The 43,351-nt window shown below is 38.6% G+C and carries 44 protein-coding genes and 1 riboswitch (1 of these 45 running past the window's edge); of the genes, 11 read left to right on the forward strand and 33 right to left on the reverse strand.

Annotation, left to right across the window (positions count from 1 at the left end; all coding sequences use genetic code 11):
* From CW745_RS14130 to CW745_RS14140, 3 genes are all read right to left on the reverse strand, one after another.
* A protein-coding gene (locus tag CW745_RS14130; protein WP_202973202.1) for a chitinase crosses the window boundary here: on the reverse strand, positions 1–151 show its 5' end (the start). Its footprint begins 1,778 nt before the window's first position; 151 of the gene's 1,929 nt are visible here — the first part of the coding sequence; it begins with the start codon at positions 149–151; its stop codon lies beyond the left edge, outside the window.
* Positions 152–434: 283 nt separating this feature from the next.
* Positions 435–1,544 (reverse strand): DUF5610 domain-containing protein, encoded by a 1,110-nt coding sequence (locus CW745_RS14135; protein ID WP_101109338.1) that lies wholly within the window; start codon positions 1,542–1,544, stop codon positions 435–437.
* A gap of 143 nt (positions 1,545–1,687) precedes the next feature.
* Positions 1,688–2,032, reverse strand: coding sequence for a 50S ribosome-binding protein YggL (locus CW745_RS14140; RefSeq protein WP_101109339.1), 345 nt, complete (start codon positions 2,030–2,032; stop codon positions 1,688–1,690).
* A 219-nt stretch (positions 2,033–2,251) separates the two neighbouring features.
* On the opposite strand from CW745_RS14140, the gene CW745_RS14145 reads away from it, so the two are divergent.
* Positions 2,252–3,211 carry a serine protease gene (locus CW745_RS14145; protein WP_101109340.1) on the forward strand — a complete coding sequence of 320 codons (960 nt, stop codon included), beginning with the start codon at positions 2,252–2,254 and terminating at the stop codon, positions 3,209–3,211.
* Here CW745_RS14145 and CW745_RS14150 read toward each other — a convergent pair.
* From CW745_RS14150 to moaA, 17 genes are all read right to left on the reverse strand, one after another.
* Positions 3,208–3,942, reverse strand: a complete 735-nt coding sequence (locus CW745_RS14150; protein WP_101109341.1) for an EAL domain-containing protein — start codon at positions 3,940–3,942, stop codon at positions 3,208–3,210. The genes CW745_RS14145 and CW745_RS14150 overlap by 4 nt on opposite strands.
* Positions 3,943–4,051: 109 nt before the next feature.
* Complete coding sequence (locus CW745_RS14155) at positions 4,052–5,122, reverse strand: ATP-binding cassette domain-containing protein (protein ID WP_101109342.1); 1,071 nt, start codon at positions 5,120–5,122, stop codon at positions 4,052–4,054.
* A complete protein-coding gene (modB, locus tag CW745_RS14160) occupies positions 5,115–5,813 on the reverse strand; it encodes a molybdate ABC transporter permease subunit (protein ID WP_101109343.1) in 699 nt (232 codons plus the stop codon). Before modB ends, CW745_RS14155 begins: the two co-directional genes overlap by 8 nt.
* 4 nt (positions 5,814–5,817) lie before the next feature.
* Complete coding sequence (gene modA, locus CW745_RS14165; protein ID WP_101109344.1) at positions 5,818–6,531, reverse strand: molybdate ABC transporter substrate-binding protein; 714 nt, start codon at positions 6,529–6,531, stop codon at positions 5,818–5,820.
* Positions 6,528–6,980 (reverse strand): molybdopterin synthase catalytic subunit MoaE, encoded by a 453-nt coding sequence (gene moaE, locus CW745_RS14170; RefSeq protein WP_101109345.1) that lies wholly within the window; start codon positions 6,978–6,980, stop codon positions 6,528–6,530. The genes modA and moaE overlap by 4 nt, the downstream gene beginning before the upstream one ends.
* Positions 6,981–7,229 carry a molybdopterin converting factor subunit 1 gene (moaD, locus tag CW745_RS14175; RefSeq protein WP_101109346.1) on the reverse strand — a complete coding sequence of 83 codons (249 nt, stop codon included), beginning with the start codon at positions 7,227–7,229 and terminating at the stop codon, positions 6,981–6,983. It abuts the gene before it with no gap.
* Positions 7,226–7,714: a cyclic pyranopterin monophosphate synthase MoaC gene (moaC, locus tag CW745_RS14180; RefSeq protein ID WP_101109347.1), complete on the reverse strand. Its 489-nt coding sequence runs from the start codon at positions 7,712–7,714 to the stop codon at positions 7,226–7,228. Before moaC ends, moaD begins: the two co-directional genes overlap by 4 nt.
* 72 nt (positions 7,715–7,786) lie before the next feature.
* The gene (gene moaB / locus CW745_RS14185; RefSeq protein WP_101109348.1) at positions 7,787–8,302 is read right to left on the reverse strand and encodes a molybdenum cofactor biosynthesis protein B; all 516 of its coding nucleotides are present in this window, start codon (positions 8,300–8,302) and stop codon (positions 7,787–7,789) included.
* Positions 8,302–8,892: a molybdenum cofactor guanylyltransferase gene (locus tag CW745_RS14190; protein WP_101109349.1), complete on the reverse strand. Its 591-nt coding sequence runs from the start codon at positions 8,890–8,892 to the stop codon at positions 8,302–8,304. The genes moaB and CW745_RS14190 overlap by 1 nt, the downstream gene beginning before the upstream one ends.
* Positions 8,893–8,959: 67 nt before the next feature.
* The gene (locus tag CW745_RS14195) at positions 8,960–9,535 is read right to left on the reverse strand and encodes a NapC/NirT family cytochrome c (protein ID WP_101109350.1); all 576 of its coding nucleotides are present in this window, start codon (positions 9,533–9,535) and stop codon (positions 8,960–8,962) included.
* A gap of 15 nt (positions 9,536–9,550) precedes the next feature.
* Positions 9,551–10,021 (reverse strand): nitrate reductase cytochrome c-type subunit, encoded by a 471-nt coding sequence (locus CW745_RS14200; RefSeq protein WP_101109351.1) that lies wholly within the window; start codon positions 10,019–10,021, stop codon positions 9,551–9,553.
* A gap of 1 nt (position 10,022) precedes the next feature.
* Positions 10,023–10,904, reverse strand: coding sequence for a quinol dehydrogenase ferredoxin subunit NapH (napH, locus tag CW745_RS14205; protein WP_101109352.1), 882 nt, complete (start codon positions 10,902–10,904; stop codon positions 10,023–10,025).
* Positions 10,901–11,656, reverse strand: coding sequence for a ferredoxin-type protein NapG (gene napG / locus CW745_RS14210; protein WP_101109353.1), 756 nt, complete (start codon positions 11,654–11,656; stop codon positions 10,901–10,903). Before napG ends, napH begins: the two co-directional genes overlap by 4 nt.
* Before the next feature lie 18 nt (positions 11,657–11,674).
* Positions 11,675–14,170, reverse strand: a complete 2,496-nt coding sequence (gene napA, locus CW745_RS14215) for a nitrate reductase catalytic subunit NapA (protein ID WP_101109354.1) — start codon at positions 14,168–14,170, stop codon at positions 11,675–11,677.
* 42 nt (positions 14,171–14,212) lie between these two features.
* Positions 14,213–14,467, reverse strand: a complete 255-nt coding sequence (locus CW745_RS14220) for a chaperone NapD (RefSeq protein WP_101109355.1) — start codon at positions 14,465–14,467, stop codon at positions 14,213–14,215.
* Entirely contained in the window at positions 14,464–14,943 is a 480-nt protein-coding gene (gene napF, locus CW745_RS14225; protein ID WP_101109356.1) for a ferredoxin-type protein NapF, read from the reverse strand. The genes CW745_RS14220 and napF overlap by 4 nt, the downstream gene beginning before the upstream one ends.
* Positions 14,944–15,195: 252 nt before the next feature.
* Positions 15,196–16,176 (reverse strand): GTP 3',8-cyclase MoaA, encoded by a 981-nt coding sequence (gene moaA, locus CW745_RS14230; protein WP_101109357.1) that lies wholly within the window; start codon positions 16,174–16,176, stop codon positions 15,196–15,198.
* Positions 16,167–16,308, reverse strand: a riboswitch (molybdenum cofactor riboswitch). It overlaps the preceding gene by 10 nt.
* 48 nt (positions 16,309–16,356) lie before the next feature.
* On the opposite strand from moaA, the gene CW745_RS14235 reads away from it, so the two are divergent.
* From CW745_RS14235 to CW745_RS14260, 6 genes are read left to right on the forward strand one after another with little or no spacing between them, the layout of a single operon-like run.
* Entirely contained in the window at positions 16,357–18,081 is a 1,725-nt protein-coding gene (locus CW745_RS14235) for a histidine kinase (RefSeq protein ID WP_238596827.1), read from the forward strand.
* Positions 18,074–18,709, forward strand: coding sequence for a two-component system response regulator NarL (gene narL, locus CW745_RS14240; protein WP_101109359.1), 636 nt, complete (start codon positions 18,074–18,076; stop codon positions 18,707–18,709). The genes CW745_RS14235 and narL overlap by 8 nt, the downstream gene beginning before the upstream one ends.
* 21 nt (positions 18,710–18,730) lie before the next feature.
* A complete protein-coding gene (dinG, locus tag CW745_RS14245) occupies positions 18,731–20,803 on the forward strand; it encodes an ATP-dependent DNA helicase DinG (RefSeq protein ID WP_101109360.1) in 2,073 nt (690 codons plus the stop codon).
* Positions 20,800–21,579: a TSUP family transporter gene (locus CW745_RS14250; RefSeq protein WP_101109361.1), complete on the forward strand. Its 780-nt coding sequence runs from the start codon at positions 20,800–20,802 to the stop codon at positions 21,577–21,579. The genes dinG and CW745_RS14250 overlap by 4 nt, the downstream gene beginning before the upstream one ends.
* Positions 21,567–22,127, forward strand: coding sequence for a primosomal replication protein PriC (gene priC / locus CW745_RS14255; RefSeq protein ID WP_101109362.1), 561 nt, complete (start codon positions 21,567–21,569; stop codon positions 22,125–22,127). Before CW745_RS14250 ends, priC begins: the two co-directional genes overlap by 13 nt.
* Positions 22,117–22,281: a YbaM family protein gene (locus CW745_RS14260; RefSeq protein ID WP_343226087.1), complete on the forward strand. Its 165-nt coding sequence runs from the start codon at positions 22,117–22,119 to the stop codon at positions 22,279–22,281. The genes priC and CW745_RS14260 overlap by 11 nt, the downstream gene beginning before the upstream one ends.
* Before the next feature lie 41 nt (positions 22,282–22,322).
* Here the strand turns inward: CW745_RS14260 and CW745_RS14265 are convergent, their stop codons facing one another.
* From CW745_RS14265 to CW745_RS14285, 5 genes are all read right to left on the reverse strand, one after another.
* Positions 22,323–23,939, reverse strand: coding sequence for a methyl-accepting chemotaxis protein (locus CW745_RS14265; RefSeq protein ID WP_101109364.1), 1,617 nt, complete (start codon positions 23,937–23,939; stop codon positions 22,323–22,325).
* 59 nt (positions 23,940–23,998) lie between these two features.
* The gene (locus CW745_RS14270) at positions 23,999–24,298 is read right to left on the reverse strand and encodes an acylphosphatase (protein WP_101109365.1); all 300 of its coding nucleotides are present in this window, start codon (positions 24,296–24,298) and stop codon (positions 23,999–24,001) included.
* 125 nt (positions 24,299–24,423) lie between these two features.
* On the reverse strand, positions 24,424–25,122 hold the full coding sequence (locus tag CW745_RS14275) for a hypothetical protein (RefSeq protein ID WP_101109366.1): 699 nt from the start codon (positions 25,120–25,122) through the stop codon (positions 24,424–24,426).
* Positions 25,109–25,363: a DUF2960 domain-containing protein gene (locus tag CW745_RS14280; protein WP_101109367.1), complete on the reverse strand. Its 255-nt coding sequence runs from the start codon at positions 25,361–25,363 to the stop codon at positions 25,109–25,111. Before CW745_RS14280 ends, CW745_RS14275 begins: the two co-directional genes overlap by 14 nt.
* Positions 25,364–25,598: 235 nt before the next feature.
* On the reverse strand, positions 25,599–26,615 hold the full coding sequence (locus CW745_RS14285; RefSeq protein WP_101109368.1) for a porin: 1,017 nt from the start codon (positions 26,613–26,615) through the stop codon (positions 25,599–25,601).
* A gap of 245 nt (positions 26,616–26,860) precedes the next feature.
* On the opposite strand from CW745_RS14285, the gene CW745_RS14290 reads away from it, so the two are divergent.
* Genes CW745_RS14290 through CW745_RS14300 form a run of 3 tightly spaced genes read left to right on the forward strand, consistent with a single transcriptional unit; the run spans position 26,861 to position 29,116 of the window.
* Positions 26,861–27,214, forward strand: coding sequence for a VanZ family protein (locus CW745_RS14290; RefSeq protein WP_101109369.1), 354 nt, complete (start codon positions 26,861–26,863; stop codon positions 27,212–27,214).
* On the forward strand, positions 27,214–28,209 hold the full coding sequence (locus CW745_RS14295) for a phosphotransferase (RefSeq protein ID WP_101109370.1): 996 nt from the start codon (positions 27,214–27,216) through the stop codon (positions 28,207–28,209). Before CW745_RS14290 ends, CW745_RS14295 begins: the two co-directional genes overlap by 1 nt.
* 1 nt (position 28,210) lies before the next feature.
* Positions 28,211–29,116 (forward strand): inositol monophosphatase family protein, encoded by a 906-nt coding sequence (locus CW745_RS14300; RefSeq protein WP_101109371.1) that lies wholly within the window; start codon positions 28,211–28,213, stop codon positions 29,114–29,116.
* 21 nt (positions 29,117–29,137) lie between these two features.
* Here the strand turns inward: CW745_RS14300 and CW745_RS14305 are convergent, their stop codons facing one another.
* Positions 29,138–30,883 carry a DEAD/DEAH box helicase gene (locus CW745_RS14305; RefSeq protein ID WP_101109372.1) on the reverse strand — a complete coding sequence of 582 codons (1,746 nt, stop codon included), beginning with the start codon at positions 30,881–30,883 and terminating at the stop codon, positions 29,138–29,140.
* Between the two features lie 86 nt (positions 30,884–30,969).
* Between CW745_RS14305 and CW745_RS14310 the strand changes: the two genes are divergently transcribed.
* On the forward strand, positions 30,970–31,275 hold the full coding sequence (locus tag CW745_RS14310; protein ID WP_101109373.1) for a hypothetical protein: 306 nt from the start codon (positions 30,970–30,972) through the stop codon (positions 31,273–31,275).
* Between the two features lie 226 nt (positions 31,276–31,501).
* Here the strand turns inward: CW745_RS14310 and CW745_RS14315 are convergent, their stop codons facing one another.
* From CW745_RS14315 to CW745_RS14345, 7 genes are all read right to left on the reverse strand, one after another.
* Entirely contained in the window at positions 31,502–33,436 is a 1,935-nt protein-coding gene (locus CW745_RS14315; RefSeq protein ID WP_101109374.1) for an EAL domain-containing protein, read from the reverse strand.
* Positions 33,437–33,439: 3 nt separating this feature from the next.
* Positions 33,440–34,096 (reverse strand): transglutaminase-like cysteine peptidase, encoded by a 657-nt coding sequence (locus CW745_RS14320; RefSeq protein ID WP_101109375.1) that lies wholly within the window; start codon positions 34,094–34,096, stop codon positions 33,440–33,442.
* A 50-nt stretch (positions 34,097–34,146) separates the two neighbouring features.
* Positions 34,147–34,749, reverse strand: coding sequence for an OmpA family protein (locus CW745_RS14325; protein ID WP_238596829.1), 603 nt, complete (start codon positions 34,747–34,749; stop codon positions 34,147–34,149).
* Positions 34,746–36,146: a TolC family outer membrane protein gene (locus tag CW745_RS14330; protein WP_101109376.1), complete on the reverse strand. Its 1,401-nt coding sequence runs from the start codon at positions 36,144–36,146 to the stop codon at positions 34,746–34,748. The genes CW745_RS14325 and CW745_RS14330 overlap by 4 nt, the downstream gene beginning before the upstream one ends.
* 26 nt (positions 36,147–36,172) lie before the next feature.
* Complete coding sequence (locus CW745_RS14335) at positions 36,173–37,546, reverse strand: HlyD family type I secretion periplasmic adaptor subunit (protein WP_101109377.1); 1,374 nt, start codon at positions 37,544–37,546, stop codon at positions 36,173–36,175.
* The gene (locus CW745_RS14340; protein WP_101109378.1) at positions 37,543–39,720 is read right to left on the reverse strand and encodes a type I secretion system permease/ATPase; all 2,178 of its coding nucleotides are present in this window, start codon (positions 39,718–39,720) and stop codon (positions 37,543–37,545) included. The genes CW745_RS14335 and CW745_RS14340 overlap by 4 nt, the downstream gene beginning before the upstream one ends.
* Before the next feature lie 205 nt (positions 39,721–39,925).
* Positions 39,926–43,351, reverse strand: a 3,426-nt coding sequence (locus CW745_RS14345; RefSeq protein WP_153069769.1) for a cadherin-like domain-containing protein, incomplete at its 5' end; no start/stop codon positions are given.

Genomic DNA, 43,351 nt, shown 5'->3' on the forward strand with positions numbered 1-43,351 from the left:
AGGTAGTGTCACCGTTTTTGATAACTGTTTTACCCGGAACAAAAGGGGTAACTGTCGTTGAATTTGCAAGTGCAACATGGCTGAACATTGCTAGCGATGAAGAAAATAATGCAATAGATATTGCTTTCTTCGCGGGACTAAATGTAAACATTTAACTCATCCTTGTTAAATAAATTTAAATATATATTTAACTAAGCGAAGAGAAACGATCAATAACGAATAGAAACCAGCAATGGTCACGTTCCCACAGGGGAATGTAAAAATTACCAAATAGTATTATATGTTCATCCTGAGCATTTAATACTATTTTGTCTATATGCTTATCAAGCATTTCCATATGCTTAGTAAATAAATGACAATAACCAATGTAGATTACTTGCTGATGTTTTTATAATCAAGAAAAAGTTATATATCAGCCACTAAAGTTTTATTTTTTAAGCTGTAATGTTATCTAGATTCTGTAATTGTTCGATTATCGATTGGCTATATTTTTGTAAATCACTTGAATCTTGCTCGGGCATTAACCAACCAAGTAGATCGGTAAGGTGCTCTTCGATAGCAAATGGTTTAGCATGCTCATAGGCTTTTGTTAATTCATCATTAACGGGTAAAAACTGCTGTGCAATTTCTTTACCAGGCATGACTTGTTGATATTCTTTGATAGAAGCGACAGTTTCTGTGCGTTGCAAGTCCATTGAGAAAGCGGCTAAATGAGTAGGATCCATTGAAATCGTTTTGGCTTTTTCAAAAGCATCATCTAAGTTACCTGAAAAAAATAGATCACTTACGTTTTGTAGATTCCCCATCAATTCATTAACAGCTTGTTGTTCATCATCATTCAGTTCACCATTGATTTCAATAGTAAATGCTGCTTGAAACTCACTTTTATTTGAAGTTGCAAAGCTACCAATACCATTTTTCATATTCATTACAGAAGCACTTTGTTGCTTATAATCAGAATTAAAAGTGATCTTAATTTCATCCCCCTCTTTAGTGGTGATGCTGTAGCTCGCATCTTTACTTAAACTATAATGGCTTCCTTCACGATAATTTCCAGCAAGCATTGGCGAATCTTCATTTTCTGAAAACAGATCATCATTAAGCTTTTTCAGACCCTCTTTAAGTAAACCTTCGGTCTCTTTTATACCATTTTTAACATCATTACTTAATAGACCAAGTCCTTTCAACTCTTTTGAGGCATCACCGAGCCCCTCTTTTATTCCTTTTTGGGCATCAGAAAACATTTGCTGTAGTTCACTCTCTGTTGCACCATTATTTTTTGCTTTCGTGATTGCATCCGTAACAAAACCAAGAATATTGTTACTTACACTTTCAAAGTCAAAATTGTTTTCATTATTTTTTTCAGTTTCGTTCGGTATGCCTAATGCGCTATTGAGGCGGTCATTGATGATATTGGTCGCTACATTTTTTTTATCAATGTGGGTAGTACGATTATCTTTAACATCGGCATCAGATTGTTGCGCGCCTTTAGCGTGTTGATTAAACAAGGCTAAAGGCTGAAAATTTGAAAGTTCAACCTTCATATATTTCTCCAATAAAGGGGTACACCTAGAGGTTATCGGCAGCATTTAAAATTTATTAAGCATTTAAAATAAAAATGCTTATATTAAAAGCTGATAAAAATGACTCAAATAATAAATTAATGACCGTCAACGGTGTCTACGAGTTAAACACCATAATATGCATCGGACAATGGTGCAACATTACAATCACTAATGTAATCACGTGACGTTAACCAGTCTTTAAACGCACTCCGATCTGAATCAGTGGCGCTAATATAACGCCCGTAGCTACTAACATAAATGACAAAACGATGCGAACCACCAGCCCCACCTAATATAAGGTTCCTAGATTCAACAAATTCGACGAGCTCTGAAAAAAAGCCATCAAACACACTTTCATCAACTTCAGTAAACGTGAATGAGACTTCAAATCCTAAAACTGCATACTTACCGACATATAGCTTTTTATTTAATCGATTACTTCTTTTTATGTGATTCGTTGTTTTCATAGATACTCCAGTATTTAATTACGTCACCATTGTATATGTTACACGGCCAACAAAGCATAAAAAATCACTGTAAAGTATCAATTTTTACTAGTGAACACTTCGCGACAAAAAACAAAACAAAACAAAACAAAACCAAGATCATACCAAGAATAAAAATAAACTGACTTTATTTTTATTTGTGATCTTAACTTATTAAGTAATAGTACTTATGCTTTTCTAATGAATATTTATTTAGTCAGTCTTTTACTTTGCCTGTATTCACTGCAAATTTTTGCAGGTGCTCTTCCTGAGTCTCGCATAATTGATTTTAAAAATAGCAACATGCAAACTATCAAGCACCGACATATGTTAACCAACACTGGAATTTTAGTCGAAGACGGTGATATTAATAAAAAAAACCCATTATCAGAGCGGATCCTGTCAATTTTTTACAAAAATACGGCCAATAAAAATGTGTGTAAAGATATCCCTTTCAGCACAGATGTTGCTATTGGTAGCTGCAGTGGTGTGTTAATAAAAGACAATATACTAGCTACCGCTGGGCATTGTGTAGATGAAAACATCGCCAAGAAAATCTGGTTTTTTAATTACCAACAAACGGACGACCTCTCTTTTAAGCAAGGCTATAAAGTAAAGCGCGTTATTTTTCGCGACTTTAGCATCATAAAATCAGGTTATTCCGTTGAAAGAAATAAAATTAATCGTCAACGACAACAGATTGGCATAGGCCCTCTCCCACCTGATATGTTCGATTATACGAGTTACCGTGATATTGCTCTGTTAGAATTAGCAAAACCGGTGGTAGGCCTTCTGCCATTTAAAATTAATTTCAGACCATTCTTTAGCGGGAGAAAAGTTATTTCTGTAGGCCCCCCTTTGGGCTTGTCATTAAAACAAAATAGTACGGGATCCCTTAAATCTATTACAACCACCAACTACATGACGACAAATATACAAACACAGCAAGGGAACTCGGGGGGACCACTGTTTGATTATGAAACAGGTGATCTTATTGCAATCACGGTAAATCGTGGTTTAACTTCTGTATTTGGTCTACAAAGAGATAAACGCTGCTATGGCTTTAAGAGTAAAACAACCGAAAAAGAGAGCATATCCCACTTAAGCGGACACATGACGATCACTCAGGTTAAAAAATATATCTTTGATACTAAAGATTAGGTTACATTTTTAAACCATTTTTTATATAGAAACCCTTGTACTAAATCAGCTCCTATCTGCTTAGCAAATTGTAAGTCTTGCTCTGTTTCTACCCCTTCTAAAATTACTTTTTTCCCTGTTTCATGTGCATAAGTTATCATTGCATTAACCAGTGGCATGAAGTTTTTACTGTGGCGTTTTTCAATGACGTATTTATCTAATTTAATGTAATCAACCATCTGTACAACAGACGTTGATAACATTGACTGTGGATTAAAAAGATCATCAATAGCGGTATTAATTTTATTTTTAGCGAGGTTGTCAATCATCGATAAACTCATCACTGCATCACTTAATTCTGAGTTTTCAATTAACTCTACAATCACGTTAGCCTTATGATAGCTTTTAAACAACTTAACAAAGGGATTATTACCATCAAGCATTCCGGATGCAGAATATGAGTCTTGATCTAGGTTAACAAAGATATCTGTATTATTTGGCGCATAAGCAAGCTGTAATTTTTTCTGTTCATATTCAACTTGAAACAAGCTTAGGGGATTATCATGTAGGGATGCATAAACCAGATCCGGCCTAATAGCTTCGCCACCGACAGTATAAAAACGGGATAATCCTTCGTAAGCAATGATCTCTTCGCCTGCAGTGGTAACGATAGGTTGAAATTCAGCACCATAACGTTTGCTATCCATTAGTTCTAAAAGTTGTGGCGGGTTTAAGTGGTGTGCATGCGTCATTGTCATTCCATTGGGTTAAAATACATCCCCCAAATGTAATTGATAACCACTATCATGTAAATCATTTGTACTTAACAATGATTAAAGTTTAATGACACTGAGTTTAAGTTTATGGCAATTCACCTATCATACTGACAGCTTTGATATAACAGTAAACCTTTTGACCAACTTTAAGTTTCAACTGCTGCAAAGACTTTACTGTTATTTTAGCTAATAAGGATTGCTGGCCGAGATTAAGGGTCAATAGAATATGACTAATTGAAATTTTCTCAATTTGAGTCATGGTCGCAAGCAAACAGTTTTGTAAAGAGCTACTTGTTAGCATCTCTGTCGCTATGATCACATCTTTACTTTCGACTTTAATCTGCAAAACGGTATCGGTCATGTTTTTATCAAATGTTAAGTTAATCACTTGATCATCGACTGTCCCTTGCCACATAAGATCATCATTATTCCAACGTAAATTTTCAACCGTTAACAATAAGCCACAGTCAGCATGTTTCACTAAACTTAATGAAGGGTCTAAGAATAACACCTGTGGCTTACCAATTGCTTCTACTTTCCCTTCATGTACAAGCATCATATTATTTGCTAAATAGAATAATTCCTGCATTGAATGCGTTATGTATAACACTGGAATCTGTTGTGAAAGTTTTTTAATGAATGGCAGTAATATGTTGCGACTATGCTTGTCTAAAGATGAAAGAGGTTCGTCCATAATCAACATTTGAGGCGCGGTTAAGATAGCGCGAGCAATCGCTATACGCTGTTTCTGGCCACCAGACAACATGGATATTTTCTTGTCTAGTAAAGTGCTAAATTGTAATAAATGCGCTAATTCATTTAAGGAGTAAAGGCTTTGCTTTGATTCAGCAATCAATAAATTACCGCGTGTATCTAAATGAGGAAATAGCCTTGGCTCTTGAAATACCATACCTACCGCACGATTTTCAGTCTTAATAAAAACGTGCTCACTTTGCCATTGGCAAGCAGCAAACGAAACGTCACCGCTAAATCCGCTTTCCAATCCAATTAAGCTTCGCACAAGAGTTGTTTTTCCCGCACCAGAATCACCAAAGATTCCACAAACACCATTTAACTCTAGCTCGCCTGAAAAAGAAAAAAGCGATTTCTTGGTTAATTCAAAGGATAATAAACTCCCCTGTTTATTATCACCCATTATTTAACCTTTGCTGACGTTTTTGTAGCACACCATAAATGAACATAAGCAATAACATTGAGAATGCAAGTAAAGAGAATGCAAGCGTGTGGGCCTGTTCATATTGGAGGGTTTCTACATGATCAAACAATGCAATCGATAATACCTGCGTTTCCCCGGGTATGTTACCTCCAATCATTAATACTACGCCAAACTCACCAACGGTATGAGCAAAGCCTAATGAAGCGGCGATGATAAAACTCGGCAAAGTCATTGGTATAATTACTTTATAAAAGGTTTTTATCGGCCCAAAACCTAACGTCTTTGCGACTTCGAGATAGCTTTTATCTAAATTAACAAAGGCACTTTGTAATGGCTGTACAACAAAAGGTAATGAATAGATAAGTGAGGCAATGACGAGCCCTGAAAATGAAAAAGCTAAGCCATTACCAGTCATTTTCAACCAAAACGATCCTAAGCTACTTTCGGGAGAGAATGATAATAACAAGTAAAAACCAAGTACAGTAGGTGGTAAAACTAGCGGCAAAGCAACTAAAGATTCAACAAAGGGACGAAAAAAAACTTTACTTCTTGCTAACCACCAAGCTAATGGTGGACAAAAAATTAACAAAATAAACGTTGTTATTCCAGCTAGCTTAAGCGTTAAATAGATGGCGCTTAAATCTAGCTCTGTAAAGAGTTGGTTTAACATCAAATTACAAATACCCTTTGCTACGTATCAATTGCCTTATACTATCTGATGTTAAAAAATCTACAAACTGTTGCGTAGCGAGTTTATTTTTACTGTTAGTAAGAATAACACCTTGTTGTAATATAGGTTGGTAAGTATCAGTTGGTACAATATAATAATTTTTTTGGCTATTTTGCAGGAGTAAAGCCAAGGCGACAAAGCCGGACTCAATATTCCCTGTATCGATAAACTGATAGGTTTGTGAAACATTATTACCTTTGATATAAGAGAGCTTTGACCAGAGTTGTAAACTTTTAAGTGCTTGCTGTGTTGCTAATCCATAAGGAGCTAGCTTAGGGTTTGCAATTGCAATCCGACCTTTTAGTCTCAGTAAACTGTACTTATCGATATTGCTCGCACTGTTCGGGTGCCAGAAAGCTAATACTCCCTGCGCATAGGTAAAACGAGATCCCTCAACCCCTAATCCAGAGTCTTCGATACGCTTGGCACGGTCGCTATCGGCAGATAAAAAAAGGTCGAATGGTGCACCATGACTAATTTGGTTATAGAGAATCCCCGTAGAGCCACTGGAAACAAATATTTTTTGATCTGATTGCGCCTCATAAAGTAAAACAATCTCATTTAAAGTCGTCTTAAAATTACTTGCCACTGCAATTTTCAATGTCGCATGAACAGGAAAAACACACAAAACGAAGCAAAGAGCGCATAAACGGATCATTTAAAACCCCATTTTTTCAAGGCGTTTTGATCGCATTCTCGAGCATCTACCCAATAAGATTCCCCTAGATGATTTGTCTCTTTTTTCCAAAATGGAGCGCCAGTTTTCAGATGATCCATTATAAATTCACAGGCGGCAAATGCATCACCACGATGCAAACTAGCAACCCCTACAAAGACAATCTGATCAAGCAGCTGTAATTTACCTATTCGATGAATCACTCTCACATCTATAATTGACCAGCGCGCTTTAGCTTGCTCAACAATCTCAATCAGGGATTTTTCTGTCATTCCAGGATAATGCTCCAAGGTCAATGTGCTTATCTGTTCTCCTTGATTTATATCACGGACTAGCCCAGTAAAGGTAACCACAGCTCCTGTACGACTACTTTGACGTAAACTGTCATATTCAACTTGTTGATTAAAGTCTTGTTGTTGTACTTTAATCATTTAACCTCCTGTTACAGGAGGAAAAAAAGCCACTTCGTCCCCACTCTTTAATCGAGTAGCTTTATCGCTCATTACTTGGTTAACCGCAACCATGATTGTTTTACTTGAGAGGGCGATTTGCCAATCTTTATTATCTTTTATCAAGTTATCCAATAAATCCTGCACAGTCGTATTTTCAGAACTGTTCACGTTAAGCTCTGCAGTCCCCAATTGGTCACGTAATTGAGCAAAGAATAACACCTTGATCATAATTCATCACCCGCTGTAAATATGCCTGATTTACCCCCTGTTTTTTTCAACAGTCGCACTTGTGATATCACCATATCTTTTTGCACCGCTTTACACATATCATAAATTGTTAAGGCAGCAACGGAAGCAGCTGTTAATGCTTCCATCTCAACCCCGGTCTTACCTGACAGTTTACACAAGCTTTGTATGCGAACTCGGTTATGCTCAGGCTGAGGCGTTAGCTCTACTTCTACTTTAGTTAACGCTAAAGGATGACACAAAGGTATTACATCCGATGTTTTTTTAGCAGCCATGATTCCGGCGATACGTGCTGTGGCAAACACATCTCCTTTATGATGATCGCCATTCATAATAAGAGCTAGCGTATCGGGTGACATTTCAATAAAAGCTTCTGCAATAGCTTCTCGCTGTGTCACAACTTTATCGGTGACATCCACCATATTAGCTTTTCCATCTTGATTAATATGGGTAAATTTACTTTCCATTTTATTAATAGTTACCTTTGAATATTGTGTACTGATACAAAAAAGAATGACTGGATTGATAAGATGTATTAATCACAAACCAATGTGAGGCATAAAATTGCAAGGCTTATGTGTTGAATCCATCTGCTCTTTAATAATTTTAGTCCAAGCTGTTTTACACGCGCCTGTTGAACCCGGCATACAAAAGATAACCGTTTTATTAGCAAAGCCAGCAATGGCGCGACTTTGAATCGTAGAAGAGCCAATCTCTTGATATGAAACGTGTCGGAATAACTCTCCAAAACCCTCCACTTGTTTATCAAATAATACCGATACTGCCTCTGGCGTTGTGTCTCGAGAAGTAAAACCTGTCCCACCAGTCACTAAAATTGCCTCAATTTTCTCATCAGCAATCCACTGAGAAACAATGGCTCGGATTTTATATGGACAGTCAATGACGATTTTTTTATCGGCCAGTTGATGCCCAGATTCTGTTAATGCATCTACTAAATATTTCCCTGAAGTATCAGTCTCTTCATTGCGTGTATCAGAGACAGTCAATACGGCCATTTTAGATGGGGTAAACTTTTTAACACTGAGGTGACTCATCATAATTCCTTGCTACGTTGTAATGTATTAAATAGGGTTAAACAATCTGCCCACTCTTCAGGAGTGTTACTGTTTTTAAAACGAAAATGGGATTTCGCCTGATAATTAATGGCTTGTAGTTTAAGTGTTTTTAGCAAACGATACAGGGAACGTTGCTTGTTATGTGGCGAAGCTAAAGCTTCTGATAAATATTTTGTTAGCTTAGACGATAACGGTAAGATCATCGGAAAGGTTACTTGTTCATAAAAAACACCTTGTGGGTATTTTTTAAACTGCTGTAACAAATATTCACACTCTTTAATACTCAGTAGTGGCATATCGACAGGAATTATTAGCATTGCATCATAGCCATCAATTAACACTTGAGAAGAAGCTTGAATACCACCAAGGGGGCCCAATGAATGATAGTTATCTTGGATACACTGAAAACCTGTATAATCCCCACTCACAAGAACCGCGTTTAAATTCAGCATATTGAGCAGTTCTACATTACGCGTCAATAATGTTTTCTGTTGCAATAAAAGTGTCGCTTTATCTTGTCCCATCCTCGATGACAAGCCACCAGCCAATACTACTCCAGCTATTTTCAATCTTAGTTTCCTAACAGTAAAAAGGGGCTAAAGCCCCTTAAGTTTAATCGTTTATAGTATCGCTATTTTACCAACCTTCAATCCCTTCCATATTAGGAAGTTGATGTGCGATACCTTTATGACAATCTACACAGGTTTTTTCGCCTGAAGCAAGTGCCGTTGAGTGTTGTTTAGCACTGCGTGCTCCTTGTTCGCTGAAATCCATAAAATCAAATTGATGACAGTTGCGACACTCCTGCGAATCATTTTCTTGCATCCGTTGCCACTCTCGATGAGCGAGATGCCCTCGTCGTGCTTGAAACTTCTCTTCAGTACTGATTGTCCCCATCGCAAAAGCGACTAATTCCTTAGAGGCTTGGACTTTACGAATGATTTTGTCTGTCCAATTATGGGGAACATGGCAGTCACTACAAATAGCACGGACACCAGAACGATTAGAATAATGAATTGTCTCTCTGATCTCTTTTACAATTGGAGCATGGCAGCCAGCACAAAAGGCTTCTGTATTAGTCGCTTCCATTGCAGTATTGAAGCCACCCCAGAAGATAATCCCGCCCATAAAGCCAAGCAATAAAACAAACCCCATTGCAGCAGAAGAGGGAGACTTCATAATTAGCCATAAACGTTTTAATAGCTTTAGCATAAATTTACCCCTAACTTATTTGAGCGAATCGACAGGTTGGAAAGTATTTTCAACCAATGGTTTTGCATCCGCTTGTGTTACATGACACTGCAAACAAAAGTAACGACGTGGTGAAACATCAGAAAGCGTAGTTCCATCGCGGTCTTCAAAATGTGTCACACTGATTTTTGTCGCTCCCATTTCACCGGCATTTTTAAAACTATGGCAAGAAAGACACTTATTAGCACTTAAATTAACTTGGTAACCGCGGATAGTATGCGGGATCATAGGCGGTTGCTGAACATAATTTCGATCGATTGTATTTTGATCTCGTGGCACTCGCTTTAAAGGTTCCGATTTATTAACTGTCGATATTTCAACCTGTCCTCTTAAGGATGAAACACCACCGTTATTAGACATGATATCGTCACCGTCTTCACTCCATGCAGGTGATGTGGTTAACGCTACAATCCCTGCTGCCATAATAGCTGTTAGCAATTTTTTCATTTTATCTCTCCACCTTTGCGAGGCTATTTTTACCGCTAAAAACGGTAGTAATTATAAAAACATCTTCTGCACAAACATCAATACAGCGACCACAATTTGTACAACGCATATCATTAACTAACGTACTGATCCCTTTTTTTTCACCATGAACTGGCCCCTTTAAGATTTGAGACTCAGGACAAACATTAAAACAATCAAGGCAATCTGTGCATTTATCACGGTTTATTGCATCGACTTTAATGAAGCTTACTTTGTTGATAATGGCGTAAAATGCCCCCATCGGACAAAGGTGCCCACACCATCCATTTTCCACGGCAAGTAAATCAAACAGGAAAATCATTAAAAATAATAACCATCCTAGCCCCATGCCAAAAAAAAGACCGCGATGCAATGCAGAAACAGGGTTAACCAGTTCCCATGTCATCACACCAGTAAACAGTGGCAATATCATCACCATTGCCAGTATCCAAAAGCGCCACTGATTGCTTAACACTTTTTCTTTACGTAATTTTAGTTTTCGTCTACACCAAGCGGCTGCATCTGTCACTAAATTCACAGGGCAAACCCATGAACAAAACACACGCCCGCCAACGACGAAATAAAAAAACAATACAATCACGGCACCTAGCAATGCTTGAAACAGAGGCAGATGCCCCGAAAACACACTTTGTAAAAGCACAAACGGATCACTAAAAGGAATAGCATCAAACAATATGCTTGAACTTAAATTACCTTTTAAAATCCAAATTCCCACTAAAGGCCCAGTTAGAAAGCAACTTAGTATCGAAATTTGTACGAACCTACGTAGCAATAAAAATCGATTAGCTAACAGCCACCCTTTTTTTGCTATCGCCTCCTCGCCTAATTGATGTGTTGCTGTCATTTCAACACCTCAGGCACGCGATCAGGTAAATCTAATATTGGCTCTGTTAATAACGATCCACCAGCGTCCTCTTTTTCCTTCCAGCCCCAGCGATAATGCTTTCCTAACTCACCTTTAGCGATATCTCTAGGTAACACCTTAATGGCAGTTTGCTCAAGCACGCAAGACTCCTCGCATTTACCGCAACCGGTACACGCATCTGAATGTACCGTTGGAATAAAAACAGCATGGTGACCTGTTCTCGCATTACGATGTACCTCAAGCGTGATCGCTTTGTCGATCACAGGGCAAACGCGATAGCAAACATCACAACGAAGCCCCTGAAAATTCAAACAATTTTCCTGATCAATTAAGACCGCTAAGCCCATTCTGGCATCATCAATATTATCAAGTGAAGGATCCAGCGCGCCGGTTGGACACGCCACGACACAGGGAATATCTTCACACATTTCACAGGGATTAGTGCGCGCTAAGAAATAGGGAGTGCCCGTTGCAATGGGTTGAAAAAGTCGTCCTAATTGCAAAATATCATAAGGGCAAGCTTCAACACATAAACCACAACGCACACAGGCAGACTGAAAATCCATCTCACTGAGCGCACCGGGAGGACGTAGCATCTGTGGGTTAAATGATTGACTTTGATTTGAATACCCTGCCAATCCTAAACCCATAAATCCTACACCACAGGCGCCTTTACTTGCATCTACAAGAAATTGGCGTCGGGTTTTTCTGCGTTGCGAAAGCTTACTCATTGCTTATCAACGACCGCGTTAAGCTTTTTTAATTATCTTAACCGCGCACTTTTTATAATCCGTTTCCTTAGAGAGCGGACATGTTGCATCAAGCGTCAGCTTATTGGTTAATTGCTTAGCATCAAACCAGGGCATAAAGACCAAGCCTTTCGGCGGACGATTACGACCACGCGTTTCCACACGAGAAGTTAACTCACCACGACGAGATGCCATCACAATCTCGTCACCACGTCGCAAGCCCCGAGATTTAGCATCATCAGGATGCATAAAGACAACCGCATCAGGGAATGAGCGATATAACTCAGGAACACGTCGCGTCATTGAGCCCGAATGCCAGTGCTCTAAAACACGGCCAGTACTGAGCCATAAATCATATTCTTTATCAGGCACTTCTGGTGGCGCTTCATAAGGTAAGGCGAAGATGACCGCTTTATTATCAGGCTTACCGTAAAACTGCATTTCACTGCCTTTTGCGACGTAAGGATCGTACCCTTCGCGGAAACGCCAAAGTGTCTCTTTGCCATCAACTACCGGCCAACGAAGACCACGTGATTTATGATAATCTTCATAGGGCGCTAAATCGTGCCCATGATCGCGGCCAAATTGGGCATATTCTTCAAACAAGCCTTTTTGTACGTAGAAGCCAAAGTGATGAGATTCATCATTAAGTTTATCTTCACGGACCTGATCCATCCCAAATGCATCAACATTGCCGTTGCGATAAAGTACATCGAACATAGTCTTACCGCGTACTTCTGGCATTTTGGCAATTAACTCTTCAGGCCATACTTCTTCAATTTTAAAGCGCTTAGCAAATTCCATGAGCTGCCAAAGGTCTGATTTAGCTCCTTCTGGTGCTTCCACTTGCTGATACCAAGATTGTGTACGACGCTCGGCATTACCATAGGCTCCCTCTTTTTCCACCCACATAGCCGTTGGTAAAATAAGATCAGCCATTTGTGCAGTTACCGTTGGGTACGGATCAGAAACAACGATAAAGTTATCAGGGTTACGGTAACCCGGAATAATCTCTTCATTGATATTAGCCCCAGCCTGTACATTGTTATTACACATCACCCAATAAGCGTTTAACTTACTGTCTTTTAACATACGATTTTGTAATACCGCATGGTAGCCAGGTTTAGGTGGGATAGTGCCTTCAGGTAACTTCCAAATTTTCTCAGCAATGGCGCGATGTTTCGGATTTGCAACCACCATATCTGCAGGTAAACGATGCGCAAACGTCCCCACTTCACGTGCTGTACCACATGCTGAAGGTTGGCCTGTTAAAGAGAAAGGACCAGAGCCTGGTTTAGAAATTTTTCCGGTTAGAAGATGGATGTTGTACATAAGGTTGTTAGCCCATGACCCACGGGTATGTTGGTTAAAACCCATTGTCCAATAAGAGGTCACTTTTACCTTAGGATCAGCATACACTTTGGCCAGCTTAATAAGCTTTTCAGCAGGTACACCTGACATTTTAACCGCGTAATCGATATCAAATTCAGAGACATATTTGGCAAACTCATCAAAGGTCATCGGTGTTGATGCACCAGAATCTGGATTTTCAGCAGCTTGTTGTAAAGGATGCTCAGGACGAAGCCCATAACCGATATCAGTCGCGCCTTTACGGAAGTTAGTGTGTTTGTTGATAAACTCTTTGTCTACCGCATCATTTTGTATGATGTAGTTAGCAATAAAGTTTAAGATAGCTAAGTCTGATTGAGGGGTGAAAATCATGCCATTATCAGCAAGTTCAAAGGAGCGGTGTGTATAAGTTGAAAGTACATGTACACTAACATCTGGGCTACTTAAGCGACGGTCTGTTAAACGAGACCAAAGTATCGGATGCATCTCTGCCATGTTTGAGCCCCATAAAACAAAGGCGTCAGCATTTTCAAGATCATCATAACACCCCATCGGTTCATCAATACCAAAGGTACGCATGAAACCGACCACGGCAGATGCCATACAGTGACGAGCATTAGGATCTAAGTTATTTGAACGAAAACCCGCTTTCATCAATTTAGAAGCAGCATAACCTTCCATTACAGTCCATTGACCTGAGCCAAACATGCCTACCGATGTGGGCCCTTTCTCTTTTAGGGAAGCTTTAAATTTATCCGCCATCACATCAAAGGCAACATCCCATGAAACAGGTGCAAAGTCCCCTTCTTTATCATAAACACCATCTGTCATGCGCAGTAACGGTGTAGTTAATCGGTCTTTGCCATACATAATTTTAGACAGGAAGTAACCTTTAATACAGTTAAGGCCTTTATTTACCGGCGCATCAGGATCCCCCTGCGTAGCGACTACTTTGCCATTTTGTGTTCCTACTAGTACGCTACATCCGGTACCACAAAAACGACACGGTGCCTTGTCCCATTTAATTTTACTTGCATCTTTACTTGCAATTAAATTGCTTGCAGAGGCAGGCAATGTTATGCCAGCAACAACGGCCGCTGATGTGGCTGCCTGTGCTTTCATAAATTCACGTCTGGTAAATTTCATGTTACTTCCTCACTGTCTTTAAACTATCGTTTAAAATCTTAGTTATACTTCTGCTTTTTCAAATTCATGGTAAACAAGGCCAGTATTGATGACACCGTCTAACTCATTGATCGCATCAATAACTTCCATAATAATGCGTTGATTTGCAGCTTCGAGTACGACAATTGCTTTGCCCTGTGGTGAAATAGTGATCACTTCAGCCCCATCCAGCAAGTTGATACTCGCCTTTATCTTGTCTGCTTTTTCGATATTCACATGTACTATTAAGCTAGATACATGTAACTCTTCAGGTTTCATTTTAATTCCTTAACATCAATTGCGGTAACAGGGCAAGGTGCAACACAGGCACCACATCCAGTGCATAACTGTAGGTCAATTTTCGGGACAGCATTGATGCCAATTTGAAAAGTTAATGCCTGTGACTCACAACTTTCCGCACAACTACGGCAATAAATATTTTGATTTGCCAGGCAGGTCTCATTGATTAATGCTTTTTTTTGCCAAGGCACTTCAGTAACTGCACTAAATATAGGCTCTTTACAGCTTTCTGCACAGAGACCACAAAAATCACATTCCCCGAGTTCAAAATTGATCGTCGGAAAGCCACCATCTCCATTAATAATTATTTTTTCAGGGCATGCGTTTATACAATCCCCGCATTGACTGCATTTATCCAAAAAAACGTCAGCATCAATTACCCAAGGTAATAAGTTATCTATCGTTATCTCTTTTTTCACACGGAAAAGACTGCGTTTATTAGCATCAAACTTCACACAATAACCTTAAATAAATTGTTGTTAATAAAAGGTTAACAACAGGTTGTAAGGGATTCGAATTTGTTACAAACCATAGCAGACAAAGATAAAATGAGGAGTGAAATAAAACTATTTGTTGATGTGTATCAAGAAAATATTAGAGTATCGAAAAGAGTGAAAAGAAAAAGAGTGAATATGTTTTTAACTACTCTGTAAGTCATTGCAATAACTACCTAAATATAGGTGGTTATTACAATGCTTGAATATTATTTAGCCACCGATTGAAGCTAAATGAGGAGTAATACCGGTATTCCCTAGCTGTAAATAGTGGCTCTCTTTTTTATCATCTAAGGCTGAAATAATACGTCTTTTTAATGCCTCTTTTTGCGAACTATCTGTTAACAAATCACGTAAATTAATACCCTTTTCACCAAACAAACATAGATGTAATTTACCTACAGATGAAACGCGCAAACGATTACAGCCTTTACAAAAATCTTTACTATAGGGCATGATTAACCCCACTTCACCTTGATAGTCCTCATGACTAAATATTTGCGCTGGCCCATCATGGCTTAAAGCGGTCTTTTGAACCCAGCCTTGCCTTAGTAGCTTCTCTTTTATCCATAAACCAGAAAGATGATGTTGCTTAAAAAATTCCGCATTATCCCCCGTTTGCATCAATTCAATAAAGCGGAGTTGAATCGGCTGTGTTTTTATCCAATCAATGTAAAGATCTAAGTCTTTATCATTTTGACCACGCAATAACACGCTGTTTATCTTAACTTGTTGATAGCCAGCTTCGATACAAGCACTCACGCCATCCATCACTTTCTGAAAAATATTTTTTCCAGTAATAAGATGAAATGTCTTTGGGTCTAAACTATCTACGCTGACATTAATAGCCCCAAGCCCTGCATCAAACCAATGTTGTGCTTCTTTTTGTAAACGAAAGCCATTGGTGGTAGTGGCCACTTTAACAATGCCTTCCACCTCAGAAACTGATTTAATAATATCAGGAAAATCTTTTCGTAAACTAGGCTCTCCACCAGTAATACGCACTTTTTTAGTACCTAATTCGGCAAAAGCAGCAACCAAATGTTTTATCTCTTGATGAGATAAAAATTGATTATCGTGGCTACGTTGGTAGCCATCGGGCAAGCAATAATTACATTTAAAATTACATTCATCGGTGATCGACAGGCGCAAGTATTCAAACTTACGATTGAAGTTATCTTTAAGTTGTTGCATTTCTAGTTCCTTTCCAAACACGGGAGGCAAAGCAGTTTCCCACTTTACCCTTCTTAACATTTTTTACGTTAAGCGGCTTAATTCACATATTAGAAAAACTTAGCGATATTAAGCTCGGAGCTGTATTGAATATGTAAACACTATGTTACATTTAAATTCTTTATTTATTCTCTATTAGCCATGAAAATTAGTCTACCTTTTCACTCGCATTCTGTTGTAAAAGTGATCACCAACGCTTGTTTGTTGATCCTTATTATATCTGCTGTTCATATTATAAGCGTATTCACTACCTTCGATAGTCATATCGACAATATTAAAATCATCAATAAACTTAATAATCTGAAAACATCCACCAGTGGCTTACTGTATGCAGCACATTATCACCCACAAGATATGTCATATATTGTTAAACAGGCTAATGTACAACTACCTGAGCGAGCATTTTTTGAAAGTTCTTGGTTTAATACACATCAAATAAATAATGCCAATCAAGATCTTGCCAAGCAATGGCAAGAGATTCAAAGCACCATTGACCAACGTCGTTTCACACAAACAGAGCAACTGTTACCCGCTTTTAATGATGCTTTAGATGATATTATTGGGCAGTACCAAATTCTTGCTACTAAAAAAATGCATATTATCTACCTTGCAGAAGTGTTCAGTTTTTTATTAATTATGTTGGTCGGTATTACACTTTTCTTGTATTCAAAAAAACAGATAGTTGAGCCAATTAAACAGTTAGTAAAAAATGTCAACGCCATAAAATCCCATCGTTTCAATCTCGCTTTTCCTCACTCTAACAATGAAATAGGTGTGCTGTCTCAGGGAATAAAAGATACTGCAAATGAGTTAAACCATTTGATTGGCACAATGAAGACCCAAGTCTCTGAACAAACCATTGCACTTGAGAAAGCCCATCAAACGATTGAATTTCTTTACTCTATTTCACAGCAGTTAAGCACCGTTAAACTCACCTCTCCGATTCTTTATCATGCCTTAAATGCATTAGCGAAACATGCAAACTTAAATAAGCTCTGTTTAGAACTTAATAACGGTACATTTATCACTAGCGAAAAAGGGTGTGCTGTTGTTGATGAAGCGATGCAACGGATTCCTATTATTATTAATGGTAAACCTTACGGACATCTAAACTATGTGTTGATAAGCCCATCACAGGAACAACATGCGCTCATCGAAAGCTTCACTGGTCTTGTCGCCAGAGCCCTATATCAAGAAGAGCATAGCTTACAAGAGCAAAAGATATTACTGATGGAAGAACGAAGTATTATTGCACGCGAGCTTCATGACTCTATCGCCCAATCGCTCTCATTTTTAAAAATTCAATGTACGCTATTACATCGCCAAGTCAATGCATCAGAGCAGCAACAAGCACAGCAAACTATTAGCCACATTGAAGAGGCTGTTTCTGATGCTTACATTCAACTACGCTCATTACTGTCAACATTTCGCTTAAATGTTACAGAATCAAATTTTAAAGAAGCGATGACCGTGATGATAAAAACATTGCAAAAACAAACTAGTGCAGTCATCTCAATCAAGAAATTTGAAACACATTTTTACACCGATGCCAGCCAACACATTCATTTGTTACAAATTGTCCGTGAAGCCATTATTAATGCCATTAAACACGCTGAATGTGCCCATATCGATATCTCATGCATTATTACCGATCAGCATAAGGTATGGATTAGTATTATTGATGACGGATTGGGGATCATTGATAATAGTGACAAAGATAACCATTATGGGCTATCTATCATGAAACAACGTGCAGATGAATTAGGTGCAACACTTTCATTTACTAGCTTAACCAAAGGAACAGAAGTTAAGCTAATTTTCCCTTACAAAAATGCAATACTTAATCAAGGAGCAGAAAATGCCTAATTTAACACGAGTTATGATAGTTGATGACCACCCACTCATGCGCAAAGGGATCCAACAGTTACTATCTATTGAGCCAAGCTTTCATGTGGTAGCAGAGGCAACCAATGGTATTGAGGCAGTAAGTTATGCCAAGAAAGTACACCCAGATTTAATCTTACTCGATTATAATATGCAGGGGATTTCTGGTCTGGAGACTCTTAAAGCACTTAGAAAAGATAACTGTCCCGCTAAGATTATTATTTTAACTGTTAGCGATAACAAACAGGATGTCATTGCTATGATCAATCAGGGTGCTGATGGTTACCTATTAAAAGATTCAGAGCCAGAACAACTACTAGAAAATATCATTAAGGTATTATCTGGCAAACTTATCGTCACCGAAAAGCTCTCTGAGTTTTTAAACGAACTTGATGATGAAGATAATGTTCGTGAAAAATTAGCTAACCTCACTAAGCGTGAACAACAAATTATTAGTGAAGTTGCCAAAGGCTTAAGTAATAAAGAGATATCCGAGAGTTTACATATCTCTGAAGGTACGGTAAAAGTACATGTTAAAAGCTTACTTAAAAAACTTGCCGTAAAATCACGCGTTGAAGCTGCCGTACTATACCTACAGCAACCCAAATAACCTCTAACCAGTTCGGAATTTATGCTTTCAGATACAGTAAAAAAACAGATCCGACACGGGTATGATAAATTAACTCAAGCTTTGCCTAATTTTGCAAAGCGCAAAGCACAAAATTATCTGGTTGCAGAAATTGCAAAAGTACTTTCTGGTGAATATGAGAAATCGCGTCGCATATTAGTGGCAGAAGCAGGGACAGGCATCGGAAAATCATTAGCCTATATTCTCGCCGGACTCCCAGTTGCACAGGCAAATAACAAAAAATTAATCATCTCGACAGCGACCATCACGCTACAAGAACAGTTGATTAATAAAGATCTGCCGTTTTTTCTTCAGCATAGCGATTATAAATTTAGTTTTACATTAGCTAAAGGTCGACATCGTTACTGTTGTGAGCATAAATTATTAGCGACACAAGACCCAAAGGGAGAGAATGGTCAAATAGCGCTATTTGAAGAGAAGCCTAAACTCGGTGATATGGCATTATTAAAGCGCCTAACACAAGCTTACCTTGCAGGAAAATGGCAAGGAGATCGAGATAGTTGGCCTACACCTATTCCTAATCGTATTTGGCAACATATTGCTTCTGATAAGTTTAGCTGTAAACGTGCGCTTTCTAATCATCGTCAATGTCCCTTTCATCGTGCACGTGACGATATTAATAAAGCCGATGTTATTGTAGTCAACCATGCGCTGTTACTTGCTGATCTTGAATTAGGAGGAGGTGTTATTCTACCAGATCCTGATCAATGCTTTTATGTTCTTGATGAAGCACACCACCTGCCCAAAATATCGCGGGACTTTGCCAGCGCATCAGCTAATTTAAAAATCGCTCAGGATTGGCTAAAAAAGCTAAAACCACTTAACCAGCATATTTCAAAAAATATTAATAAACACACCACTATCACTCCATGTTTAAATTTATTAGAAAGCGGTGTTGAGTTGGAGCAATCATTTAAAAAAATAGAACACTTTTTCAGAGATAACCCGCAGCTTATTGGTGAAGAAAATCAATGTCGCTTTGAACTCGGAGAATTACCCGATTCGCTATTAAACATTGTTAATAACGTTGAACTAGAGAGTAAAAAGGGTCTGGCAGCACTTAACAAGCTAGCTTCAATCATTGATGAAGAGATCAAAGACGATAACATTAAACCTCGTGATGCAGAGCCTCTGCTGATTGAGGTTGGACTTTCCCTGCAACGTTTCGAAAATATATTCAATCTCAGTAAAATGTTGACTAAGGAGCGCTCTGACAAACATCCTCCTATCGCGGCTTGGGTCGACAATGAAAATAATGAATTAAGCCTGCATGCTTCACCGATTGAAGTCGGTGGCTTGCTTGAATATATGCTTTGGTCTCAGGCTGCCGGCGTTATTGTATGCTCAGCGACACTTACTTCCTTGAATAGCTTTGACTATTTCAAACGCCAAAGCGGGCTACGAAATGATGATGGTACTCAATACTTACGCTTAAAGTCGCCCTTTGATTATCCAAGTGTCGATCTGATTGTTGCCGATATGCAAAATGAACCCACGCAAAATGATTTTGACAGTGAGTTAGTTGATAAAATTGAAAGCTTAATCGAAGACAAGCAAGCAAATTTGGTATTATTTGCTTCCTATTGGCAGATGAATTTAGTGGCCGATAAACTTGCTAAAAAGTATGGACAAGCACTTCTTGTTCAGGGAGTATTATCACGTAGTCAATTGATTCAAGATCATAAGCTACGTTGTGATAAAGGCTTAACATCGATCTTATTTGGAACAGGTAGTTTATCTGAAGGCTTGGATCTTCCTGGGCACTACTTGACCAATTTAATCATTACCAAACTCCCCTTTGCAGTGCCAAACTCTCCCGTCGAAGAAGCACATTCAGAGTGGATAACATCACAAGGTGGTAATCCATTTATGCAGCTAGCCATCCCAGAAACCAGCAAAAAACTTATCCAGTCTTGTGGGAGATTAATTCGTAAAGAGCAAGATAATGGAAAAATCACTATTTTAGATAAACGTGTCAAAACAAAACGTTACGGTAAAGGTCTTTTAGACGCACTGCCTCCTTTCACTATTAAATTTGAGCAACATAAATCATGACAGAAGTACTACTTGATCCGAGTACTTGGATATTATTAGCAGGCATTGGATTGCTCGCTGGCTTCATAGATGCGATTGTCGGAGGGGGGGGAATGCTCACCGTACCAGCTCTATTAAGCTTAGGTTTACCGCCTCACTTAACCTTGGGCACGAACAAACTATCAGCATGTTTTGCTTCTGGTACAGCCGCTTATACCTATTTTAAAAAACAATTATTTACCCCTAGTTTTTGGAAACAAAGCCTTTACAGCACCTTTATTGGTGCGCTGATAGGAACAATATTAGTCAACTTTATAAGCCCTGAATGGTTAGAAAAGTTACTGCCATTGATTATACTTTTTGTCGCGTTATACAGCCTGTTTAATCGCATGCAACAGCAAGATGGTGATAGCTTACCTTTGCCAGATAGTCAGTTAAAAATTAAACAACGTTTGCAGGGATTACTACTTGGTTTTTATGATGGCTATGCAGGGCCTGGTACAGGTGCATTTTGGGTTATTTCCAATATGCGCTTATATAAACTTAATATTTTACTCGCAAGTGGCGTCGCGAAGTCGATGAACTTTATCAGTAACTTTACATCGTTACTGGTATTTATCTACTTTGGTGAAGTTAATTGGATTATCGGGCTAACCATGGGCGGTTGCTTAATGCTAGGCGCGTTTATTGGCGCACATTCTGCGATTCATTTTGGAGCCAAATTCATCCGTCCAATATTTATTCTTATCGTCATGATTATGGCCCTTAAATTAGGTTACAGTGCATGGTTCAGTTAAATCAGCACTCCATTGCGCCACTTAAAGTACAACTAAAAGCGCTAAAGGTACGTTGCCAACAAATAGACAGTCAACTGACACAGACAGAGAATCGTTGCTTTGTTTTTGAAGCGCATCAGTTTTCAAAACGCAGTTTAACGCTACTAGGTTATCTTGAACAGATAGAACAAACACTGCGCTCATTACAGACAAGCATCGATAAAAATCGCCCAGATCTACTCATAAAGATTGAATGTGAACAGTTTGTCATCCAATTTCAGTTACTATTACAACTGGTTCAATCGATTGAACAAGGCAAAGGTGATCTACTTTATAAATCTTACTCATCCCCTAAAGAGAAGATATTTCAACAATTACAAAAGCAGTCTGAGTATGAACACCGTTTGCTTACGATGATTGCTGAGCAGGAAGAGATACTAGCGAGCGACCCGAACTGTGAACGTGGCTATATCAAAGAGAAGATTGAGGCGTTAAAAGTACGCTTTCATAAATGTAATACATTTACCCAAAAATTAGAGTTTCAACTTGAGGAGATAAATGATGAGTGAAGCGCAACATAGCTTAGCCGAAGCACCACCAGCCGTTCAGCTAGCGGTAGATTTAATCGAGTTACTAGAGGTTAATCATATCGACAATAAAACAGCGATTGAAGCGTTGCAGATTGTATTAAATGACTTCCAAAAAAAAGCACAGTCGGATTAATGACTGTGCTATCTGCTATGATAATGAGTTAACATCCCCCCTTAAATTGTAAAACGTTCAATACGTCGATCTACATCTTCAGAAAGCGATTTCACATTTAAACTCTCCACCTTGGTCTGCTCACTTGCCTGCTCAGTTTCTACTGATATATCACTAATACTGACCATTGCGCGTGCAACTTCGTCAGCAACAGCGGCTTGCTCAGTAGTCGCAGAAGCAATTTGACCTGTCATATCATTAATATGCGCAACATGTTGCACCACTAATTTTAGCTTTTCATCCGTATTAATAGCGGCCTCACTGGTTTGCTTAGCTGCTACTTTACCCTCAGTCATACTTTGCGAGGCTGTTTGTGAAAGAGACTGTAGTTTCTCAATAATTTTTTGAATTTCCACCGTTGAGTTTTGTGTGCTATGGGCAAGACTTCTGACTTCATCTGCAACTACGGCAAAACCACGTCCCGCTTCACCTGCTCGCGCAGCTTCAATCGCGGCATTTAATGCTAATAAATTAGTTTGATCTGAAATAGCAGTGATCACACTCAGTACCTTCGCAATTTCAGATGATCCCTCTTTAAGCTCTTCCACCACTTGCCCAGCATGATCTATTTTGCCAGATGCGTTATCAACAAGTTGCATTGTTTCTGCGACCATCAAACTGGCATCACTAATCATATCGCTGGTTTCTTGTGTTGTATTCGATGCCGTTAAAGTATTTCCTTCCACCTCTTTCACAGTCAATGACATCTGTTCTATTGCACTAACTACCGTTTGAATCTCTTGCGTTTGTTTATTCACGCCCCGATTCGTTTGTTGTGCAATAACAGATAAACTATCGGAGGCAGTGGTTAAATCTGTTGATGAGTTAGATAACTTGGTCAGTAGTGCATGAAACTCAGTAAGCATCGCATTAATGGAACTGCTTAATAGGCCAAGTTCATCTTTACCATGCCCTTCGAGTCGTTGCGTGATATCACCAGCCTCCACTTTCGCCATCACCTTTTGAATATTACCAATCGGAGATATTACTGCGCTAATGATTTTCCAGCCAATAAAAGACAATACCAATACCATCAAAGAGACAATGATTGCCATTTCGATGATTGAATCTGTTGCTTTCTTATTAATATCACTAATATAGATGCCGGTACCGACGACCAAGCCCCAAGGTTTAAAATGTAAGGCGTAAGAAATTTTATCTTCCGCAGGTCCATTTGCGACCTGTTGGAACTGGTATGCGGTGTAGCCTCTATCTCCACCAACTTTGGTACCATTATAGATATCTTGATAAACATACCGGCCATTAGCATCTTTGACCATGGCAACGTTACCACCGGTTTTTTTACCCTTAAGTGTCGCTTTTAAAATCATATCTGTAGTGAATGCAAAGAAGTAACCATTACCACTGTATTGCATCTCAGGGAGATACTCGTAAAATGCATCTTGGGCTTCCTGTAGTGTTAATTCATTCGTCTTCACTTTACGATGATAAGTTTTTAAAATGCCTTCAATGGACTCAATTTGTACTTTTACCTGCGTTTTTCTATCTTCATACATCTCCTGTTTTAAGAGAGAGATACCGCTATAACCGATAAATAAAATCGATAAAAACGAGAAGATAACGAAAAAGTATACTTTTTGTTTAATGGTAAATGACACTGATAAATTCCTTGTATAAGTGGTAAAAATTGTTTTTTTGGATATGTCTTATATTGTTTTTAAAGGCAGGAAAAACCGCTTGGTTTTTCATCCCCTATTTCTGTTACATCAATGAACTCACCTTCAAATGATTCTACAATTGCAGTTTCAGGGCCATTTTCTAGCCACTGAATTAAGCTGAGTAGCGATGCCTTTTTTGCTAACATCAAAACCTCTACTGAGCCATCTTGTAAATTCTTCGCATGCCCTAAGACATTAAACCGTTTAGCTTGTTTCGATGTAAAATAGCGAAAACCAACACCCTGAACTTTGCCTTTGACTATCGCTTTGTAAACGTATTGAATGTCTTGCTCTTCCATGTTCTATTTCCTACTAAAACAATGATTTATTAACTAAACAGTAAGAATAGTAGACCGTTCCCATTTTGCACCTTTAAAAGATGACAATAGTCAATATTAATGACAATAAACGAATCTCAGTATGGTTATGATGCGTTAGTTACATGCTTTTTTAAATTTGACCAAGTCTGTGGTAGCCATGTTTCAGGCAATGGCCATTTATCAGGTGGGAGCGCAAGACTTAAGGTTTCAGAGCAAACAAGTGGCTGGCCTTTAAATTGATGGCTTAGATAATGACCACTATGTAACGCTCTGTTTAATATAAGTGTTTCGAAAACTGGAAAAACATGTTTTTTGTTGCTCTGACTCTCATAGTCATAAATAACATATACCGCTTTTTCATCCACTTTTAAACAGTAGATAAATCCACCAAACTCAGGCTCCTGAAGGCGTGTTACTGCTTGGACATGGTAGGTTTCTTCAATTACCTGCTGTGTGTTTATATCTTTTAAAATTAGAGGGTAAGGATTATCTAATTTTTGTAACCAACGATAAGAGCTAAATGATGCATAACATCCACTGGCGATAACCGACAACCATGCTAAATAAGGAAGTGCCAAAAAATTGGTCAGAATTTGGCTATATTGCGCAAGATAACTTGCAATGCCACTGACCATTAATAACCCCAATAAGCTAAACCCCCATAAAACCAAAAAATTAAGGGTCGCTTTTAACAACCGTTTTCGAGGAGTCATGGCACGTTGCAACAAGTGTTGCAAATAGTCTAATTCTTCAGCAGTACTAGCACGTGCAACGCTAGACACACTTAAATCACTTTGACTCATCTTCATCACGAAGAAACTTAATTTCAGAAAAGCCCATACGTTCGAACTCATTTTTTCGATGGTTTTTAAGGATACCTTGACCACGGCAACTCATCGCTAACTGTTTTTCCATCTCCAAGAACTGCGTTAAGTCGATCCCTTCTGCATCAGCAACAGCTTCGTAAATATCGTGGTACACACCATAAGAAAATTGCATCGTTTTACGCTGTTTTTTAAAAACATAAGTCACTTTACGTGCCATTTATTACCCTTTATATTTTGTCTGTTGACATTTTATTCCATTGTAGAATACATATTACGCTAACTTTTATACACGGCAAGGCAAATAATACTGAAGTTTATATTAAAGGAAGAAGGAACTAATAATGAACAAAAAATGATGGATAAAGTATGTAGTGAGGAGCTAACTAATTGAAAAACTCTAATCAGGTACAATCCTTCGCACCTTAGCTATCAACTTTTTAAATGGAGCTTAATTATAAGAAAACACGTGCACCAATCATCCACATATTATCTTTTTTATTTGAAAGATCAGTACCTAAATCCACTTGGTAACCTGCGTACCCTATTACATTGGGTGCAAAGTTATATTCAACTTGTAACGCAGTCTGATTTAATAAAGTATGTTTTTCGATGTCATCCTTCATCTCTTCGTAGTTTAAACTGATATTAAGACTGTTTTCGAATGCGTAAGCAATAAGCGCTTCGATATCACTACTTTCTGCATACACTGTGTCGCTTCCAGGGCGGTAAGCAAACTCACTTTCTCCGTATATTGCAGCGACATATAATCCTTGACCGTAAGTACCATATTTAGCGGCCACTTTTGTAACCGTCGCATTTTCTTTACGGTTTTCCGACTGGTACTGAACATCACCAGCATTATAAGTTGCACCGATGGTAAAAGCAGAAAAATTTAAAGATAGTGCTGCTTGGTAACGCGCATCATAATCATCAGTGTCGGTTGATTGTGCGCCTTGAGCCGCGACACCAATATTAATTGCCATATCAGATGATAGGCTGAAACTGTTACGATAGCTCAGCATATCATCAGCTCGACCTGTTGCTAGCTTCCCCATATCACTGTTATATAAATTCTCGTTTGCAAACGCAATTGGTATATCTGCAAGACCATTTATATCATAAGTGGGGGCCCACTGTGTTCCCACAACCATCTCACCGTAACTATCATGCGTTAAACCAAGGTACCCTAAACGCGTACTTAACGCTTGCTCGCCACCTTCCATATTAACGCTCCATTCAACAAGCGCATCGGCAGTAAATCCATTCCCTAAATCACGTGTAGCAGCAAAGTTAATTCGCGGAGAAACAGAGTTTACACCGGTATCTCCTTGCTCAGACCCAACTAGACCCGCTGAGATATGTCCCCCTACAGAAAAAGTATTCACTTCATCTGCATATAACTCTGTGGCAGAACCTGCATTGCTGAATAGCATTGCAGGGATAACGCTAGCAAGTAATGTTTTTTTCATATCTATTTAAAACCTATTTTCTAAGAAAGTATAAAAAGGATGGAACTTTGTGAGAATCAATTTGTCTCGAGCAGGACAGTAGCAAAAGCATTTTTAGATAGAAACATAGCAAATACCAAATAAATACCACCAAAAAACGATGACTAATGTAAAGACAACCGTTTATTTCAATGTTTTGGTTTACTATACTGCGTTGTAATTAACATCCTCCTATTCGTGTTCTACTCATCCATTCAAGGCACCTTATGAAGCTTATTATTCAAATTATTAAACGTTATTGGCTATTTATTAGTACCGTTATTTTAGCGCTCATTACCGTCCTTTCTTTAACCCCCCTAACACACCTTCCCGAGGCACCAGGTAGTGATAAAGCACATCACTTTTTTGCATATGCTGCGCTCTATTTTCCCGTTGCTCTGGCAAAGCCAAAACAGTGGAGATGGATAGCATTACTCTTTGTTGCATGGAGTGGTGCAATTGAACTCATTCAGCCCTATGTTAATCGCTATGGCGAGTGGCTAGACATGATAGCTAACTGTATTGGCTTAATAGTTGGTTATTTAGGCGCAATAATTACCAATAAAATTATCAAACAATAATGATCTCACAAGCGTTAGAAAAAAAATTATTACAGCTTAATAAAAGTGATGAAATAAACCACCTTGAACTCATCCAAGGAGTTTGGGGAGGATACGGGCAACTAATACGTGTTTCATTTTCTCAGGGTGTCCACAAATCACTGGTTATTAAGCTTATCAATACACCTCAGCCCAACAGACACCCTAAGGGTTGGAATACTGCTATCTCCCATCAACGAAAATTAAACTCTTATCAAATTGAATCTTATTGGTATCAGCATTATGCTAACAAGCTACAACAAACTGACTGTCGGGTACCTCGCTGTTTATGGATTGATCAATCTGAACGACAACAAGTATTAGTGTTAGAAGATCTTAGTGTGGCAGGCTTCCCTCGTGTAAAAAAGCACTGTTCATTAACAGAGGCAAAAACTTGTTTGAGTTGGCTAGCGCAATTTCACGTAATACATTTACAAAAAAAACCAGCGGGGTTATGGCCAACAGGTAGCTATTGGCACTTAGCTACACGTCCAGACGAGTTGCATGTTTTACAGGACAAAGCACTTAAAAAAGCAGCTATTTCACTGGATCAATGCCTTGCACAAACACCATACCAAACCCTTATTCATGGTGATGCCAAACTAGCCAATTTCTGTTTCTCTGAAAATGGGGAGCAGGTAGCCGCTGTTGATTTTCAATATGTGGGCCAAGGTTGTGGCATGAAGGATGTGATTCTATTTATTAGTAGTGCCGTTATCCCAGAGCATTGTGCGCAATTAGCCCCTATTTTAGTGGATCATTATTTTGAAGCACTACAAAAAGCAACCGTCAATACAGAGTTTAATGGTCAACAATTAACAGATGCTTGGCGGCCCCTGTATGCAATTGCATGGGCTGATTTTCAACGTTTTGTTAAAGGATGGTCTCCCAATCATTGGAAAATAAACGACTACACTGAAACGCTGACATTACAAGCACTCGATAGCTTAACTGAACTCAATAAATTGGAAGGCTGAAATGAACCTAACCTTCGAGCAGCTCAATCAGTTAAGTGATCTTGCATTAAGTGCAGTTTCATTAGCCGGTAAATACATCAAACAATATGATCGAAAACAGCTACACACTCAACATAAAAACTGTGGCAGTAGTATAAGCTCACAAGTTGTAACCGAAGTCGATATGCAATGCCAAGCATTGCTCATCAAAACCTTGCAAGCGAGCTGTACACAATATGATATTGCTTTACTCAGTGAAGAAAACTGCTCATATATGCCAATCAATGAACACCCTCGCTTAACTCAGCAAGCATTTTGGTGTATCGATCCTCTCGATGGTACTCTGCCTTTTATTGAAGGAAGAGATGGGTATGCAGTGTCAGTCGCATTAGTTTCTCAAGCAGGTAACCCAATTTTAAGTGCTATTTATCTCCCCGCTTCTGATACCAGCTATCAGATTAAGTTTAATCAACACCAAACAGCGCAAGTCTTAAAAAATGGCCAGCCATTTAAACCCAAAAGCAACGAACACAGACAATCATTACACCTATATTTCGATCAAAGCTTCTTAAACACTGTCGAGTACAAAAGGCTTTTGCAACAATTGACGGGGCTTTTACCAAAATTAGATTTATCAGACTTACAGGTGATAAGTGGGCATGGTGCAGTGGTTAATGCTTTAATGTCCCTAGAAAATTGCCCTGCCTGTTATATTAAATTACCCAAAGCGCATCAAGGAGGTGGTGCAATATGGGACTTTAGTGGTACAGCCTGCATTAGTCATACGCTTGAAGCTTGGGTCAGTGATATTAATGGTCAGCCGTTAACACTAAACCAACGTGATAGTTATTATATGAATGAAAAAGGAGTGTTATTTGCCTCTGATAACATTATCGGTGAAGCAGTGGTTAATTTGCTAAAAAATTAACCCACTACGAATTTTCAACAATTAGCTCTCTGATTGATAAAAGTCTAAATCAAAAAGCTTGTCACGCACTTTCCAAAATCGCCCCTCTTTATGAGCGATAACAACATCAGGGTGACGTAATCGATGTTGATTTCGAATCACTTTCGTTGGCGCACTTTCGATAAAAGGTCGATGCCTATCAATTAAATGAGGCTGGATAAATTGTCGTAAAAACAATTTTTTTTGCGCGACAGTCGAAAGTTGCCAAACCTGTTTAATCTCTGAATTATCCTCAGAAAAATAACTAACGGTTAGTTGTAGCTTGTCGAAGCGATTTTTAGTGGCAACTAACTGCATATCGACACATTTTAAAATCATGGCATCCTTTAAGTTCATCGCTTCACGCAATTTTTTATCCGGATCAACTAAGACATGATCGCAACCACCGCAACGCCGCGCTGCAATATCATTCGCTTCACCACATGACTCACAAATTTTAGCGCGAAAACGATAACCACAAATATCCCGGATACCATCTTCACCTAACTTGTAACCTTGACACTGTCTCCCGTAGTGTTCAATAACAAAACCAGCCGGATCTACCTTGGCCCAAAAGTTATTATTGAACTGGCAAGCAGGACAAGGAATAGTAACCATCTCACTTTCACTATTGGGCTTAGGTTCGCCAAGCTCAGGCTGATAGAGATCATAACAATTACCAGCGAACTCCATCACCAAGCAATCCTTTTTACCCTCAGATAAACGAAGCCCTCGCCCGACAATTTGCTGATACAAGCTCAAAGAGGCCGTTGGACGTAAAATAGCAATCAAATCAACATGTGGCGCATCAAAGCCAGTCGTGAGCACCGAAACATTTACCAAATATTTTATCTGCTGATTTTTAAAAGCAGTAATGATTCGATCACGCTCATCAATCGGAGTATCTCCGATCACAAGAGATGCATTTTCGTCACTTAAGTAACTCATTATCTCGTGTGCATGGCTAACAGTTGAGGCAAAAATCATCACACCAAGGCGATCTTTTGCTTGTTCTACCACCTGCTTTATCATTAAAGGTGTCGCTCGTTTCGCTTTCTGTATCACACCATCTAGATCCGACTCTTTATAATGCCCTGCTTTAGAGGGACTGATAGCAGAGAAGTCATAGCTTAATACCGCCATATCCATCAATTTAGGTGGCGTTAAAAAGCCTTCATCTAAAAGAAAACGAATTGGAAGATCAAAAATACAATCACGAAAAAAGCGTTCCTCTGTAGATCGTACCTGTCCACGTGTATGATATTGATAAATCCAACCTAACCCTAAACGGTATGGTGTTGCCGTTAAACCAAGTATTTTTAAAGTGCTGTTATTACTTTTCAGGTGTTTGATAACCCGCTGATAAGCACTATTTTCATCAAGGGGTACGCGATGGCATTCGTCAATCACCAATAAACTAAACTGTTCAGTGAATTGCTCAAGGCTGTTTACAATCGATTGAACCGATGCAAAGACTACCTGTTGATCTGACTCTTTCCGCCCTAGGCCTGCAGAAAATATGGAAGCGTTTAAATCGTAACTTTCATATTTTTTATGATTTTGTTCCACTAACTCTTTTACATGAGCCAACACTAACACCCGACCTCGTGCTAATCGAGCCAGCTCAGCAATAATAAGACTTTTACCTGCTCCAGTTGACAAAGCAAGCACCGCAGGTTCACTGCTTTTGCGAAAATAATGAAGTGTCGCGTTGACACTGTCTTGTTGATAGGGACGCAGAGTATACATTGTTTTCCAAATGGAAGAATTTATTAGAACTATGGGTAAAAAATCGTAATAATGACGCTACCTATCCTAACCTAGGCATTAAGAACATGGCAAATATTACTAAAACAGAACTTATTCAACAACTTAACCTTTGGGGAGCAGAAAAAATTTCTGCAGAACAGTTACAAGATTGGATGATCACTCATTATGATCCACCTGAAGTGGAAATTGGTATTGGTGAAACTGAATGGGTCGTAGAGGCGATGAACATTATTATGAATGAGTATGAATTAGCAAAGCTTGAAAAATTTAAACCTGAAGGCTACCAATATGCATTAGCCTTTTTAGAAAGCGATCAAGATACTTTTTATCAACGTAAACATGCTTTTGTACACGATGGATTTTCTGATTAAGTCCTTATCAATTAATAATGCGCAGTAACTAATACCAAACGAAGTAAATAAATGATCTATTTTACTGGCTAAAATAACTTATCTCTGCGTTAAACTTTCGTGAAATGAACAAGCATTTACGTAAAAATTTTCTTTAATTAAGTCGTTTTTTCTGAGCAAAATTTAGAATAAAACTAAACTCGATTGTTATTAAACAGCGCGCATTAATTGCATTTTTACAAAATCACTATGCTATATCGATAGGTGGCATAATATAACCTTGGTAGCCATCTGCTCTCAAAGATTTAATGGTTTGCAGATGCGCTTCATCTTCAATACCGGTAATGATAACTTTAATGCTTAATCCTCTGGCAATATTGACTAATGCTCGGCAAAGCTCTAAATTTTGCTTATTCTCGTGTTGATCTTCATTATTATAGCAAGAGAGTGACATATCTAGTTTGATATAATTTGGTTTGATTTGCTGCAAATAAGTGAGTGCCCCCATCTGCCTTCCACAATTATCGACACCAAATTGTGCACCCGCTTGGGTAATAATATCGCAAAGATGTAAAGCCGATGCTAGGTTCTGAGTGATCCCTCCTTCAGAAATTTCAAAATGTAATTTTTCTGGGGAATCTATTTCTGCTAAAAACGACACCAACCATTGATGAAAATCTGAATTAGTCACACTTTCACGTGATAAATTTACTGCAATAGGCTCACTGTGCAACGATAATAAATTATCTTTATAAATGGTTTCTAATAAACACCTATCGAGTCTATGCCCAAGTGATAAACGTTCAATATAGGGAATAAACTCACCTGCTCTCACGACTTTGCCTGCGATCTCTAAACGACAATAGATCTCTCGATGCAACACTTTATTATTTTGACAAGTTTGAATAGGCTGCCATTGAAAGAGAAATTGATTGTCATGGATAGCGGTTAGTAACTGTTCTCGCCACGCCTCACGGCTAAGCTCTTGCTGTCCTTCAACATAGAACCAATGGCTTATTTTATCTTCATTGAGGGCTTTTTGAAGCGCATTATCAGCCTGTGATAATAACTCTACACGGCTTACCCCTAAACGGCGCTCACTGACCCCAATTGCAAAACGCTGGTTGGGTTCACAGCCTGCGTTTAACATCTCTTGATTGATTAATCGAATAAGAGATTGTAAATACTCTGTTATTTGCTCTTTCTCTGCTTTACGAATTAAAAATGCAAACTCTGTATTTGCGATTCGGGCAACTAATGCGTCACAAGACTTAGATAGATCTTCATTAAATTTTTGTGCTAAAACTTGAATTGCTTGATCGCGCATTTGATAGCCATACTTACTATGGATATCATCCAACCAATTTAAATCAGCCAACAAAAGGGCACCAAATCCCGGTTCATTTAACCAACTATTGAGTTGCCCTGTAAAATATAAACGATTGGGTAATTGTGAAACATGATCACACAAGGTTTCATGTTTGAGATTATCAACCTCTTCATCTAATGCAGTGAAAACTTGTTTTAGTTGTCCTGACATTGAATTAATTGCCACCACGACCGCTTTCAACTCAGTGGTACTAGGTAAAACCATATCTGGATTAAATTTTCGCTTAGATACATCTTGAGCATGCTGCACAACCTCATGTAAAGGTGTCAAAATACGGGCTAAACGCCAGCGTAATAACATGATAGATATTAGAAATAACGCAGCTAACACCATCAAGGTATCGTTCATGATACGCCATAATTCAAGGTAACCAATTGCTGGATTGGATTCCACTCTAAGGGTGGCGAGTTGTAACCAGCCAGAAGTAATGGTGACCTCTTTACTTTGCGCCTCAAAAAGATTTAATTCGACAAACCATTGCGGTACTTTTTGAATACTAATGCCATTGTTCCATTGCTGTTGTTTTTGGTCTGCAAGCCACGTCAAACTCACTTGTTTGTAAAATCCTCCCTCAAAAATCACATTTACTAGGGTATCAACGGTGGCTTCATCACCAGTCTCTAGATGAGGTTTCAACATTAAACTTAATGAAGTCACCGTATTATTTAAATCCGAGTCCATCTGATTGACCATAAATGCTTTGGTCTCAGTAAATTGAAAATAGACTAAGCTCGACATCACTAATAAAAACAGTGCAAATAACAGTGAATTTATCTGATTAAAAAGGGTCATTTTTTACTCCATTCTCAATTTAGGTTGTTTGAGGTTTGAGACCCCCATACGTTGATTTAGATCTGTCCACTGTTTTAGCCGATCTGATTTGCCAGCAAGTACGCCTTGTCCTTTACTCTTATTCAACCAAAGCTGTTTACCATTAAAACTATATACTGGTATCAGATCCTTACGCTTCGTTGCGAGTTTTATTCTGCCATCAATATTATCGAGGATAAGTGGAATTGAAGCGGGTGTCTCATAATAAGCAACGACCATATGGTACTGGTTTAAAGTGACCGCCTTGACCATGGTGATACGCATTTTTTCATCCGCTATCCCTAACTCAAGTAGAGTGAAGTATTTAGCAATAGCAAAATCTTCACAATCGCCACCATTCACTCCAATAAACTCGAGTGGGGTCGCCCAATAATTACTCACCCCCCATAACTTAATATCATCTACAAAGCGTAATAGATTAAAAAAGTGATTTACTTGTTTTAACTTCTCTTTCTCTTCTAGTTGATACGATTTATCCATTAAGCGGAACCAGGCAGTTCCTCGTTTACCTGCCCGATCACCATAATTTTTAGTAAGTGCATTAACAATTTTTGATTCGTTGAGCCTACCCAGCTTTTGCGCATGTAATACAGAGAATGAAACGAGTAATAAACTACTCAATATCACTACCTGCAACTTAGGCAAAATCGATGAGTTTCTCAAAATATTAACTACTCCACTTCGTTATCAACACTATAAATAGTCCATTTCATATCGATCAGGTTTTTATCGCTACTAATTTCAGCTACGATACGACGATTTCGCGCATGGATGTATTCATCATCACCCTCTAACAATAGTTTATCAAATCCATAACCTACAGCAGTGATTCGAGCGCTATCTATCCCGTACTTCTGCGTTAGTATTTCCTTAATCGCATTAGCTCTATTTTGTGATAAACGTTTATTCAGTGATGCCTTACCACGTATACTAGTATGCCCCTCAATAGTGACAATCGCTTGTGGAAACTCCTGCATAAATTGAGCAAGTTGCTCAATCTCGGGGAAGTATTGTGCTTTTACTTCATAGGAATTAGTATCAAAGTTGACTTCCAATTTGCGACGAACTGTTTCTACGGTTTGCGTGCCACAACCTTGGTTATTAACCAGCGCACCTGAATAAGTATCAGGACACTCATCTCGTGCTAAAATGATCCCGTCACCTTCCGTGTCGGTTAAATCATATTTTTGAACGGTAGGTTGTTCTGTCATATCAACGATATGCGTTGAACAAGCCGTTAATAACAGTACAGATAATAAAGTTAAAAATTTCACTGCGTAACGCCTCCATCAAACTGCTGTTCGCCTAACCAGCTGCTAGGGCGTGTCACACGAAGGGCTTGTACAAGTAACCCCATTGCATGCAAAATTCGGTATTGTGCAGATATTTCAGTAAACTCTGCATCTAAAAAGTCTCGACGTGCTTGATAAAGTTCATTTTCAGTATCCAGCAAATCTAATAAACTGCGTTGACCAATTTTGAACTGCTCTTTGTAATCAGACTGGGTATCTTTAGAAGCGATTACATGCATTTTAATGTATTTCTTTTGTAAATTGAGTTGCTCAAACGCATTCCATGAAAGAATAAAACCTTCACTTACTTGACGATGCACATTTCGATTAAGCTCAGTTGCTTCACTCATTTTATAGGCAGTTTCCTTCGCGTAAGCGTTATCTTTACCACCTGAAAATAGATTGTACGAGACTCGTAACATCGCAATCACTTCATTATTATCACCACCAACATCAACATTGCCATTGATACCATTTTCACCATCAATGTTGTCGTTCATATTGGCATTTACATCAATCCAAACTTTAGGGTAATAGTTTGAATTAGCAGTGCTATGTTGCGCTTTAGCTGCTTGAATATCATTAGCTGCGGCTTTAATAATCGGATGATTTTCAAGTGCCATTTCGATACCTTGCTGCTCGGTTTCTGGCAATAATGAAGCATCAGGATAGGGGATCACTAAGTTTTCTGGTTTTTGCTCAATAACACGATAAAAAGTAACTTTGCTATCTAAAAAATTATTTTTCGCTGCAATCAAATTAGAATGTGCTTTAGCAAGACGGCCATTAATTTGCGATAGATCCGCTGAACTACCAAAACCTGAGTCTGTACGTTGCTTTATCTGCTCATAAATTTCTTCATGGGCTGCTAAGTTTTTTTCTGACAGTGCGACCAGTTTTTCAGCTTTAATCAAGTTAAGATAAACTTTACTCACCTCTAACGCTAAATCTTCTGCCATACCATATAAACGCCATTGCTCAGCACTGGTCGCATAGCTTGTTCTATCTACTTCGCTGCTCGTGTGAAAACCACTGAATAGTTCTTGTTTTAAATTAAGCCCAATCTCTCGGCGTGTTAACTCCTCAGTATCATCATCACCGTTTAGTCCAGAACGACGCGTACCGGGACTGTCTGTATATTCATAACCGATACCAGCAGTAGCATCAAGTGTTGGCCAATATCCAGCTTCAGCCTGCTCAACTTGTTTTTCACTGACTTTGAAACGGGTATACGCCGCACGTAATTCAGGATGAGTGTCAAAAGTAAAGGCGACTGCTTGTTCAAGCGATTGACTATTTGCCAGCGAAGGTAACAACATTACGCTACACAGTAACCCGATTGTCCCTTTTTTTACTAAACTGAAACGTTGCTGTTTCATACTAACTCCATGTTTATAGTCCATTGTTAATATTCCCTGAGCGCCATCTCTTTTGCCCTGAGTATTGGATTCAAAATATATTCAAGCACAGTCCGCTTACTGATCATGACATCAACAGTGGTCATCATCCCTGGAATAATAGGCATATCTTCCTTCCCAAGGTTATGCATGCTTGATTCGGTGGTTCTCACTCTTATTATATAAAAACTATTACCCTCTTCATCTTGGGTTGTATCTGCACTAATGTGTTCTACGACACCTTCTAGACCGCCATAACGTGTAAAGTCATAGGCAGTAATTTTTACCATGGCAGGTAAACCGACATGTATAAAAGCAATATCTTTAGGAATAATTTTCGCTTCAACTAATAATTTATCTTCTGATGGCACTATTTCAATCAGTACTTCGCCCGGTTTAACAACACCACCCAGCGTGGTTATATGCAAAGTTTTTACGGTCCCTACGACAGGTGAAGTGATTAGAGCCTTACTTACTTTATCTTTTACGCCAACTTGCGCTTCACTTAATCGAGAAAACTTTGATTGTAATTCATTAAGTTGTGCTCGTGCTTCAGTACGATACTTAAGCACCGCTTCACGCCTTTTGAGAATTGCTTCATCATAGGATGACTGCACTTTCGGTTTTAAAAGTCTCAGAGCATTGAGCTCTCCTTTAATATCATTCACAGTACGTTGCAGTTTTAATAGCTCAATTTCAGGTACTATTTTTTTCTTAGCAAGCGGAACTGTTAATTTGAGCTCTCTATTAGCAAGATTTAAACTGCTTTTTAACGTATTAATTTTAGAAGTGATCTCTTTGACTTCCTGTTCACGCTGCTTTATTTGTTGCCCTTGAATAGCAACTTGGTTCTCTAAATTATTAATTCGCGTATTATATTCATCTTGATTACGTGCAACCAGCTCTGCGGAACTTTGATTGAGGTCATCAGGGAAGTTTAGTTTAGCTTTATTGATTTTGACTTGTAATTGCCAAGCCTTAACATCTGCAACTAATACATCTCTTAATTCAGCACGCAAACGAATTATGTTAGCACGTAACGCATCGACCTCTTGTGTTTGCTGTGCCATATCAGAACGGAAACGAGTATCATCGATTCGAGCAATCAATTGTCCTTTAGTTACCTGCATACCCTCCGTAACATACAACTCTTGCAAGATGCCCCCATCAAGGCTTTGAATCACTTGTACCTGCGAGGAAGGAATAATCTTTCCTTCACCGCGTGTTACGCGATCTAACTCTGCAAAATACGCCCAGACAAGAAAACAACTAAATAGCGCAAACAGAGCCCAAATAGTTAAGCGATGCACGGTAGGCGTTTGCGTTAAAATTGCACCGTAAACATCATCTGCCATTTCTAAATCTTCTTTACTTATTTTCATTGCTTCGCTCCCTTCTTGGGTGCGCCATTTAGCAAGCCATTTTTTAACTGTTCTAATATTTTCTGTTTACTGCCATCCGCAACAAGATAACCTTTATCCAATACAATAATTCGATCAACTAATTGTAATAGATGCATTTTATGGGTGATTAAAAACAGTGTACGATTCTGTGCAGTAACTTTCATAGACTCAATGAACAATCGCTCAGCACGAGCATCCAAACTAGCGGTCGGCTCATCCAGTAATAACATTTGTGGGTCGTTCAGAATAGCACGCGCGAGCGCAACGGCTTGACGTTGGCCACGAGATAATGACTTGCCACCTTCCCCAACTTGCAGTTCTAACCCTTGTGACTCCATATCGGTAAATAAACTAACACCCGACATTTGTACTGCGCGTAATAATTGATACTCGGTTACTTGCTTTGTACCAAATAAGATATTGTCTTTGATTGAACCATGGAATAAAACAATATCCTGCGGTAGGTAACCTATATTACGTCTTAAATCGCTCGGGTGTATCTGCCCTTGATGTAAACCATCGTAACGAATGCTCCCCTGTTGGGGCTTAAATAGGCCTAGTAATAATTTGGCGAGCGTTGTTTTACCTGAACCATTTCGTCCAATAATTGCAATTTTCTCACCCGGCTTAACTTTCAATGAAAGAGGGTTGAGTGCAGCTTTTTCGATATTAGGGTAATTAAAGCTTACATGTTCAAAAACTATATTTCCTTCAAGTTTAGTATGACTAGCAAGGTGACCTTTATCTTCAAATTCAGCCTCTTGTTCCATAATTCCATCGAGCTGCCTTAAGGAGCTGACCGTCTGGTTATAACGTGTCATTAATGCAGCTATTTTAGCCATCGGACCTACAGCACGGCTCGATAACATAACGGCAGCAATAATACCCCCCATAGAAATTAAGCCTTCAGAAACACGGTACACCCCCAACACAATGACTGCCACTACAACCATTTGCACAATAAAACTTGAAACATTCGCCACAGAGTTAGTAATAACTTTAGTTTTTAATTGCCATGTTGAAGTATGCCCTAACATCTGTTGCCATGCATTTTGTACAACCCCCTCAGCGCCATTCGCCTTTATCGATTCTAAAGAAGAAAGGCTTTCAATAAGGTGACCATGCCGTAAACCAGAAAATTTATTACTCTCTTCAATAGCATGACGCAATCGTGCTTGTACTAATAAGGCATAACCAAGAATGAGAACCGCTGCAATAACAGAGAAAACGGCAAGATCTCCAGCAACTAGGTAAATAATAAAGACAAAAAGAAAAGCAAAAGGAAGATCAACTAATGCAGTCACCGTTGCTGACGATAAAAACTCACGAACACTATCAAATTCGCCGAGCTGTCTGGCCATACCGCCAACACTTGGTGCTTGTTTTTCAAGAGAGATACCAATAACTTTTGCGAACAATTTTGAAGATGTTTGAATATCTACTTTTTTCCCGGCAACATCAATAAGGTAACCACGAAGCTGTTTAAGGATGAAATCAAAGGTATAAGCAACACTTGCACCTACAGCCAGAACCCATAAACTTTCAAAAGCTAAATTAGGTACAATTTTATCGTAAATATTCATTACCAATAATGGAGACACCAATGCAAAAATGTTTACTAAAATAGAAGCAATGATTACATCACGATAGATAGGTGCCGACTCTCGAATCGTGCCCCATAACCAATGTTTATTGTTATCGCCAATATGTACATCAAAATCGCGATCTCCATGATATTTTTGTTTTATAAGAAAAAGGTAACCCACATAAACAGACTCTAATTCCTCTATGGTTAGTTTTTCTTCACCACCAGTTTCTGGTAATAAAATAAGAGCCACATTGGCTTTAAAGTCAATAGATTGAAGCACGCAAGCTTTTTGATCTTTAAGCATTAATATGCAAGGTAATAGCATTTTCGGAATATTATCGAGGCTTTTTCGACTTAATTTAGCACTAAGACCAGCGCGCATCGCGGCTTGTGGTAATAACTCAGGAGAAAGGACACTCTGATCCAGTGGTAAACCAGCAGCTAACGCTTCAGCTGAGCAAGGATTACCAAAGTGCTCGCTGAGTAATACTAAGCAATCAAGTAGTGGATCTTCACTTATACTTTGAGAGGCGTTAATTGTCCATTGTGACTGGGCAGCTGGCATTTAAATACTCGAGTCCGTTTGATATTTAATTAAGTATATAACTTATAAAGGATTATAGGAAAGATAGGCGTAAAAAATAAAGTAAAATATAAGCTAAGTTATGTATTTACAGGATCTATCTAACAGATAACAAAGAATGATACGAGCAAATGCTCGCATCATTCTTTGCATAAGGTTAAAAGAGCCTGAATCGACTCATTTTAATTTAGATATTTTCGTCAATACTGATCTCCATCGTTGTACTGTCAACACTGACATTATCACCAATAAACAGGGCACTATCACCATTATCTTTACTTAGTAGGTCATTAATGATTGTGACATCATCACTACCAAGGTCAACTCCATCTAAAATGATAGTTTGCGTTACAACCCCGTCTCCTTCAGCCATAACATCGATAGTCGTATCGCCATTATTACTTTCGAAATCTAAGAAGTTATCTAAATTATCACCATCAGTTAGATGCAACAAATCACTTAAATCTAACTTATCACCTACAAGCTGATTAAAGTCTTGAATATGATCAGTGCCTACTTCACCATCCAACCAAACAAAGGTATCTGCACCACCATCACCAATAAGAAGGTCGTTGCCACTTCCACCTATGATAGTGTCATCACCAGCATCCCCACGAACAACATCATCACCAGAGCCACCATCAAGTAAATCACTCCCTTTACCACCACGAAGTCCATCATTGTGAGAACCACCAAATATTTTATCTTCTCCATCATGCCCGTAAAGCAAATCGTTACCCGATTCACCGTAGATAATATCATCACCAGTAAATGCATTAACAATATCGAAATCTGAGGTGCCTTGCTTGATATTAGTGTTTAAGAAAGTATCGTCACCAACCATAGAAGCATCATCAGCAACCATAAAGTTTAAATTTTCAATTTGATTTTCAGCGCTATCAGCTAATAAACGAGCCTGTAATTCATCATCAGTGTCTCCAGCCTCAGCATTATCACTTTTACCGGTAGCCCCAGCATATATGATGTCATTTCCATCTCCCGACTCAACCCTATCATTACTGCCATAAGTAAATATGGTTTGTGCATTACTAGCTGTCGGAGTATTGGCATTATTAAAACCAGCTTGTAATTGACGATCTCCATTATCATCGAAATAGTAAGAGCCAGAATTTGATTCAGACAGTTTGTCACCAGAAACCGTAACAGTATCAACAGCATAGCCTCCACGATTGTCACTACTTAAATCAATGCCATAAATAGAAAATGTTTTTGATGCAGTATCGCCATTAGCATTTTCGGTTGACGTTGCTGTAATTTGTATATCAAATGGCACAGGTTGCGAAATAGGATCTGCCAAAGTAGATATTTTTAAACCCTTCAACTGTGCTGGAGTTAAGATCCAAGTCCCATCTAAAAGCGTTCCTTGTGATAACTGAGCACCACTTGGAATTCCCGAAATAGCAATACTCAGGGACTCACTACCATCATTATCATTAAGCAATGATTGAATTTCTAAGTTAGCTTCGAGTATGGAATTATTAGTAATAGTTGCCACATCTAATGAAGCCTCTAGACTTGGTGTATCAGCTATTGCAATAACAGCTATATCTAGCTCTTCACCATTAACAGTGATAGTGAAACTCTCATCACTATTCTCAGGAGGTGTGATACTAACTTTATCAATGTTTGAGTTGGTGATGACCCATTTACCACTATTGGCTCCATTTACTGGTGCGGAAACCTGTTGGCCATCAATTTTAACGATGTAACCCTCAGGTACATTTTCAATCACAGCTTTATTGTTAACTTCAGTTAAGGTAAGAGGGATATCAGTATCTTCATAACCTGAGATTGCAGGAACATTCTTCACGTTAACAGTAATAGGCAAAGACGATTCAGCAGAATTGCCATTTGATGACTCAGTAGATGTTGCTACAACATTTAGTGTATAAGCTGTGTCAGTTTTTACTTCGACTGTTTGTAATGACAAATTACTTAGGTTCCAATTACTCACATCTATATTTGTAACTAAAGAGGTCGCAGTGAATAAATTATTTCCATCTGTGAGTGTAAATCCGACAGGTATATCTTTGACTTCTACCTTTAGACTTTCAGAACGATCCACATCAACTAATGAAGCGTCAATATTTAATGATACGTAAGATTTTTCATCTACATTAATCGAATTATTCGTATCTACATCTGTTACGGTTGGTTTTTGATAGCTGATAGTATTAATCAAATAATCATGGTTTGCACCTGGTGCAGTAAAGACTATTTGGTCAAAATCACCATTATTAGAAGGTTTAAGCGTATCTGCATCATCAACTCTATCAGTGCCACCAATATGTGTTTGCGAAATACCAACTTGCTGACCATTTTTATAAAATGTATAAGTTGCATGTTCTGATGAGTGTTTCCAAGAGAATGACACATCCACAGCGCTAATATTATTATCAAAACTAATAATTAAAGATTCAGATGCGTTATTAGCGTTTGAGAAACCTAATTCTGTATTTGCTCCTGAAGCTTGCCCTACTACACCGAAACCAACTGGTGATGCATTGATGCTAATTCCAGCAGGATTGCCACTTGCATCAATTGCCGTTACGACAAAACCGCTGTCTTGACTATTTACATTCGCAGTAGTTATTGACTGAAGTTCAACTGTTTCAGTGGTTACGTTAAGTTGAGGGGCATCAGCAACCGCATCAACAACGATATTAGTCTGTGTAAGCGTAACGTCTTTACCATCTGTCACCTTAATTGTTAATTTAGGATCATTGTCTGAATTAACAGAAGGTGTGAAAGTCCAAGTGCCATCATTGTTATCAACGATGTCACCAATATCAACACTTAAACTAGCAATAGAAAGTACATCACCGTCGGCATCTGTAAACTTAGCTAAAATGTCAGACTCATTAATAATTAGAGGTGTATCTTCATCAGTCGTATAATTTAAAGGTTGAGTAGGGGTTATTAACTCAGGTGCGTCATTATCACCATGTACAACAACCGAAACGTCCGCCGTAGCAGTGCCACCTTGACCATCACTAATTTCATAAGAAAAGTTAACAGTTACTTCCTCACCATCATCTAAAGACTGCAATGAAACATCGGGTGTAAACTGGATTTGTGGCTTACCATCTACACTAACAATGATGGCTGTCCCGACTGTTTCCCCAGAACCATTAACTATAGTGGCAACATTACCATCAGTTACAAAGTCGTGTCCCTGCACATGTGTGATAAATAATGAATCACCTTCAGGATCACTATCATTACTCAATACATCAATAGTAACTGCAGTATCTTCATCAGTGGAAATAAGATTACTTTCTAAGAAGACCTCACCACTATTACCAGCGGCTAAAGAGAATGATTTGGATATTTGTGTACCATCAGCATAAGTAGTTGTAAGAACAACTGGTTCAAGATTTCCAGGATACCCAGCATCAGGTACATACTTAATCTCAGAGTCTGCACTATATGGACTGCCCACAATCATAGTAACCCAACTACCAGCGAAATCTTTGATTTCAACTACGCCTTGTAAAGGAGCACTATCAAGGGTTATTAACATTCCAGAATCAATTTCATTATCATCAACGGCAATGGGTGATTCATTGACATCGCCCACGGCAATGGTAAA

It is taken from the genome of Psychromonas sp. psych-6C06 (genome assembly GCF_002835465.1).
Taxonomy (GTDB): Bacteria; Pseudomonadota; Gammaproteobacteria; order Enterobacterales; family Psychromonadaceae; genus Psychromonas.

Excerpts from the sequence above, each read along its gene's own strand:
- CW745_RS14135 (WP_101109338.1), bottom strand. The coding sequence starts at position 1,544 with ATGAAGGTTGAACTTTCAAATTTTCAGCCTTTAGCCTTGTTTAATCAA.
- CW745_RS14140 (WP_101109339.1), bottom strand. The coding sequence starts at position 2,032 with ATGAAAACAACGAATCACATAAAAAGAAGTAATCGATTAAATAAAAAG.
- CW745_RS14145 (WP_101109340.1), top strand. The coding sequence starts at position 2,252 with ATGAATATTTATTTAGTCAGTCTTTTACTTTGCCTGTATTCACTGCAA.
- CW745_RS14150 (WP_101109341.1), bottom strand. The coding sequence starts at position 3,942 with ATGACGCATGCACACCACTTAAACCCGCCACAACTTTTAGAACTAATG.
- CW745_RS14155 (WP_101109342.1), bottom strand. The coding sequence starts at position 5,122 with ATGGGTGATAATAAACAGGGGAGTTTATTATCCTTTGAATTAACCAAG.
- modB (WP_101109343.1), bottom strand. The coding sequence starts at position 5,813 with ATGTTAAACCAACTCTTTACAGAGCTAGATTTAAGCGCCATCTATTTA.
- modA (WP_101109344.1), bottom strand. The coding sequence starts at position 6,531 with ATGATCCGTTTATGCGCTCTTTGCTTCGTTTTGTGTGTTTTTCCTGTT.
- moaE (WP_101109345.1), bottom strand. The coding sequence starts at position 6,980 with ATGATTAAAGTACAACAACAAGACTTTAATCAACAAGTTGAATATGAC.
- moaD (WP_101109346.1), bottom strand. The coding sequence starts at position 7,229 with ATGATCAAGGTGTTATTCTTTGCTCAATTACGTGACCAATTGGGGACT.
- moaC (WP_101109347.1), bottom strand. The coding sequence starts at position 7,714 with ATGGAAAGTAAATTTACCCATATTAATCAAGATGGAAAAGCTAATATG.
- moaB (WP_101109348.1), bottom strand. The coding sequence starts at position 8,302 with ATGAGTCACCTCAGTGTTAAAAAGTTTACCCCATCTAAAATGGCCGTA.
- CW745_RS14195 (WP_101109350.1), bottom strand. The coding sequence starts at position 9,535 with ATGCTAAAGCTATTAAAACGTTTATGGCTAATTATGAAGTCTCCCTCT.
- CW745_RS14200 (WP_101109351.1), bottom strand. The coding sequence starts at position 10,021 with ATGAAAAAATTGCTAACAGCTATTATGGCAGCAGGGATTGTAGCGTTA.
- napH (WP_101109352.1), bottom strand. The coding sequence starts at position 10,904 with ATGACAGCAACACATCAATTAGGCGAGGAGGCGATAGCAAAAAAAGGG.
- napG (WP_101109353.1), bottom strand. The coding sequence starts at position 11,656 with ATGAGTAAGCTTTCGCAACGCAGAAAAACCCGACGCCAATTTCTTGTA.
- napA (WP_101109354.1), bottom strand. The coding sequence starts at position 14,170 with ATGAAATTTACCAGACGTGAATTTATGAAAGCACAGGCAGCCACATCA.
- CW745_RS14220 (WP_101109355.1), bottom strand. The coding sequence starts at position 14,467 with ATGAAACCTGAAGAGTTACATGTATCTAGCTTAATAGTACATGTGAAT.
- moaA (WP_101109357.1), bottom strand. The coding sequence starts at position 16,176 with ATGCAACAACTTAAAGATAACTTCAATCGTAAGTTTGAATACTTGCGC.
- CW745_RS14235 (WP_238596827.1), top strand. The coding sequence starts at position 16,357 with ATGAAAATTAGTCTACCTTTTCACTCGCATTCTGTTGTAAAAGTGATC.
- narL (WP_101109359.1), top strand. The coding sequence starts at position 18,074 with ATGCCTAATTTAACACGAGTTATGATAGTTGATGACCACCCACTCATG.
- dinG (WP_101109360.1), top strand. The coding sequence starts at position 18,731 with ATGCTTTCAGATACAGTAAAAAAACAGATCCGACACGGGTATGATAAA.
- CW745_RS14250 (WP_101109361.1), top strand. The coding sequence starts at position 20,800 with ATGACAGAAGTACTACTTGATCCGAGTACTTGGATATTATTAGCAGGC.
- priC (WP_101109362.1), top strand. The coding sequence starts at position 21,567 with ATGGTTCAGTTAAATCAGCACTCCATTGCGCCACTTAAAGTACAACTA.
- CW745_RS14260 (WP_343226087.1), top strand. The coding sequence starts at position 22,117 with ATGATGAGTGAAGCGCAACATAGCTTAGCCGAAGCACCACCAGCCGTT.
- CW745_RS14270 (WP_101109365.1), bottom strand. The coding sequence starts at position 24,298 with ATGGAAGAGCAAGACATTCAATACGTTTACAAAGCGATAGTCAAAGGC.
- CW745_RS14275 (WP_101109366.1), bottom strand. The coding sequence starts at position 25,122 with ATGAGTCAAAGTGATTTAAGTGTGTCTAGCGTTGCACGTGCTAGTACT.
- CW745_RS14280 (WP_101109367.1), bottom strand. The coding sequence starts at position 25,363 with ATGGCACGTAAAGTGACTTATGTTTTTAAAAAACAGCGTAAAACGATG.
- CW745_RS14285 (WP_101109368.1), bottom strand. The coding sequence starts at position 26,615 with ATGAAAAAAACATTACTTGCTAGCGTTATCCCTGCAATGCTATTCAGC.
- CW745_RS14290 (WP_101109369.1), top strand. The coding sequence starts at position 26,861 with ATGAAGCTTATTATTCAAATTATTAAACGTTATTGGCTATTTATTAGT.
- CW745_RS14295 (WP_101109370.1), top strand. The coding sequence starts at position 27,214 with ATGATCTCACAAGCGTTAGAAAAAAAATTATTACAGCTTAATAAAAGT.
- CW745_RS14300 (WP_101109371.1), top strand. The coding sequence starts at position 28,211 with ATGAACCTAACCTTCGAGCAGCTCAATCAGTTAAGTGATCTTGCATTA.
- CW745_RS14305 (WP_101109372.1), bottom strand. The coding sequence starts at position 30,883 with ATGTATACTCTGCGTCCCTATCAACAAGACAGTGTCAACGCGACACTT.
- CW745_RS14310 (WP_101109373.1), top strand. The coding sequence starts at position 30,970 with ATGGCAAATATTACTAAAACAGAACTTATTCAACAACTTAACCTTTGG.
- CW745_RS14315 (WP_101109374.1), bottom strand. The coding sequence starts at position 33,436 with ATGACCCTTTTTAATCAGATAAATTCACTGTTATTTGCACTGTTTTTA.
- CW745_RS14330 (WP_101109376.1), bottom strand. The coding sequence starts at position 36,146 with ATGAAACAGCAACGTTTCAGTTTAGTAAAAAAAGGGACAATCGGGTTA.
- CW745_RS14335 (WP_101109377.1), bottom strand. The coding sequence starts at position 37,546 with ATGAAAATAAGTAAAGAAGATTTAGAAATGGCAGATGATGTTTACGGT.
- CW745_RS14340 (WP_101109378.1), bottom strand. The coding sequence starts at position 39,720 with ATGCCAGCTGCCCAGTCACAATGGACAATTAACGCCTCTCAAAGTATA.